This window comes from Yoonia sp. 67-2 (genome assembly GCF_035117555.1).
Classification (GTDB): Bacteria; Pseudomonadota; Alphaproteobacteria; order Rhodobacterales; family Rhodobacteraceae; genus Yoonia.
Map to the genome: position 1 here is coordinate 334,966 of NZ_JAYKPK010000001.1, position 54,435 is coordinate 389,400.

Annotated in this window: 60 protein-coding genes and 1 tRNA gene (2 of these 61 cut by a window edge); 26 read left to right on the forward strand and 35 right to left on the reverse strand. The window is 60.8% G+C overall.

Features of this window, described 5'->3' with window-relative positions:
- Positions 1-1,400: the 5' portion of a phosphogluconate dehydratase gene (gene edd / locus VOY09_RS01710; protein WP_322892611.1), read on the reverse strand. Its footprint begins 406 nt before the window's first position; 1,400 of the gene's 1,806 nt are visible here — the first part of the coding sequence; its start codon is at positions 1,398-1,400; the stop codon falls past the left edge of the window.
- Positions 1,401-1,552: 152 nt separating this feature from the next.
- Here edd and VOY09_RS01715 point away from each other — a divergent pair, with 152 nt between their 5' ends.
- From VOY09_RS01715 to VOY09_RS01730, 4 genes are read left to right on the forward strand one after another with little or no spacing between them, the layout of a single operon-like run.
- Positions 1,553-2,104, forward strand: a complete 552-nt coding sequence (locus VOY09_RS01715) for a DUF6778 family protein (RefSeq protein WP_322892610.1) — start codon at positions 1,553-1,555, stop codon at positions 2,102-2,104.
- Between the two features lie 55 nt (positions 2,105-2,159).
- Positions 2,160-3,347: an RSP_2647 family RNA methyltransferase gene (locus tag VOY09_RS01720; protein ID WP_322892609.1), complete on the forward strand. Its 1,188-nt coding sequence runs from the start codon at positions 2,160-2,162 to the stop codon at positions 3,345-3,347.
- The gene (locus VOY09_RS01725) at positions 3,344-3,889 is read left to right on the forward strand and encodes an RSP_2648 family PIN domain-containing protein (protein WP_322892608.1); all 546 of its coding nucleotides are present in this window, start codon (positions 3,344-3,346) and stop codon (positions 3,887-3,889) included. Before VOY09_RS01720 ends, VOY09_RS01725 begins: the two co-directional genes overlap by 4 nt.
- A 6-nt stretch (positions 3,890-3,895) precedes the next feature.
- The gene (locus VOY09_RS01730) at positions 3,896-4,516 is read left to right on the forward strand and encodes a YdeI/OmpD-associated family protein (RefSeq protein WP_322892607.1); all 621 of its coding nucleotides are present in this window, start codon (positions 3,896-3,898) and stop codon (positions 4,514-4,516) included.
- A 59-nt stretch (positions 4,517-4,575) separates the two neighbouring features.
- Here the strand turns inward: VOY09_RS01730 and VOY09_RS01735 are convergent, their stop codons facing one another.
- The 5 genes from VOY09_RS01735 to VOY09_RS01755 all read right to left on the reverse strand — a co-directional run bounded on the left by VOY09_RS01735 (position 4,576) and on the right by VOY09_RS01755 (position 9,012).
- Positions 4,576-5,256, reverse strand: coding sequence for a M48 family metallopeptidase (locus tag VOY09_RS01735; RefSeq protein WP_322892606.1), 681 nt, complete (start codon positions 5,254-5,256; stop codon positions 4,576-4,578).
- A 103-nt stretch (positions 5,257-5,359) separates the two neighbouring features.
- Entirely contained in the window at positions 5,360-6,547 is a 1,188-nt protein-coding gene (locus VOY09_RS01740) for a VWA domain-containing protein (RefSeq protein WP_322892605.1), read from the reverse strand.
- Entirely contained in the window at positions 6,547-6,717 is a 171-nt protein-coding gene (locus tag VOY09_RS01745; protein ID WP_322892604.1) for a hypothetical protein, read from the reverse strand. The genes VOY09_RS01740 and VOY09_RS01745 overlap by 1 nt, the downstream gene beginning before the upstream one ends.
- Positions 6,718-6,730: 13 nt before the next feature.
- Entirely contained in the window at positions 6,731-8,092 is a 1,362-nt protein-coding gene (locus VOY09_RS01750; RefSeq protein ID WP_322892603.1) for a DUF2927 domain-containing protein, read from the reverse strand.
- An 80-nt stretch (positions 8,093-8,172) separates the two neighbouring features.
- Entirely contained in the window at positions 8,173-9,012 is an 840-nt protein-coding gene (locus tag VOY09_RS01755) for a MoxR family ATPase (protein WP_322892602.1), read from the reverse strand.
- Between the two features lie 180 nt (positions 9,013-9,192).
- Between VOY09_RS01755 and dksA the strand changes: the two genes are divergently transcribed.
- Together dksA and VOY09_RS01765 are read left to right on the forward strand one after the other, a co-directional pair.
- On the forward strand, positions 9,193-9,615 hold the full coding sequence (gene dksA, locus VOY09_RS01760) for an RNA polymerase-binding protein DksA (RefSeq protein WP_322892601.1): 423 nt from the start codon (positions 9,193-9,195) through the stop codon (positions 9,613-9,615).
- 1 nt (position 9,616) lies between these two features.
- On the forward strand, positions 9,617-10,774 hold the full coding sequence (locus VOY09_RS01765) for an FAD-dependent monooxygenase (protein ID WP_322892953.1): 1,158 nt from the start codon (positions 9,617-9,619) through the stop codon (positions 10,772-10,774).
- A 30-nt stretch (positions 10,775-10,804) separates the two neighbouring features.
- Here VOY09_RS01765 and xth read toward each other — a convergent pair whose 3' ends face one another.
- Positions 10,805-11,584: an exodeoxyribonuclease III gene (gene xth, locus VOY09_RS01770; RefSeq protein WP_322892600.1), complete on the reverse strand. Its 780-nt coding sequence runs from the start codon at positions 11,582-11,584 to the stop codon at positions 10,805-10,807.
- Positions 11,584-11,910 (reverse strand): iron-sulfur cluster assembly accessory protein, encoded by a 327-nt coding sequence (locus VOY09_RS01775; protein WP_322892599.1) that lies wholly within the window; start codon positions 11,908-11,910, stop codon positions 11,584-11,586. Before VOY09_RS01775 ends, xth begins: the two co-directional genes overlap by 1 nt.
- Positions 11,911-11,980: 70 nt before the next feature.
- On the opposite strand from VOY09_RS01775, the gene VOY09_RS01780 reads away from it, so the two are divergent.
- The 7 genes from VOY09_RS01780 (at position 11,981) to VOY09_RS01810 (ending at position 18,572) form a co-directional block, all read left to right on the forward strand.
- Positions 11,981-13,153, forward strand: coding sequence for a deoxyguanosinetriphosphate triphosphohydrolase (locus tag VOY09_RS01780; RefSeq protein ID WP_322892598.1), 1,173 nt, complete (start codon positions 11,981-11,983; stop codon positions 13,151-13,153).
- A 49-nt stretch (positions 13,154-13,202) separates the two neighbouring features.
- Positions 13,203-14,945, forward strand: a complete 1,743-nt coding sequence (gene argS / locus VOY09_RS01785) for an arginine--tRNA ligase (protein ID WP_322892597.1) — start codon at positions 13,203-13,205, stop codon at positions 14,943-14,945.
- Positions 14,946-15,015: 70 nt separating this feature from the next.
- A complete protein-coding gene (locus tag VOY09_RS01790; protein ID WP_322892596.1) occupies positions 15,016-15,933 on the forward strand; it encodes an SPOR domain-containing protein in 918 nt (305 codons plus the stop codon).
- On the forward strand, positions 15,934-16,923 hold the full coding sequence (gene nagZ, locus VOY09_RS01795) for a beta-N-acetylhexosaminidase (protein WP_322892595.1): 990 nt from the start codon (positions 15,934-15,936) through the stop codon (positions 16,921-16,923).
- Between the two features lie 10 nt (positions 16,924-16,933).
- Positions 16,934-17,722, forward strand: a complete 789-nt coding sequence (locus VOY09_RS01800; protein ID WP_322892594.1) for a ScpA family protein — start codon at positions 16,934-16,936, stop codon at positions 17,720-17,722.
- Positions 17,715-18,356 (forward strand): SMC-Scp complex subunit ScpB, encoded by a 642-nt coding sequence (scpB, locus tag VOY09_RS01805; protein ID WP_322892593.1) that lies wholly within the window; start codon positions 17,715-17,717, stop codon positions 18,354-18,356. The genes VOY09_RS01800 and scpB overlap by 8 nt, the downstream gene beginning before the upstream one ends.
- 48 nt (positions 18,357-18,404) lie before the next feature.
- On the forward strand, positions 18,405-18,572 hold the full coding sequence (locus tag VOY09_RS01810) for a hypothetical protein (protein ID WP_322892592.1): 168 nt from the start codon (positions 18,405-18,407) through the stop codon (positions 18,570-18,572).
- On the opposite strand, the gene VOY09_RS01815 is transcribed toward VOY09_RS01810, so the two are convergent.
- The 8 genes from VOY09_RS01815 to VOY09_RS01850 form a co-directional block, all read right to left on the reverse strand.
- Positions 18,550-19,644, reverse strand: a complete 1,095-nt coding sequence (locus tag VOY09_RS01815) for a 2'-deoxycytidine 5'-triphosphate deaminase (protein WP_322892591.1) — start codon at positions 19,642-19,644, stop codon at positions 18,550-18,552. The genes VOY09_RS01810 and VOY09_RS01815 overlap by 23 nt on opposite strands.
- 61 nt (positions 19,645-19,705) lie before the next feature.
- Positions 19,706-19,782, reverse strand: a tRNA-Pro gene (locus tag VOY09_RS01820).
- Positions 19,783-19,925: 143 nt separating this feature from the next.
- A complete protein-coding gene (locus tag VOY09_RS01825) occupies positions 19,926-20,429 on the reverse strand; it encodes a MerR family transcriptional regulator (protein ID WP_322892590.1) in 504 nt (167 codons plus the stop codon).
- A gap of 3 nt (positions 20,430-20,432) precedes the next feature.
- Positions 20,433-20,735, reverse strand: a complete 303-nt coding sequence (ihfA, locus tag VOY09_RS01830; protein ID WP_322892589.1) for an integration host factor subunit alpha — start codon at positions 20,733-20,735, stop codon at positions 20,433-20,435.
- 98 nt (positions 20,736-20,833) lie between these two features.
- The gene (locus VOY09_RS01835) at positions 20,834-21,805 is read right to left on the reverse strand and encodes a beta-ketoacyl-ACP synthase III (protein ID WP_322892588.1); all 972 of its coding nucleotides are present in this window, start codon (positions 21,803-21,805) and stop codon (positions 20,834-20,836) included.
- A 2-nt stretch (positions 21,806-21,807) separates the two neighbouring features.
- Entirely contained in the window at positions 21,808-22,920 is a 1,113-nt protein-coding gene (plsX, locus tag VOY09_RS01840; RefSeq protein ID WP_322892587.1) for a phosphate acyltransferase PlsX, read from the reverse strand.
- 23 nt (positions 22,921-22,943) lie between these two features.
- Entirely contained in the window at positions 22,944-23,150 is a 207-nt protein-coding gene (gene rpmF, locus VOY09_RS01845; RefSeq protein WP_322892586.1) for a 50S ribosomal protein L32, read from the reverse strand.
- A gap of 233 nt (positions 23,151-23,383) precedes the next feature.
- On the reverse strand, positions 23,384-23,941 hold the full coding sequence (locus VOY09_RS01850) for a DUF177 domain-containing protein (protein ID WP_322892585.1): 558 nt from the start codon (positions 23,939-23,941) through the stop codon (positions 23,384-23,386).
- Positions 23,942-24,012: 71 nt separating this feature from the next.
- Here VOY09_RS01850 and VOY09_RS01855 point away from each other — a divergent pair, with 71 nt between their 5' ends.
- Positions 24,013-24,492 (forward strand): outer membrane protein assembly factor BamE, encoded by a 480-nt coding sequence (locus VOY09_RS01855; RefSeq protein ID WP_322892584.1) that lies wholly within the window; start codon positions 24,013-24,015, stop codon positions 24,490-24,492.
- On the opposite strand, the gene msrB is transcribed toward VOY09_RS01855, so the two are convergent.
- Positions 24,489-24,881, reverse strand: a complete 393-nt coding sequence (gene msrB, locus VOY09_RS01860) for a peptide-methionine (R)-S-oxide reductase MsrB (protein WP_322892583.1) — start codon at positions 24,879-24,881, stop codon at positions 24,489-24,491. The two genes, VOY09_RS01855 and msrB, sit on opposite strands and share 4 nt — an antisense overlap.
- 70 nt (positions 24,882-24,951) lie before the next feature.
- Here msrB and VOY09_RS01865 point away from each other — a divergent pair, with 70 nt between their 5' ends.
- On the forward strand, positions 24,952-25,671 hold the full coding sequence (locus VOY09_RS01865; RefSeq protein ID WP_322892582.1) for a GNAT family N-acetyltransferase: 720 nt from the start codon (positions 24,952-24,954) through the stop codon (positions 25,669-25,671).
- A gap of 42 nt (positions 25,672-25,713) precedes the next feature.
- Complete coding sequence (locus VOY09_RS01870) at positions 25,714-27,522, forward strand: ABC-F family ATP-binding cassette domain-containing protein (RefSeq protein ID WP_322892581.1); 1,809 nt, start codon at positions 25,714-25,716, stop codon at positions 27,520-27,522.
- Here VOY09_RS01870 and VOY09_RS01875 read toward each other — a convergent pair whose 3' ends face one another.
- The 3 genes from VOY09_RS01875 to mazG all read right to left on the reverse strand — a co-directional run bounded on the left by VOY09_RS01875 (position 27,523) and on the right by mazG (position 30,267).
- Positions 27,523-28,239 (reverse strand): SDR family NAD(P)-dependent oxidoreductase, encoded by a 717-nt coding sequence (locus VOY09_RS01875; protein WP_322892580.1) that lies wholly within the window; start codon positions 28,237-28,239, stop codon positions 27,523-27,525. It abuts the gene before it with no gap.
- A gap of 123 nt (positions 28,240-28,362) precedes the next feature.
- Entirely contained in the window at positions 28,363-29,367 is a 1,005-nt protein-coding gene (locus tag VOY09_RS01880) for a Fe(3+) ABC transporter substrate-binding protein (RefSeq protein WP_322892579.1), read from the reverse strand.
- Positions 29,368-29,436: 69 nt separating this feature from the next.
- A complete protein-coding gene (gene mazG / locus VOY09_RS01885; RefSeq protein ID WP_322892578.1) occupies positions 29,437-30,267 on the reverse strand; it encodes a nucleoside triphosphate pyrophosphohydrolase in 831 nt (276 codons plus the stop codon).
- A 61-nt stretch (positions 30,268-30,328) separates the two neighbouring features.
- On the opposite strand from mazG, the gene VOY09_RS01890 reads away from it, so the two are divergent.
- The 7 genes from VOY09_RS01890 to VOY09_RS01920 all read left to right on the forward strand — a co-directional run bounded on the left by VOY09_RS01890 (position 30,329) and on the right by VOY09_RS01920 (position 36,576).
- Positions 30,329-31,486 (forward strand): M20 aminoacylase family protein, encoded by a 1,158-nt coding sequence (locus VOY09_RS01890; RefSeq protein WP_322892577.1) that lies wholly within the window; start codon positions 30,329-30,331, stop codon positions 31,484-31,486.
- A 51-nt stretch (positions 31,487-31,537) separates the two neighbouring features.
- On the forward strand, positions 31,538-32,506 hold the full coding sequence (gene speB / locus VOY09_RS01895; RefSeq protein ID WP_322892576.1) for an agmatinase: 969 nt from the start codon (positions 31,538-31,540) through the stop codon (positions 32,504-32,506).
- Positions 32,506-33,447 carry an agmatinase gene (gene speB, locus VOY09_RS01900; RefSeq protein ID WP_322892575.1) on the forward strand — a complete coding sequence of 314 codons (942 nt, stop codon included), beginning with the start codon at positions 32,506-32,508 and terminating at the stop codon, positions 33,445-33,447. Before speB (VOY09_RS01895) ends, speB (VOY09_RS01900) begins: the two co-directional genes overlap by 1 nt.
- Entirely contained in the window at positions 33,444-33,890 is a 447-nt protein-coding gene (locus VOY09_RS01905; RefSeq protein WP_322892574.1) for a DUF1499 domain-containing protein, read from the forward strand. The genes speB (VOY09_RS01900) and VOY09_RS01905 overlap by 4 nt, the downstream gene beginning before the upstream one ends.
- An 18-nt stretch (positions 33,891-33,908) precedes the next feature.
- On the forward strand, positions 33,909-34,964 hold the full coding sequence (gene prfA, locus VOY09_RS01910; protein ID WP_322892573.1) for a peptide chain release factor 1: 1,056 nt from the start codon (positions 33,909-33,911) through the stop codon (positions 34,962-34,964).
- Positions 34,961-35,785, forward strand: coding sequence for a peptide chain release factor N(5)-glutamine methyltransferase (gene prmC, locus VOY09_RS01915; RefSeq protein ID WP_322892572.1), 825 nt, complete (start codon positions 34,961-34,963; stop codon positions 35,783-35,785). The genes prfA and prmC overlap by 4 nt, the downstream gene beginning before the upstream one ends.
- A gap of 212 nt (positions 35,786-35,997) precedes the next feature.
- Entirely contained in the window at positions 35,998-36,576 is a 579-nt protein-coding gene (locus VOY09_RS01920) for a DUF4167 domain-containing protein (RefSeq protein ID WP_322892571.1), read from the forward strand.
- A 5-nt stretch (positions 36,577-36,581) separates the two neighbouring features.
- Here VOY09_RS01920 and rsmA read toward each other — a convergent pair whose 3' ends face one another.
- Genes rsmA through VOY09_RS01950 form a run of 6 tightly spaced genes read right to left on the reverse strand, consistent with a single transcriptional unit; the run spans position 36,582 to position 43,949 of the window.
- Complete coding sequence (gene rsmA, locus VOY09_RS01925) at positions 36,582-37,427, reverse strand: 16S rRNA (adenine(1518)-N(6)/adenine(1519)-N(6))-dimethyltransferase RsmA (RefSeq protein WP_322892570.1); 846 nt, start codon at positions 37,425-37,427, stop codon at positions 36,582-36,584.
- Positions 37,424-38,416: a 4-hydroxythreonine-4-phosphate dehydrogenase PdxA gene (pdxA, locus tag VOY09_RS01930; protein WP_322892569.1), complete on the reverse strand. Its 993-nt coding sequence runs from the start codon at positions 38,414-38,416 to the stop codon at positions 37,424-37,426. The genes rsmA and pdxA overlap by 4 nt, the downstream gene beginning before the upstream one ends.
- The gene (locus tag VOY09_RS01935) at positions 38,413-39,636 is read right to left on the reverse strand and encodes a peptidylprolyl isomerase (protein WP_322892568.1); all 1,224 of its coding nucleotides are present in this window, start codon (positions 39,634-39,636) and stop codon (positions 38,413-38,415) included. Before VOY09_RS01935 ends, pdxA begins: the two co-directional genes overlap by 4 nt.
- 19 nt (positions 39,637-39,655) lie before the next feature.
- Positions 39,656-41,749 carry an LPS-assembly protein LptD gene (locus VOY09_RS01940; protein ID WP_322892567.1) on the reverse strand — a complete coding sequence of 698 codons (2,094 nt, stop codon included), beginning with the start codon at positions 41,747-41,749 and terminating at the stop codon, positions 39,656-39,658.
- Complete coding sequence (lptG, locus tag VOY09_RS01945) at positions 41,749-42,843, reverse strand: LPS export ABC transporter permease LptG (RefSeq protein ID WP_322892566.1); 1,095 nt, start codon at positions 42,841-42,843, stop codon at positions 41,749-41,751. The genes VOY09_RS01940 and lptG overlap by 1 nt, the downstream gene beginning before the upstream one ends.
- Entirely contained in the window at positions 42,840-43,949 is a 1,110-nt protein-coding gene (locus VOY09_RS01950) for an LptF/LptG family permease (protein WP_322892952.1), read from the reverse strand. Before VOY09_RS01950 ends, lptG begins: the two co-directional genes overlap by 4 nt.
- Before the next feature lie 147 nt (positions 43,950-44,096).
- On the opposite strand from VOY09_RS01950, the gene VOY09_RS01955 reads away from it, so the two are divergent.
- The gene (locus VOY09_RS01955; protein WP_322892565.1) at positions 44,097-45,566 is read left to right on the forward strand and encodes a leucyl aminopeptidase; all 1,470 of its coding nucleotides are present in this window, start codon (positions 44,097-44,099) and stop codon (positions 45,564-45,566) included.
- Positions 45,567-46,028, forward strand: a complete 462-nt coding sequence (locus VOY09_RS01960) for a DNA polymerase III subunit chi (RefSeq protein ID WP_322892564.1) — start codon at positions 45,567-45,569, stop codon at positions 46,026-46,028.
- A 232-nt stretch (positions 46,029-46,260) separates the two neighbouring features.
- Here VOY09_RS01960 and VOY09_RS01965 read toward each other — a convergent pair whose 3' ends face one another.
- The 3 genes from VOY09_RS01965 to VOY09_RS01975 form a co-directional block, all read right to left on the reverse strand.
- Positions 46,261-46,839, reverse strand: a complete 579-nt coding sequence (locus tag VOY09_RS01965; protein ID WP_322892563.1) for a retropepsin-like aspartic protease family protein — start codon at positions 46,837-46,839, stop codon at positions 46,261-46,263.
- A 17-nt stretch (positions 46,840-46,856) separates the two neighbouring features.
- A complete protein-coding gene (locus VOY09_RS01970; protein WP_322892562.1) occupies positions 46,857-47,486 on the reverse strand; it encodes a MarC family protein in 630 nt (209 codons plus the stop codon).
- A 68-nt stretch (positions 47,487-47,554) separates the two neighbouring features.
- Positions 47,555-49,408 carry an ABC-F family ATP-binding cassette domain-containing protein gene (locus tag VOY09_RS01975; protein ID WP_322892561.1) on the reverse strand — a complete coding sequence of 618 codons (1,854 nt, stop codon included), beginning with the start codon at positions 49,406-49,408 and terminating at the stop codon, positions 47,555-47,557.
- Between the two features lie 137 nt (positions 49,409-49,545).
- On the opposite strand from VOY09_RS01975, the gene ndk reads away from it, so the two are divergent.
- Complete coding sequence (ndk, locus tag VOY09_RS01980) at positions 49,546-49,968, forward strand: nucleoside-diphosphate kinase (protein ID WP_322892560.1); 423 nt, start codon at positions 49,546-49,548, stop codon at positions 49,966-49,968.
- Between the two features lie 83 nt (positions 49,969-50,051).
- Here ndk and VOY09_RS01985 read toward each other — a convergent pair whose 3' ends face one another.
- From VOY09_RS01985 to VOY09_RS02010, 6 genes are all read right to left on the reverse strand, one after another.
- Entirely contained in the window at positions 50,052-50,393 is a 342-nt protein-coding gene (locus VOY09_RS01985) for a TfoX/Sxy family protein (protein ID WP_322892559.1), read from the reverse strand.
- Positions 50,394-50,430: 37 nt separating this feature from the next.
- Positions 50,431-50,562, reverse strand: a complete 132-nt coding sequence (locus VOY09_RS01990) for a hypothetical protein (protein WP_322892558.1) — start codon at positions 50,560-50,562, stop codon at positions 50,431-50,433.
- 107 nt (positions 50,563-50,669) lie between these two features.
- Positions 50,670-52,841, reverse strand: a complete 2,172-nt coding sequence (locus tag VOY09_RS01995; RefSeq protein WP_416236720.1) for a DEAD/DEAH box helicase — start codon at positions 52,839-52,841, stop codon at positions 50,670-50,672.
- Between the two features lie 156 nt (positions 52,842-52,997).
- The gene (locus VOY09_RS02000; protein WP_322892557.1) at positions 52,998-53,591 is read right to left on the reverse strand and encodes an HD domain-containing protein; all 594 of its coding nucleotides are present in this window, start codon (positions 53,589-53,591) and stop codon (positions 52,998-53,000) included.
- Positions 53,591-53,872 carry a hypothetical protein gene (locus VOY09_RS02005; protein ID WP_322892556.1) on the reverse strand — a complete coding sequence of 94 codons (282 nt, stop codon included), beginning with the start codon at positions 53,870-53,872 and terminating at the stop codon, positions 53,591-53,593. The genes VOY09_RS02000 and VOY09_RS02005 overlap by 1 nt, the downstream gene beginning before the upstream one ends.
- A gap of 4 nt (positions 53,873-53,876) precedes the next feature.
- On the reverse strand, positions 53,877-54,435 hold the 3' portion of the coding sequence (locus tag VOY09_RS02010; RefSeq protein ID WP_322892555.1) for an alpha/beta hydrolase. 95 nt of this gene lie beyond the right edge of the window; 559 of the gene's 654 nt are visible here — the last part of the coding sequence; the start codon falls outside the window, past its right edge; its stop codon occupies positions 53,877-53,879.

Below are 54,435 nucleotides of genomic sequence, written 5' to 3' on the forward strand. Positions count from 1 at the left end.
AATTCACCGGCTTTGAAGGCATCTTTGACGGCCTCTTGTGTGTGAAAGATCCGCGCCGGGGCTTCGATGATATGCCGTTCAGGGGCAACGGCAGAGGTCTTGATCACGCCACGCCCCAGATTGCCCTTAAGCTGGGTCAGCCCGCCGGATTTAAGGAACGGATCAGCGGCCGGGCGCAGGATACGGTCATTGGCCGAGATCTTGGGGCCGGTTTCATAGACCACCGCATCATCGACCAGTTTGGGCTCACGGGTGTAAAGTTCCAGACCTTTGCCGGCGACAGTCGTTGTATCATCATGCAGCAGGCCCGCATCAAGCAGGTCATTGATCATATAGGCCAGCCCGCCCGCGGCATGGAAATGGTTCACATCGGCCAGACCATTGGGATAGACTTTCGCCATCATCGGCGTGATTGCCGAGATATCGGAGAAATCCTGCAGATCAAGGATCACCCCCGCCGCGCGCGCCATGGCGGGCAGGTGGATCACCAGATTGGTGGACCCGCCCGTCGCCATCAGCCCGACGAGGCCGTTCACGAAAGCTTTTTCATCCAGCACATCGCAGACCGGGGTATATTCATTGCCCAGCCCGGTGATTGCCAGCGCCCGTTCCGTCGCAGCCACGGTCAGCGCGTCGCGCAATGCTGTGCCGGGGTTGATGAAGGAGGAGCCGGGCATATGCAGCCCCATGAATTCCATCAGCATCTGGTTGGAATTGGCGGTGCCGTAAAAGGTGCAGGTGCCCGGGCCGTGATAGCTGGCCATTTCGGCGGCCATCAGCGCATCGCGCCCGACCTCGCCTGTGGCGAATTGCTGGCGCACGCGGGCCTTTTCGTCATTGGGCAGGCCGGAGGTCATGGGCCCGGCGGGCACGAAGATGCCGGGGATATAGCCAAAGGTCGCCGCTGCGATCACCAGACCGGGGACAATTTTATCGCAGACACCGAGGTAAAGCGCGGAATCGAAAACATTGTGCGACAGCCCGACACCGGCAGCCAGCGCGATCACGTCGCGCGAGAAAAGCGACAGTTCCATCCCTGTCTGCCCTTGGGTGACGCCATCGCACATCGCGGGCACGCCGCCTGCGACCTGCGCTGTGCCACCGGCGGCGCGAGCGGCGGCGCGGATCTGGTTAGGATAGGTTTCAAACGGCTGATGCGCGGAGAGCATGTCATTATAGGCGGTGATGATGCCGATATTGCCGGTGGATGCGGCGGCCAATGCCTCCTTATCCCCGCCCATCGCAGCATAGGCATGGGCCTGATTGCCACAGGTCAGATGGGCGCGCCTTGGCCCTTCCGCAGCGGCGCGCGCCATCGTGTCAAAATAGCGGCGGCGCGGCCCTTCGGAGCGGGCGCGGATACGGTCGGTGACGGCGGCAATAGTCGGATGAAGCGGCATCTGAATCCTCTTTGTCTGATAGCAACAAGGTAACAGATGCTGTTAGCGCTAACAAGGGGTGGAGTGTTTTCATCACGCGCTGTGATTGGCATTTACCTGCTGTCGGGATGTGTGATAAAAAGCAGAGTGTCTTAACCAGTTGGAGTTGTTAAATGTTACGTAGGGTTGTTTTAGTATCACTGTTGCTTGGCGCTTTGTCTGCCTGTTCATCAGTGGTGAGCCGGTCTGATCCACGGATGGATGGGACCCGGTCCTATGAATTGCAAGGGATCACCTTTACCGCCTTGCCCGATCTTGTCGTGTCGGAGGCGAATTCATATTATCCGTCCGTTGATGTTGTCTGGCGCGGTGATCCTTTGGGTGACCGGATCACGCAGATCGGGACCATGTTTCAGGAAGCGGCACGGCGCAATGTCGGTACGTTCGGTGGCACGCGGCCAATCATCGCCGATATCGTGTTGACCCGGTTTCATGGCGTGACCGAGCGGACGAATTATTCCTACGGCGGCACCCATGATATCCGGTTCCTGATGACCGTGCGTGATGCCCGCACTGGCGAAGTGCTGGAACCCCAGCGCCGGATCGTGGCAGAGCTTGATGCGCCGGGCGGGGAAGAAGCCGTGCGTCTGAATGCCATCGGTCAGACCCAGCGGGTCCGTGTGACGGATTTCCTGGCCAGCGTATTGCGTGACGAGTTGAGATAACCTAAAGCCATTGTTGCGCAATGGCGCGTCCCTTTTGACTGCGTCAGGTGCAACAATGGAACTTTCAACTGTCCGGCTCATCCCAAAGGCCGAAGCGCGGGCAATCCGCCACGGCTTTCCCTGGGTCTATGCCAATGAATTGGTGACAGACCGCCGCACACGCGGTCTGACGCCCGGCAGTCTTGCGCTGCTGGAAGATGCCAATCGCACGCCGATGGGTGTGGTTGCGGTGAACCCGGTCTCCAAGATCATCTGCCGTATGCTGGATCAGGACCCCGCGGCGGTGATTGATCAAGCCTGGTTCGCGGCAAAGATCAGCCGTGCCCTGGCGCATCGCGCGCGGATTTATCCTGATCCTTTCTATCGTCTGATCCATGCCGAGGCGGATGGCCTGCCCGGCGTGATCATTGACCGTTTTGGCGATATCGCTGTGGTGCAGCCCAATGCGGCCTGGGCTGAGGTGCTGATCGTGCCTTTGGTCGCCGCCTTGCAGGATGTGACAGGTGTCAGCACGGTCATCATGAATGGCACCGGCCGGACCCGCGCGCTGGAAGGTCTGGACGAAAAGATGGATGTGCTGGCAGGGCAGGCGCCCACAGCACCCGTGCCGGTACCGATGAATGGTGCCGTCTATATGGCCGATATCATGGGTGGTCAGAAAACCGGCCTGTTCTTTGATCAACGCCCGAATCATGCTTTTGCGGCGGGTTTGGCACGCAATGCCCGGGTGCTGGATGTGTTCAGCCATGTCGGCGGCTTCGGGCTGGCGGCTTTGGCGCAGGGTGCGGCATCGGTGCTGGCGGTTGATGGATCGGCCCCGGCGCTGGAATTGGCTGAACAGGGCGCGGCGCGGATGGGTGTCGCGGACAGGTTCACCACCCGTAAAGGCGATGCTTTTGACGTGCTGACCGAACTGGCCGAAGCGGGCGAGGTCTTTGACATCGTGATCTGCGATCCGCCCGCCTTTGCCCCCGGCAAACCGGCGGTCGAGGCGGGGTTGCGCGCCTATGAACGCGTCGCGCGGCTGGCGGCGGCTTTGGTGGCACCGGATGGCTATCTGGGCCTGTGTTCCTGTTCGCATGCGGTCGATCTGACGCGGTTCCGCAATGCCTCGGCGCGCGGGATTGGCCGCGCCGGGCGGCGTGGGCAGATCATCCATACCGGCTCTGCCGGGCCGGACCATCCGCTGCTGCCGCATCTGGCGGAAAGCGGCTATCTGAAGGCTGTGTTCTTCCGGCTATGAGGGTCCTGATCGACGCCTGCGTGCTGTATCCCACCGTCATGCGCGAAATGGTGTTGGGGGTGGCGGCGCAGGGTCTTTTCGCGCCGCGCTGGTCAGATCGTGTGCTGGAAGAATGGGCGCGCGCGGCGGGTACGCTTGGCGCCGCCGAGGAAGTCTGGGCGCGCGGGGAGATCGCGGCGCTTGCCGCCGGATTTCCCGATGCGCTGATCCGCTATGATACCGGGCTGGAGCGGCGCTATTGGCTGCCTGATCCGAACGATATCCATGTGCTGACAGCGGCGGTTGCCGGGTCCTGCGATGCGATCCTGACGATGAATGCTAAGGATTTCCCCCGCAACATGCTGGAGGATGAAGGGCTGGCGCGGCTGGACCCGGATGGATTTCTGCTGGATTTGTGGCGCGATTCCCCTGATGCTGTGCGCGATGTGGCAGAGGCCGTGCTGGCCGAGGCGCAGCGCCTGTCAGGGGCAGACTGGACCCTGCGCGCTTTGCTGAAAAAGGCGCGGCTGCCGCGACTGGGCAAGGCTTTGACAGCGGGGTAGCGTCCGATGATCACGCAGATCGCGGATTATTTTGACAAAGGCTGCGGGCGCTGCGCCCGGTTCGCGACCGAGGATTGCAGCGTGCAGCTTTGGCAACCGGGTCTGCGCGCGCTGCGGCAGATCTGCCTGGACGCGGGGCTGACCGAACAGGTCAAATGGGGCCATCCTTGCTATAGCCATCAGGGCCGCAACATCGCGATCATCGGCGCGCAGCGTGGTGGCATAAGGCTGGGGTTTTTTAACCCAAGCCTGATGCGCGATCCGGATGGTGTTCTGGAACGGCAAGGGCCAAATACCCCGCATCCCGATGTGATCCGGCTGACAGATGCTGATTCGGTCGCACGCCTTGCGCCGGTGATCGCGGCCTATCTGGCAGAGGCTGTGGGCTATGCGACGGCAGGGATCAAACCGGCGAAACCGACAGGAGAGATTGAATTGCCCGACGCGTTGATCACCGCTTTGGACGATGACCCGGAACTGGCCGAGGCTTTTGCCGCCCTGACGCCGGGACGGCAGAAAAGCTATGTGATCATGGTCAATGGCGCCAAGGCAGAGGCGACGAAACGGGCGCGGATCGCCAGGGCGCGGGACAAGATCATCGCGGGCAAAGGCGCGATGGAGCGGTAAAAGGACTTTTATACGCTCCGCGCGGGGAGTATTTTTGGAAATAAGAAGTCAGGGCGTGGTCAAAGCCATTTCGCCTCATTCGCTTCGATCGCGGCGATGCGTTGCGGCGTTTTTGGATGGCTCATCATCCAGGCGGGGGTGGCCGCGCCATTGGCCCTGGTCAGTTTTTCCAGCTTGGTGAACATCGATTTCTGCGGCCCGGTGCCGATCCCCGCCTTGACGAGCAGGGCCGAGGCATAGGCATCCGCCTCGAACTCATCGTCGCGCGACAGGCGGGCGGCGATCAGGCTGATCAGCCCGGTGGCGATCCAGGGGCCGATGCCGGGCAGGAAGCGGTTGAAGATCATCGCAAGCGCCGTGCGCATCGCGTTTTGCGCGGAAAAATCGATCATCCGGCGGCGCGAATGGCCCAAGGCGACATGGCCCAGTTCATGCGCGATGACGCTGGCCATTTCCTCTGACGTGACTTGCCCGGCGCGGTATTTGTTGAAAAATCCGCGGGTGATGAAGATGCGCCCGTCCGGGGCGGCAAGGCCGTTGACCTGCGGGATTTCATAGATATGCACCCGGATCCGCTCAATCTCGAGCGCTTTGGCCATGCGGTCCATCAGCACTTTGAGGATCGGATCAGCTAGTTCTGTCGATTTCTCGTCCAATTCACGCGCCGTGCGCCAGACCGAAAACCGGAACATCGCATAGCCGTAAACCAGCGCCAATATGATCGGGAGAAACTTCATCATGGGACTGATATGGGGCGCGTGTCAGGCATTGCCAATGGCCTGCTTTGTCGCGCCCTGCTTCTTATTTCTCCAAATACTCCCCGCGCGGAGCGCATAAAAGTCTTCACCCCACCAGCGCCTTCATCCCGCGGTTGATCCCGTCCAGCGTCATCGGCACCATGCTATCTGCGCCCATAATCTCGCGGATCATGTTGATGGATTGGGTATAGGGCCAATGCGCCTCAGGAACCGGGTTGATCCAGAGAGTATCGCGCCAATGATCCCTCGCGCGGGCCAGCCAGATGGCACCAGCCTCGGCGTTCATATGTTCATTGGCGCCGCCGGGATAGGCGATCTCGTAGGGTGACATGCTGGCATCACCCACGAATATACATTTGTAGTCAGGCCCGTAGGTGTGGATGACGTCCCAAGTGGCAGTTTGTGCATCCCAGCGGCGGCGGTTGTCTTTCCACACACCTTCGTAAAGGCAATTGTGGAAATAGAAATGCTGGAAATGTTTGAATTCCGATTTGGCGGCGCTGAACAATTCCTCCACCACCTTCACATGCGGGTCCATGGAGCCGCCGATATCGAGGAAGAGCAGCACCTTGACCGCGTTGCGCCGTTCGGGCCGCGTCTGCACGTCCAGATAGCCATGTTCCGCCGTGGCCCGGATCGTACCATCAAGGTCGAGTTCATCCGCCGCCCCATCCCGCGCCCAGCGGCGCAGGCGTTTGAGCGCGACCGTGATGTTGCGCGTCCCCAGCGCCACGCTGTCATCAAGATTGCGGAATTCGCGTTTGTCCCAGACCTTGACCGCGCGCTGGTGGCGGCTTTTATCCTGCCCTATCCGCACACCTTCGGGGTTATAGCCATAGGCACCAAAGGGCGACGTTCCCGCCGTGCCGATCCATTTGGAGCCGCCCTGATGGCGGCCTTTCTGTTCGGCCAGCCGTTCCTTGAGGGTTTCCATCAGCTTGTCAAAGCCACCAAGGGCGGCGATTTCCGCCTTTTCCGCCTCGGTCAGATGCTTTTCAGCCAGCTTTTCCAGCCAATCTCCGGGGATGTCGACGGCGTTCAGAACAGCCTCGACCGGGATCGCCTCCAGCCCTTGAAAACTGGCGGCGAAGGCGCGGTCAAAACGGTCAAGATGGGCTTCATTCTTCACCATCACCGTGCGGGCCAGATAATAGAACGCCTCCACATCATAGGTGGCGAGGCCCGCTTTCATCCCTTCCAGAAACGACAGAAATTCGCGCAAGGAGACCGGCACCCCGGCTTTGCGCAGATTGTCGAAGAAGGGCAGGAACATCAGGTCAGGCTGCGTTCAATCGCGATCAGCAAAAACAGCCCGAGGATGCCAAAGAGGATCGCAAAGGCTGCCGCCCATTGCAGCATGTCAGGCACTTTGCCGCCGCGCGATTTCGCGCGCCATGCGCCCAGGGCGGCCCCGAACAAAAGTCCTGCAAGTGGATAGATCATCGGTGCATTCTTTCTAGCTTGGCGGCCGTGGCAGGCTTGCGATTTCGTTCAGCCTGTCGACCACCTGGTCCCGGCTGCCAAAGCCGTATAGCCCCCATCCCAGACTGTCCAGCCGCAGCGCCATGGCAGCCTCGGTCTGGCCTTGCAGATCCAGCGCCTCGGCCCGGAACATCATCAAGAGGCTGAGTAAGGCCGCGTTTTCATGACGACGCGCGACAGTGATTGCCGGGCCGGTCAGGGCCAGAACGGCGTCTGAATCCCGCGCGATCAGCGCAAAGGCGGCGCGTTGCACATCGACTTGGGCGGCATGGATGCGCAGATTGGGATCGCCCTGATAGGCCGCAATGGCGGTCGTGAAAGCGCCAAGCGCGAGGCCGGGATCATTGCTGAGCTGCAGGCGGCCAAAGACATATTGCGCAAAGCCGGTCCGCACATCGGACCAGCCACGCGCCTGCCCGATGGCAATGGCGCGCGCCGCCTCTTGCCGACGGGCGGCAGGAGATGCGCCGCTGCCGCCCAAGGCGACCTGAATAGCGGCCATCCAGTCGCGGGTGGTTTCCTGCGGCGCTTGCCCCCGCATGCCTTCGCCAGCCGGGTTGAGCCGCGCGAGGATGCGGGGCACCAGCGCCATGACTTCGGCCTGCGACATGCCGCTGCTGAGTTCGGGCGCATAGGTCACCCGCAGGATCAGCATGTCGAATGGCGTCAGCACCGCATGCATATTGTCATCGTTGAAGACCGAATCCGGCAGGCGGTAAAGGTCATTGAGCGGGCCGAGCGCCTGGGCCAATTCTTCATGCAGGCAATCACGCATTTCCTGTGGCGTGGAATTGTCCGGCATGAAGACGGCGGCGCGGTCGCGCATCTGCAACGTCGTCCAGTCGATCACAGGGGAATTGCGGTTGCGGCGCAGCTCGCCCCAGTCGCGCACGCGCGGCACGACGAAACAGGCAGCGCCCGGGGCCACTTGCCGCATCTGGCGTGCATTGACCAGTTCGATCACGATATTGGCGTCAGCACCTGCCGTGCTGCGGATATCAATCCCGGCCTCGGCCCGCAGACGGGCGAGCAAGCCTTCCAGATCGTTGACAATATGGGCGGGGGCCGGGCCGTTGAACCGCACCGTGACGGGAGTTTCAAAGCGGGTAAAGACCGGCAGGACCCGCCCGCTTTCCAGCCGAAAGCTGAGGTCGGAAAAATCACGGGTGATTTCAGCATTGGGGCGCAGGGTGCCACCGGGGCTGGATGCCGCAAAGCTGCGCATCGGCGGGAAGTCGAGCACAATGGCGTCCTCTTCGGGTGCCATCGGGCCGGTGGGGGGCATCGGCGCGCAGGCAGCCAGCAGCAGGCCGGCACATAAGATCAGATATTTCATGGTTGTCCCGGTCGTTGACGCGCCTTGTGCAGCATAAGGCCTGTGGCTGCGAAGGCCAGTCACGTCGCTGTGCGGCATGGTCACCTTTGTTTGCGTGCCATGAAGGCCAGCCGTTCGAACAGATGCACATCCTGTTCATTCTTCAGCAGCGCGCCATGCAGCCGGGGCAGGGCATTTGCGGGATCATTGCGCAGATCCTCTGCTGTCAGATCCTCGGCCAGAAGCAGTTTGAGCCAATCCAGCACTTCCGAGGTGGAAGGTTTTTTCTTCAGCCCCGGAGTCTCTCGGATTTCATAGAACTGCGTCAGCGCGGTGGTCAGCAGCGCATCCTTGATTCCGGGATGATGCACGGCGACGATCTGGCGCAAGGTGTCGATATCGGGGAAACGGATGGAATGGAAAAAGCAGCGGCGCAGAAAAGCGTCGGGCAATTCCTTTTCGTTGTTGGATGTGATGATGACGATGGGCCGGTGGATCGCCTTGACCGTCTCGCCCGTCTCGTAGACGTGGAATTCCATCCGGTCGAGTTCCTGCAACAGATCATTGGGGAATTCGATATCGGCCTTGTCGACCTCGTCGATCAGCAGCACGACCCGGCCATCTGCGCCGAACGCCTGCCACAATTTCCCTTTGCGGATGTAATTGCCCACGTCATTGACCCGCGGATCGCCCAATTGGCTGTCGCGCAGGCGGCTGACGGCATCATATTCGTAGAGCCCCTGCTGCGCCTTGGTGGTCGATTTGATATGCCATTCGATTATCGGCAGCCCAAGGGCGGCGCTGACCTGACGGGCAAGTTCCGTCTTGCCTGTTCCCGGTTCACCCTTGACCAAAAGCGGGCGCTGCAATGTGACGGCGGCATTGACCGCCATCTTCAGATCATCGGTGGCGATATATGTGTCAGTGCCGGAAAACTGCATCTTTTAACCTTTTGATTTCAGGCCAAGCTAGCACGTCCCGCAGCATCATCAACACCCCGCCAGCGTGCAATTTGGGGGGGTGACATGGGCGGACCAAAGGAGTAAACGGCGCAACAAATGGGGGTGGGTTGCCGCAACTGCCCAACCAAGCCCCCCAAGGTGCCAGCCAAGGGAAATACGATGAAAGCCGAAAGTTTTCTGTCTAACGATTACCGTCCCGCCGATGACGAACCTTTCATGAATGAACGTCAGACCGAGTATTTTCGCCGCAAGTTGCTGGACTGGAAGGCAGAGATTCTGGAAGACAGCCGCGACACTGTCGCCGGCATGAAAGACCAGACCCGCAATATCCCCGATGTGGCCGACCGCGCTTCCGAGGAAACCGACCGCGGTCTGGAATTGCGCACCCGCGACCGGCAGCGCAAACTGGTCAGCAAGATCGACGCCGCTTTGCGCCGGATCGAGGATGGCGAATATGGCTATTGCGAAATCACGGGCGAGCCGATTTCGCTGAAACGTCTGGATGCCCGCCCCATCGCGACGATGAGCCTTGAGGCACAGGAACGCCACGAGCGCCGCGAAAAAGTCCACCGCGACGATTGAGGTGGGCGCGAATGCATCCCGCGATGTCGCTATCATCGGCGGTGGGATCGGCGGGCTGACAGCGGCTTTGGCCTTTGCCCGGATGGGCGCAAAGGTCAGTGTTTACGAACAGGCCGCTGCGATTTCCGAAGTCGGGGCAGGGCTGCAGATCACCCCCAATGGCGCACGGGCTTTGCACGGCCTGGGGCTAGAAAATGCGCTGGACTCAGCAGGTCTGGCTGCGGCGGCGGTGATCCCTTCAGATGCGCTGACCGGGCGCATGATTGCACGGTTTGATCTGACCCGCCAAAATCCTGTTTACCGATTCCTGCACCGCGCTGATCTGATTGGCCTGCTGGCACAGGCTTGCGCCGATCATGGCGCGCAGATCGTGCTGAATGCGCGGATCGCGGCGGTGGCGGCTGATGGGTCATTTGACACCGGGGCAGGCCGGGTGTCCCCCAGCCTGACGATTGGTGCCGATGGGCTGCATTCCATCCTGCGCCCGGTGCTGAACGGAACGGATGCGTCGTTTTTCACCGGGCAGGTGGCTTGGCGCGCGATCATTCCCGCCTCAAATGCTGATCCTGTCGCCCGCATCTGGATGGCACCGGGCCGCCATCTTGTAACCTATCCCTTGCCCGGCAAAAGGCTGAATATCGTCGCGGTGCAGGAACGCGCGACTTGGGCCGCCGAAGGATGGCACCATACCGATGATCCCGCCCATCTGCGTGCTGCTTTCGCCGATTGCGTGCCGGTGCTGCGCGATATGCTGGCACAGGTGGAGGTGACAAAGCTCTGGGGCCTGTTCCGCCATCCTGTTGCGGATCATTGGCATGGTGCCAACACCGCCATCCTCGGCGATGCCGCGCATCCGACGCTGCCGTTTTTGGCGCAGGGCGCTAATCTCGCGATTGAGGATGCCTATGTGCTGGCGCGTTGCTGCGATAAGACCGCCGATCTGGCGCAGGCGCTGCAAGCTTACCAGACCGCCCGCCGCCCGCGCGTGGCCCGCGCCATCGCCGCCGCCAATGCCAATGCGCGCAATTATCATCTGTCGGGATTGCAGCGCAAAATCGCCCATACTGGTCTGAAAGCCTTAGGCAAACTCGCCCCCGACGCTTTCATCAACCGGCTTGGCTGGCTCTATAACCACGACGTCACATCTTCATCTGTTTAAAAATATCCCCGCCGGAGGCTACAAGCCCCGTCAGGGGCGCAGTTCCAGCCAGACCGGCACATGATCGGACGGTTTATCGCGCCCACGCAGATCCCTCTCGATCCAGCAATCCGCCAGCAGATCCGCCGCTTGCGGGGTCAGCAGATGGTGATCGATGCGGATACCATTGTTCTTTTCCCAAGCGCCCGCCTGATAATCCCAGAAGGAATAATGCCCCGGCCCCATCTCGCGCGCGCGAAACGCTTCGGTAAAGCCAAGGTTCAGGATACGGCGATAGGCGGCACGGCTGTCGAGGCGAAACAACGCATCATCGCGCCATGCGTCGGGCTTGGCCGCATCCATTGCCTGCGGGATGATGTTGTAATCGCCTGCCATGATTGCCGGTTGCTCGGATGCCAGCAGATCGCGGGCGCGGGCCAAAAGCCGGTCCATCCATGCGAGTTTATAGTCAAATTTCGGCCCCGGCGCCGGGTTGCCGTTGGGCAGATACAACCCGCAAATCCGCACAGCCACGTCACCGACGACAGTCGCTTCGATCCAGCGGGCCTGTTCATCCGTTTCATCGCCCGGCAGGCCGCGCGTCACGTCCTCTAACGGCAGTTTTGACAGCAAAGCGACCCCGTTGAACCCCTTTTGCCCGTGGGTGGCGACATTATAGCCCAGATCCTCGATCTCGGACCGGGGGAAACCTTCGTCCTGCGATTTGATCTCTTGCAGGATCGCGACGTCAGGCTGGGTCTCGCGCAGCCAAGTGGTCAGCGTATCGATCCGGGCTTTCACGCCGTTGATGTTGAATGTCGCGATCTTCATTACATCGAAAACGATGTGCCGCAGCCGCAGGAAGACGCGGCATTGGGATTATTGATCACGAAACGCGCGCCGATCAGTTCTTCGGTGAAGTCAATCTCTGCATCCGCAAGGAAGGGCAGGGACACAGGGTCAATCACCACGGTTTCACCATCCGCGGACAGGACAAGATCATCGCCCTTCACCTCATCCAGATCAATTTCATATTGAAACCCCGAACACCCGCCGCCTTCAACAGCGATCCGCAGGGCCTTGCCTTGTGCGGCGGCACCAATCTCGGCCAGCCGTTCAAAGGCACGGGGCGTGACTTTTGGCGGGATTGTCAGCATGGGGACACCTATCGGTTTGTTCATTCTTTCCATATAAGGCGGGCAGGCAACAGCGACAACAGGCAAACAAATGACAGCCCCCTATGCGACCGATCCCGCCAATCCGCGCGGGCGGCTATACACTGAAGAAGAAAGCACTTTCCGCTCGCCGTTCCAGCGGGATCGCGACCGGATTATTCACGCTTCCGCCTTTCGGCGGCTGAAACACAAGACGCAGGTGTTTATCGAACATGAGGGCGATTATTTCCGCACCCGCCTGACCCATTCGATCGAGGTGGCGCAGGTCGCGCGCACGATTGCGGCGACCTTGGGGTTGAATGTGGAACTGACCGAGGCGGTGGCTTTGGCGCATGATCTGGGCCACACGCCCTTTGGGCATACGGGCGAGGAAGCGCTGGATGCGCTGATGCAGCCCTATGGCGGGTTTGACCATAACGCGCAGGCCCTGAGGATCGTCACCGATCTGGAACGGCATTATGCGGAATGGGACGGGTTGAACCTGACCTGGGAGACGCTGGAAGGGATTGCCAAACATAACGGGCCGGTCACCGGGGATATTCCCTATGCGCTGGCCGCCTATAATGACCGGCACGATCTGGAACTGCACACCCATGCCAGTGCAGAGGCGCAAGTCGCTGCACTTTCAGACGATATTGCCTATAATAACCACGACTTGCATGACGGACTTCGTGCAGAGCTTTTCAGCACAGATGATCTGGCGGAATTGCCGATCCTGCGCGATTGCTTTGCCCGGGTCGATGCGAAATATCCCGGCCTGAATTATTACCGGCGTCGGCACGAGGCGTTGCGGCGGTTCTTTGGTGTGCTGGTCGAGGATGTGATCGCGGTCAGCCGCCGCAATCTGGCCGATCTGAACCCGGCCACCGTGCATGATATCCGCCATGCCGGGCGGATGGTGATCCAGTTTTCGCCGGAACTCTGGACTGACCTGAAAGTGATCCGCAAATTCCTGTTTGAACGGATGTATCGCGCCCCTGCGGTGGTGGAAATGCGGGTCGTGGTCACAAAAATGGTCAATGAACTCTTCCCGTTTTTCATCGCAAACCCCGGTGAATTGCCCAAACAATGGCGCAAGGATGTGGCCGATGCGGCTGATCAGACCGCCCTGGCGCGGATCGTGGCGGATTATATCGCGGGCATGACCGACCGTTTCGCCATTCAGGAACATAAGCGCCTGATCGGGGGCGAAACCATCCCGCCCGGTGTGATCGACGGGAATTGACGCGGGCGGCGGGGGTGATACACCCGTCCCATCAAAAATGGACCATAAAATGAACCTTTTCGCCGATATGCGGGGCCGCGTGCTGGCCTGTCTTGACCAGATGGTTGCTGAAGGTGCTTTGCCGCCTGATCTGAACATGGATGCCGTTGCGGTGGAACCGCCCCGCGATGCCGCCCATGGCGATATGGCGACCAATGCCGCGATGGTGCTGGCGAAGCCTGCCGGCAAGAACCCGCGCGCAATTGCCGATGCTTTGGCGCTGAAACTGGCCGGTGATGATCTGGTCGCCAGCGCCGATGTTGCGGGGCCAGGGTTTCTGAACATGCGTCTGGTGCCTGCCGCCTGGCAGGGCATCGTGAAATCGGCTTTGGCTGATGCCACATTTGGCCGCTCTACCCTGGGACAGGGTAAGCGCATGATGGTGGAATATGTCTCTGCCAACCCGACCGGGCCTTTGCATGTCGGCCATACGCGGGGTGCCGTGTTCGGTGACGCGCTGGCCAGCCTGCTGGACTATGCCGGTTACGATGTGACGCGCGAATATTACATCAATGACGGTGGTGCGCAGGTCGATGTGTTGGCCCGGTCGGTCTATCTGCGCTATGTCGAGGCGCATGATCTGACGGTCGATTGGCCAGAAGGGTCCTATCCCGGTGACTATCTGATCCCGGTGGGTGAGGCGCTGAAGGATAAGGTAGGCGATGCCTTCCTTGATAAGGGGGAGCAATTCTGGCTCGAAGAGGTCCGTGAATTCGCGACCGAGGCGATGATGACGCTGATCCGCGAGGATCTGGCGCAACTCAACATCGAGATGGATAGTTTCTATTCCGAAAAATCATTATATGGCAGTGGTTTGATCGAGAAAGCGATTGCAGAACTTGATGCCAAGGGGCTGATCTATCGTGGCACGCTGGAACCACCCAAAGGCAAAGTGCCCGATGATTGGGAACCGCGTGAACAGACCTTGTTCCGCTCGACCGCGCATGGCGATGATGTCGACCGGCCGGTGCAGAAATCGGATGGGGCATGGACTTATTTCGCGCCCGATATCGCCTATCATTACGACAAGGTGCAGCGCGGGTTCGATATGCTGATCGACGTTTTCGGCGCGGATCACGGCGGCTATGTCAAGCGGATGAAGGCGGCGGTGTCCGCCCTGTCCGATGGCAAGGTGCCGCTCGATATCAAGCTGACGCAATTGGTGAAGCTTTATAAGAACGGTGAGCCGTTCAAAATGTCGAAACGGGCAGGGACATTCATCACCCTGCGCGACGTGGTGGATGAGGTCGGGCCGGATGTGACCCGGTTCCATATGCTGACGCGCAAGAATGACGCGCCGCTGGATTTCGACTTTGCCAAGGTGCTGGAACAATCCAAGGATAACCCGGTCTTTTACGTCCAATATGCCCATGCGCGGGTCAATTCGGTGCTGCGCAAAGCGGTGGAAGCCGGCGTCAAGGTGGATGATGCCACATTGGCCGCCGTCGATCTGTCCGGTCTCGCGCATGAGGCGGAACTGGCCGTCGCGCGCAAGATCGCGGAATGGCCACGGCTGGTCGAGATTGCGGCCAAAGGCCATGAGCCGCACAGGATCGCCTTCTATCTCTACGATCTTGCTTCGGATTTCCATGCGCTTTGGAACCGTGGCAATGACGATCAATCGCTGCGTTTCCTGCAAGAGGGTGATTCTGATACAACACAAGCGAAAATTGCGCTGATCCGGGCCGTTGCGATTGTTATTTCGCACGGTTTGGGTATTCTTGGCGTCACACCGGCGGAAGAAATGCGTTAACGCAACCCCGCCGCATTGAGCAGTTAACAAGACCCCACAAGCCACAAATGGCATGGGCAGTGAGGCAGTGATGGCGACTTATGATCAGGGGCATGCCCCGCAAACGGGTGCAGCACGCGGGCAGGGTTTCGTCAATGTCGTGGGTGCCGTGGTGTCCTTGTCGCTGATCATCGGCGTCGGTTACTGGGGCTATCAGCTGATCATGCGCGATGTCAGCGGCATCCCCGTGGTGCGCGCGATGGAAGGCGAGATGCGGGTCCTGCCCGATGATCCAGGCGGCGATATCGCCGGCAACGCGGGTCTGGCGATCAATGAACTGGTCGCGCAGGGCGAAGCCGCGGGGCCAGAGGATCGTCTGGTGCTGGCACCCGTGACCCAAGGTCTCGCGCAGGAAGATATGGCGACGCCGACCGCGATGGTGGTCGATGACATCACTGACCAGACCATGATCCCCAATGCCGTGCTGCCCGGCACGGCCGAGGCTGCGGCCAGCACCAATGCCACGGTCGATGATGTGCTGGCGATGGTGGCCGATATCACAGCCGAAGAAGAGGCCGAGGAGGTCGCCGCCATGGATCGCCTGCCCGCATCGGTGCACGGTGTCGCCGTGTCTTTGCGTCCGATCGTGCGGCCTGCGTCCTTGCGCCCAGCCTCCGCCGCAGCACCTGCCCCGGCGCAAGCGGCCCCTGTGGCGACACCGGTGACCGACGTGTCCGTGACAACGACAGATTTTGCCGTTGGCACCGATCTGGTGCAATTGGGGGCGTTTTCGACAGCAGAGCTCGCCGCTGAAGAATGGAACCGCCTGCAATCACGCTTTGGCTCGCTGATGAACGGGCGCAACCGCGTCGTTCAGGTCAGCAATCAGACCAGCGGCACCTGGTATCGGTTGCGCGCCAGCGGTTTCGCCGACCGCGATGATGCGCGCCGGTTCTGCGCCGCGCTGGAGGCTGAAGGTGCCGAATGTATCGCGGTCGTGGTCAATTAAGTGACGCAAACCGCCGCGATTTTCGGGCCAGCGGGGCTGGCCTTGACCGCATGGGAGGCCGGGTTCTTCCGCGAGGCTGATCCGTTCGGCTTCATCCTTTTCGCCCGCAATATCGACAATCCTGATCAGTTGCGCCGCCTGACAGGGGACCTGCGCGCCGCTCTGGGCCGCGATGCGCCGGTGCTGATCGATCAGGAAGGTGGCCGTGTGCAGCGGATGCGCAGCCCGCATTGGCGCGAATATCTGCCTGCGCTGGATCAGATGGGCCGCGCGCATGACCCGCTGCGCGCGCAATATCTGCGCTATGTCCTGATCGCAGATGAATTGCGGTCTGTGGGGATCGACGTGAATTGCGCGCCTCTGGCCGATATTGCGGAGGAGGCGACGCATCCATTCCTACAAAACCGGTTATATGGTTATGATGTCGCCACGGTCGTTGCCGCCGCCCGCGCCTGTGCCGATGGCCTGCTGGCGGGTGGGGTGTTGCCGGTGCTGAAACATATCCCCGGCCATGGCCGCGCGCGGGCGGATAGCCATCTGTCCTTGCCGCGTGTCACGTCCTCTGTCGATGATTTGACGGCGCATGATTTCGCCCCCTTCGCGGCGCTGAATGATCTGCCGATGGGGATGACCGCGCATATCGTCTTCGAGGCTTTGGATGCGGATCACCCCGCCACGACCTCAGCCATCATGATGCAGGTCATCCGCGACCAGATCGGCTTTGACGGGCTGTTGATGTCGGATGATCTGTCGATGCAGGCGCTGGCGGGCACAATGGGTGAGCGCAGCCATGCCGCCATCGCCGCTGGCTGTGATCTGGTGCTGCATTGCAACGGCGATCCGGGTGAAATGGCCCAAGTGGCGCAGACTGCCGGCCCGATGTCCGATGCCGCCACGCGCCGCGCCAATCGCGCGCTGGCCCTGCGCAAACCGCCTGCGCCGATTGACATTGCAGCGATAGAGGCCAAATTTAACGCGCTTACAGCGTAAGGCCCTGCCGATGGATGATTTCGAGGATGACAGCACCCGTATCAGCGCCCGCGTCGCCGCCGAGGCGCTGATTGTCGATGTCGGTGCCTATGAAGGGCCGCTCGATCTGTTGCTGACCCTGTCACGCACGCAAAAGGTCGATCTGCGGCAAATCTCCATTCTGGCGCTGGCGCAGCAATATCTGGCCTTTGTCGAACAGGCCAAGGCGCTGCGGCTGGAACTCGCCGCAGATTATCTGGTGATGGCGGCCTGGCTCGCCTTTCTGAAATCCCGCCTGCTGCTGCCGCCTGATCCACGGGAAGAGGGGCCATCGGGCGAGGAACTCGCCGCGCATCTGGCGTTCCAGCTGGAACGGCTGGCGGCAATGCGCGAGGCGGCGGCGAAACTGATGGCGCGCGATCAATTGGGCCGCGATTTCTTTGCCCGTGGCATCACCGAGGATGTGCAGCGCGTCCGGCGCATCAGCTATACCGCCACGCTGCTGGATCTGATGCAGGGCTATGCCCGGATCCGGACCCGCGATGATTTCCGGCCATTCGTGCTCGACCGCGAACATGTGATGACGATGGAACAGGCGCTGGAACGGATGCGGCATCTGATCGGCTTTGCCGGGGATTGGACCGATATTGTGAGCTATCTGCCCGATGGCTGGGACGCCGACCCGCAACGCAGGCGGTCCACCACGGCGGCGACCTTTGCCGCGTCGCTGGAACTGGCCAAGGAAGGCAAGATCGAAATCCGGCAGGCGGATGTTTTCTCGCCTATCCAAATCCGCAAGAAAGACCCGCGCCATGGCTAAACCGCAAAACGACAGCCTGTTCGAGGCGCCCCCGATGGCCGAACAGGAACGGATGGTCGAGGCGATCCTGTTCGCCAGCGCCGATCCGGTCACCGTGCAGCAACTGGCAGGCCGGATGCCGCATGGCTGCGACCCGGCAGAGGCGCTGGCTTATCTGCGCAAACGTTACGACGGGCGCGGGGTGAATGTGGTCAAGATCGGCGATGCCTGGGCGATCCGCACCGCACCCGATCTGGGTTTTCTGATGCAAAAGGAAATCGTGGAGGTGCGCAAACTGTCACGCGCCGCGATCGAGACGCTGGCCATCGTCGCCTATCACCAGCCCGTCACCCGCGCCGAGATCGAAGAGATCCGGGGCGTCAGCGTCAGCCGTGGCACGATTGATCAGTTGATCGAGATGGAATGGATCCGGTTTGGCCGGCGCAAGATGACGCCGGGCCGGCCGGTGACTTTTGTCGTCACGCAAGGTTTTCTTGATCATTTCGGTCTCGAAAACACCCGCGATCTGCCAGGGCTGAAGGAATTGCGCGCCGCCGGGCTGCTGGAAAACCGGCCGCCGCCGGGGGCCAATGCCTTGGGCGATCACGAAGAGGATAGCGGTGATGGGGATCAGTCAGAGCTGTTTGAAGAATAGCGCCAGCCGTGCTAAGTTTGCCCCAGACGAGTGCAAAGGAATGGTGCGATGAATATGAATAGATTGATCTCGATGATCGTGCGGCAGGTGCTGAATGTCGCCATGCGCAAAGGCATGCAGATGGCGTCAAAAACTGGTCAGAAACCGCGGACTGCGGCCCCCACAGATACCAACATCAAACAAGCGGCCAAGGTCACGCGGCGGGTGATCCGCTAGTCTTGAAATGTTTGGACAGTTTTAACCCCTGTCCTTGATAATTGGATTTTATCGCCTGCCCGTATAATGCCTCGGGCAGGGCGGCCATATGTTCATAGACCAGCCGCCCCACGACCTGCCCGTGTTCCAGAACGAAGGGCGCTTCGTGGCAGCGCACCTCCAGCACCCCGCGCGATCCGGCTCCACCGGCGGCGGCATAGCCGAAACCGGGGTCAAAGAACCCAGCATAATGCACCCGGAATTCACCGACCATCGCGAGATAGGGGGCCATTTCGGCGGCCTGCATCGGCGGGATCACAATCGATTCGCGGCTGACGAGGATGTAGAAGGCGCCGGGATCAAGGATGATCCAGCCGGTATCGGTATGGACGGGTTCCCAGAATTCAGCGGGGTCGTAATAGTTCAGTTTCGCCAGATCGATAACCCCGGTATGCGGCTTGGCGCGATAGCCGACAAGATTGCCCTCTGCAGGCCGCAGATCGACGGAAAAGCCCAGACCGTCAGAAATCACCGGATCACCCGACACGATGGGCGTCACCGCATGGAGCGCGCGCAGGGCCTCATCCGACATCATGGTCTTGCCGTGGCGGAAAATGATCTGGTTCAGCATCTGGCCGGGCTGGGCCACAACCGAAAACGACCGGGGGCAAATCTCAACAAACAACGGGCCGTGATATCCCGCAGGCACCCGGTCAAATTCGACGCCATGATCGGTGATGATCCGGGTCAGCAGGTCCAGCCGCCCGATGGATGATTTCGCCGATGCTGCCCCGGTCATGCCAGCGGGCAGGGCGAGGCTTTCCATCAAAGGCACGACATAGACGCAGCCTTTTTCCAGCACGGCCCCGCCGGTCAGGTCAATCGCATGCATCTGGAAATCAGCAAGGCGTTCGGTGACTGTCCGCGCCCGCCCCGCCAGAAACGAGGCGCGCACGCGGTAGGCGGTGGTCCCCAGTCGCAAATCCAGCGACGCAGGCTGAATTTGCCCCGCATCAATCGGCGCAGCGGCGCTGATCGCACCCGCAGCAATCAAATCGCGGATCTGGTGATCTGCCAAAACGCCGTTTTGCATGGTGATTGTCCCTTTTGGATACCAAAACGCCCGCTGCGCGAAAACGCAAGCGGGCGATTGTTGGTCGGGCTAGCAGGACTCGAACCTGCGACCTTCCGTCCCCCAGACGGACGCGCTACCAGGCTGCGCTATAGCCCGACTGAGGGCGTTCATACTGGAATTACAGGCAGGAACAAGCCCGAAAAGCATCATCGTCAGAGCCATTGAAATCGCACAAAAGCGCGAATTCAACTACATATCCCCGCCGGAGGCATCAAAGTTCTTCGGAGCAAAGGCCAAGCCTAGCTTTGCGGCAGACGGTCGCTCAGCGATTCCAACCGTGCCACCAGCGGCATCAGCGATTTCAGATGATGCCGCAAAGAATCTGCTTTGACGGGCGCGCGCCCGATCAGGCGGCCCGGCACATCGGGCAGATCAACAGGCATGTCGCGTTGCGCGGGTGCTGCAGCTTTCGGCGGTGCCGGTTTGGGGCGGACAGGCGGTGCGACAACGGCTGGTGTATCATCCAGCGACACTGACGGGCCGAGGGTCGCCACATATCTGGCGCCTTTTTCGCGCAGCAATTTCTGGGTGCCTTTGATGGTCAGGCCATCCTCATGCAGCAATTGCTTGATGCCGCCCAACAAATCCATGTCGCTGGGGCGGTAATACCGCCGCCCACCGGCACCTTTGACCGGGCGGATCTGGCTGAATTTGGTTTCCCAAAAGCGCAGCACATGGGTGGGCGTGTCAAGCCATTCAGCGACTTCGCTGATCGTCCGAAAGGCGTCTTTGGCTTTTGCCATGGGTCAGGACTTGTTCCCGGCGGCGACACGATCTTTCATCAGATGTGAGGGCCGGAAGGTCAGAACGCGGCGCGGATGGATCGGGACTTCTTCGCCGGTCTTGGGGTTGCGTCCGACGCGGGCCGCCTTGTCGCGCACCGAAAAGGTGCCAAACGAGGAAATCTTGACCGTATCCCCGGCGACCAGCGAATCGGAAATATGCGTCAGCACAGATTCAACCAGATCGGCGCTGTCGTTGCGCGACAGGCCCACTTCATTATGGACCGCATCCGCCAGGTCCATGCGTGTCAACGTCTTGTCCGTCATACCTCATCCCCGCGCCATTTGGTGGCTACATTGGCGTGCGGCAATTTCAGAGTCAATAACAAGGACTTGGCAAAGCAAGTTCTGGGCGCTTTTCATCGCTACCAGCGCAGCACGACCGAGCCCCAGGCAAGGCCGCCGCCGATGGCTTCGGTCACGACCAGATCGCCTTTTTTGATCTGGCCGCGTTGCACGCCGACGGACAGGGCCAGCGGGATCGACGCGGCAGAGGTATTGCCATGATCCTGCACTGTCACGACGACCCGGTCCATTTCAACGCCCAGCTTCTTCGCAGTGGCCTGAATGATGCGGATATTGGCCTGATGCGGCACGACCCAATCTACGTCATCGGCGGTCAGCCCGACCTTGTGCAGGGCTTTATCGGCGGTCGCGGCGAGTTTTTCGACAGCATGGCGGAACACTTCTTTGCCTTCCATCCGCAGCATGCCGGTGTTTTGCGTGGCCACACCGCCATCGACATAAAGCAGGTCCTTGTAGCGCCCGTCGGAATTGAGATCGGTGGACAGAATGCCACGGTCGGCAGTGGTGCCGTCACCATCCTCGGCTGACAGGATCAGCGCGCCAGCGCCATCGCCGAACAGGACACAGGTGGAGCGGTCGGTCCAATCCATGATCTTGCTGAAGGTTTCAGCGCCGATGACCATCACCGTATCGGCCTGACCCGAGGTGATCAGCGCATTGGCGGTTGATAAAGCATAGACGAAACCGGCACAAACCGCTTGCACATCAAAGGCATAGCCGGTTGTATTGCCAATCGCATGTTGCACCATGGTCGCGGCAGAGGGGAAGGTCATATCAGCGGTCGAGGTGGCCAGCACGATCGCGTCGATCTGATCGCCCTGCATCCCGGCCATATCCAACGCGGCAAATGCTGCAAGCGTCGCCATCTGCGATGTCGTCTGCTCGGGCGCTGCAAAATGCCGCCGCTCGATGCCAGAGCGGGACTTGATCCATTCATCCGATGTCTCAAGCGTCTTTTCGAATTCGCTGTTGGGAACGATACGTTCGGGAAGATAATGCCCGATACCTTTGACCACTGCACGCCGTGTCATATTTATTTGCCTGTGTTGTTATCGGCAGGATCTACCACACCGTCTTGCGCCTGATCTTGGGCAAGTGCCACGGCGGATGCAACCCGTGCGGCGAGTTTGTCCGAAAACCCGCTTTGCCCCAGACGATACGCCAGATGCAGCGCCGCCGCGACGCCGGTGGCATCGGCAGAGCCATGGCTTTTGATCACGGTCTGGTTGAGGCCAAGGAAAACCCCGCCATTGACGCGGCGCGGATCGATCCGTTTGCGCAACCGCCCCAGCGATCCACGCGCCAGCAGCGCGCCCAGCATTGACAAAGGATTGCCCATCAAGGCCCCGCGCATCAATTCGCTGATCAGCGTGGCCGTGCCTTCGCCGGTTTTGAGCGCGACATTGCCGGTAAAGCCGTCAGTGACGATCACATCGACCTTGTTGGAGGGCAGATCGCCACCTTCGACAAAGCCAACATAGTCAAAATCACCTTTTTCCGCAGCTTTGGCGATCAGCTCATGCGCGACCTTGAGTTCGGCGCGGCCTTTATGTTCTTCGGTCCCGACATTGAGCAACCCGACGCGGGGGCGGGTGATATCCAGACCATTGCGCGCATAGGACGCGCCCATCAGCGCATAGGTCAGCAAATCATCGTGATCGGCGCGGATATCGGCACCGGCATCCAGCATCACGTTGAAACCGGCGGGGTTGCGCGACGGCCAGAGGCAGGCAATCGCCGGGCGATTCACCCCTTCGGCCTTGCGCAGGCGCAGCATCGACAGGGCCATCAGCCCGCCGGTATTGCCGCAGGACACGCAGACGGCCGCCTGACCATCACGGACCGCGTCAATCGCGGACCACATCGAGGTTTGTTTGCCATGCCGCAGCACATTGCTGGGCTTGTCGGACATTTTCACGACATCGGGGGCATCATGCAGCGTGACCCGATCCGCGATCTTATGCGACGCGATCAGCTGTTCCAGCTCGGCCTTGGGGCCATGCAGGATGGCGCGGGCCTCGGGTGCTTTGCTGAGGAACTTGGCAAGGCCCGCAACCACAGTCGCAGGCCCTTTGTCGCCACCCATGGCATCTACAGACAGCACATTCGCCGATGTCGAGACGGGTCTCGTCTGGCCTTTGGTCATGTCTGTAATGCCTGTTTTGCAGCTTATGCTGCGTCTTCGTCCAGATCGACTTCGGTCGTGGCGGCGACGACTTCACGTGTCGCGTAGTGACCGCAGGACGGGCACACATGGTGTGGGCGCTTCATCTCACCGCAGTTGTCGCATTCGTTTGGATTTGCGGCAACGAGCGAGTCGTGCGACCGCCGGTTGTTGCGGCGGGATTTGGAAACTTTATTCTGCTGGACGGCCATAACGGAACCCTATGATAAATGGGCCGTAGCCCTGATTGGTGCATCTGTCGGGGGTCCTACGCCAATCTGGCTGCCCTGTCGAGACGCAGTGTGAAAGAGGCGGCTTAAATACTGCGATTTGCGCGCAGTGCAACCCCTTTTGCCTGATTCCTTTGGGTCTTCCGGCGGCTGCGCCACCGTCGATGCCTCCGGCGGGGATATTTTTACTCTGACGATGTCGAAAGAGGCGTGATTTAATCGTCGGTCTTTTTCAGACTGTCGCGGAGCGCGCCGAGGCCTGCGAAAGGTCGGGCAGCCTCATCCGTCAGCGGCGCGACGCCTTTTTCAGTATAGACGATCTGGCCCAGTTCGGCCCCCTCCGCGCGTGGATAAAGCGGCAGGGCGAGTGCCAGCGCCTCGGTCAGCACAGCGTAAAGGTCGATTGTATCGGGCAGAGGCTCGATCGTGTCATCCTCGGGCATCTCGACTTCGGTGCCAGAGACTTCGGGCATTTCGGCCAGATAGCTGCGGGTGATGGATTCGTCGAGCCGGGTCGTCACCGGGGCCAGTGTGACAACGCAGTCCTGCACCACGGTCGCGCCCAAAGTACCTGTCAGCACCCAGTCTTTGCTGCCCTGCGGTGTCAATTTGCCGTCAAAGCGCAGTTTCTTGATCCCGGTGATTCCCAAGGCATCCGCGATGGCGCTGCGCGCGCCCGTATCCGGTGTCAGCGCAAATTCGGTGCCACGGCTGGCGACAAGATCGGCCAAACGCAAAGGTGAGTGCGGGATCGGGGGCAAGGGTGCTTCCATTCTTGATCAGGGGCGGGCGGTGATGTAGGGGGGGATAAAAGGCATCAGATGCCAAAGCAAGGGGCGTTCCTATGATCTATACGACCGGTAAATTGCGCGCCTGCGGCATTGTTCTGGCATTTGTGGCGGTTTCGGCCTGTTCACCGATCACCCGATTTCACGGCTTTACCCCTGATGCGCGTGAAATCGCCCAAGTTCAGGTCGGGCAAACGACCCGCAATGATGTCGTTACCCTGTTCGGCCCGCCGACATCTGATGGGGGTGTCGCGTCGGATACGATTTACTATGTGTCCAGCCAGTTCGTGCATACCGGCCTTCTTGCCCCGCGCGAAGTGGACCGCAGTGTTCTGGCTATCGATTTTGACAGCAGCGACCGCGTCAGCGGGATCAACCGCTATGGGTTGGAGGACGGTCAGATCGTCAATCTTGACCGCCGTGTGACCGATGACGGTATCCGCAATGTCGGCGCTTTGGCGCAATTGCTGGGGTCCTTCGGGCGGATCGATGCCGGCGCCCTGTTGGGCGACGGCAGCGATGACAGCGATTTTTAATCAGCCGGCTCGAAGGTCAGCGCGACACCGTTCAGGCAATAACGCAGGCCGGTGGGGGCGGGACCATCGGGGAAGACATGCCCCAGATGCGCGTCACAGCGGGCGCAATGCACCTCTGTGCGTTTCATGAAGAAACTGCGGTCGATGGTTTCACCCACGGCCGTTTCATCCAGCGGCGCAAAGAAAGACGGCCAGCCGGTGCCGCTTTCGAATTTGGTGCTTTGGTCGAACAAGGGCGCACCGCAGCAGACACACATATAGGTGCCGGGGTCCTTGGGGAAATCCTCGTGGCTGCCCGCCCGTTCGGTGCCATGTTTGCGGGTGACCTTATAGGCCAGGTCCGAAAGTTGTGCGCGCCATTCGGCGTCTGACTTGATGATTTTATCCATCGCTATATTCCTTTTCCTAATCTTACGCTTGATCTAGGGTGCCTTAAGCACGTCGCCAAGGCAGGATGCTATGACAATTACGATGCAGTTCGGACGGTATCGCGCGCGGATCGGTGCGGACGGTGCGGATATGGCCGCTTGTCAGGCGCTGCGGCATCTGTGTTTCTTTGGCAAGCCGGGGCTGGATCGCGATGATTTCGACCCGCGCTGCCAGCATCTGATGATCGAGGATGGCAAAGGCCGGTTGATCGCCGCAGCAAGGATGCTGCTGGTGCCGGATGCAGCGTCGCTGTCGCAATGTTATGCCGCGCAATATTACGATCTTGCCCGATTGGCGGGGCAGGCGGGGCCGTCGCTGGAACTGGGGCGATTCTGCATCGCGCCCGATGTGCAGGATGCCGATGTCGTGCGTGCGGCCTGGGGGGCGCTGACGCAGATCGTCGATGATCAAGGCGTGCAGGTTTTGTTTGGCTGCACCAGCTTTGCCGGGACCGACCCGGAGATTTACGGTCTGGCGCTGGCGAAACTCGCCGCGCAACATATCGGGCCGGAGCATTTGCGCCCCGGTGTCAAAGCGGGCGAGGTGGTGCGCCTGTGCGATGCCACAGGGCGCGGCACAGCACCGTTGCCGTCGCTGTTGCGGTCCTATCTGGCGATGGGCGGCTGGGTCAGCGATCATGCGGTGATCGACCGGCAGATGAACACGTTTCATGTCTTTACCTGTGTCGATATCGCCGCTGTCCCGCCTGCGCGCGCGAAAGCCTTGCGCGCGGTGATGGGGGCGGGCTGAAAACCCCTTGCGCTGGTGCGTGGCACGCAATAGCAGGCGGGCATGGCACGTGCACCCCTTCTCCAGATTTCCGATATCGCGCTGACGTTCGGCGGCGATCCTGTTTTTGCTGACCTGTCTCTGGTCGTTCAACCCGGCGACCGTGTCGCCTTGGTCGGGCGCAACGGATCAGGAAAATCGACCTTGATGAAGGTCATGGCAGGCCTCGTGCAGGCCGACAGCGGCACACGGGTCGCATCTCCGGGCGTTCAGGTCGGCTATATGGAACAGGACCCGACGATGGACGGGTTCACCACATTGGGCGAATATGCCGCCAGTGGCCTGCCGCCAGAGGAAGCCTATAAGGTCGATATGGTTGCCGAAGGGTTGAAATTCGATCCCGAAGGGGCTGTTGCCACCGCATCGGGTGGCGAACGTCGCCGCGCGGCATTGGCCAAACTGATGGCCGAAGCGCCCGAATTGATGCTGCTGGACGAGCCCACCAACCATCTGGATATTGAAGCCATCGCCTGGCTTGAGAATGAATTGAAACAGACCCGTGCCGCCTTTGTGCTGATCAGCCACGACCGGGCGTTCCTGCGGGCACTGACCCGTGCCACGCTCTGGATTGACCGGGGCGCTGTGCGCCGCGCCGAACAGGGGTTTGATGCGTTTGAGGAATGGCGCGACAAGATCTGGGAAGACGAAGACCAGCAGCGCCATAAACTGAACCGCAAGATCAAGGCAGAGGCGCGTTGGGCCGTTGAAGGCATTTCCGCCCGCCGTACCCGGAACCAAGGGCGTTTGCGGGCCTTGCAGGATCTGCGTGCTGAAAAGGCAGGACAAATCCGTCGCCAGGGCACGGCGGCGATGGCGTTTGAGGGGGGATCAACCTCTGGCCGCAAGGTGATGGAATGTTTCGGGCTGACCAAGGCCTTTGACGGCAAGACCATCGTCCAAGGGCTGGATTTGACCGTGCAACGCGGCGACAGGATCGCCTTTGTCGGGCCCAATGGCGTGGGCAAGACAACGCTGATCAAGATGCTGCTGGGGCAGGTGGCACCTGACGCGGGTGAGGTGAAACTGGGCACAAAGCTCGATATCGCGGTGTTCGACCAGTCACGCGCGGCGCTGAACCAAGATATGACGCTGTGGGAAAACCTCGCCTCTGATCCCGAACTGGGTGTATCCGGCAAATCCGACCAGATCATGGTGCGGGGTGTGCCGAAACATGTTGTCGGCTACCTCAAGGAATTCCTGTTCGACGAGGCACAGGCCCGCGCGCCGGTCAGGTCGCTGTCGGGCGGTGAAAAGGCCCGGCTGCTGCTGGCGCGTCTGATGGCGCGCGAAAGCAATTTGCTGGTGCTGGACGAACCGACAAACGATCTGGACATCGAAACGCTGGATCTGTTGCAGGATATCCTGGGCGATTACGATGGCACCGTGCTGCTGGTCAGCCACGACCGCGATTTCCTCGACCGGGTGGCAACGACGACCATCGCGATGGAAGGCAATGGTCAGGCCGTGGTCTATCCCGGTGGCTGGTCGGATTACCGCGACCAACGGGGTGGTGATTTCACCGAATCTGCCACAGCGACCAAGCCATTGGCAAAGAAAGACAAACCGGTGGAAAAGAAATCCACCGGCGGTCTGTCCTTCACTGAAAAACACCGGCTTGAGGCGCTGCCGGGCGTGATAGCCACATTGACGGCGGAGATCGGCAAATTGGAAGAATTGCTCGCCGATCCGGCATTGTTCACCGACAATCCGGTGAAATTTGCAAAGGCCAGCGATGCTTTGGTCGCCCGGCAGATGCAATTATCCGATGCCGAAGATGAATGGCTGGCCCTGGAAGAAAAAGCCGCCGGCTGATCATGGCATCCGCAAGCCACCATCCAGCCGGATCGTGGTGCCGTTGAGGTAATCGCATTCGACGATAAACCGCGCGAGGGCGGCAAATTCTGCCGGATCGCCCAGCCGTGCGGGATAGATCACATCCTTGGCCAGACCTGCCATCACCTCTTCACCCAATGATTCCAGCATCGGCGTGCGGAAAATCCCCGGCGCAATCGCCATCACCCGGATCCCCGCACGTGCCAGATCGCGCGCCATCGGCAGCGACAGCCCGGCGATCCCGGCCTTGGAGGCGGCATAGGCCGCTTGCCCCTTTTGCCCTTCAAACGCCGCGACCGAGGCTGTGTTGATGATCACACCGCCCTGCGCCATCCGTGCCGCGGCCAGCCGTGCCACGTTGAACGTGCCACACAGGTTGATATCGACAGTGCGGGCAAAGCTGCTTTGCTGATGCGGCCCGTCGCGGCCAAGGGTTTTTTCGCTGATGACGATACCGGCGCAATTCACCACGACATTCAGGCCCTCGACCTGCGCCAGACCGGCGGCAACGCTGGCTTCATCGGTGACATCGACCTCGGCAAACCCGGCACCGATGTCCTGCGCGAAATCAGCGCCCTGCGCGTCACGATCAAAGATCATCACCCGCGCGCCTGCGGCCAAAAACGCCTGCGCCGTCGCCGCACCCAGACCTGATGCGCCGCCGGTGATCATCGCCACTGCTGTTGAAATATCCATCATTTTCCTCCCTGCCGTACCAGAATTGCCCTACGGAAAGAAAAACACTATCCCTATCGTCCGAGTAAAAATATCCTCGGGGGGGTGCGGGGGGCCGACAGCCCCCCGCCTTGATCGGCGGCTTTAGCCGTCGAAGTTGACTTCTTCCATGATCCGCACGGCGGCGGGACGATGTGTCGCCAATTCGTTCAGATCGACGCTGTCAGGTGTGAATTCACCCCAGCTTGCGACCAGTTCGGAGGGCGCGACACTGTCCAGCACAGGATATTCATTGTTCAGCTCGGCATAGATTCCCTGCGCCTCTGGCGAGACAAGAAATTCCATCAATTGCAGAGCTTCGTCACGGTTCGGCGCGGCATTGGTCATCGCTACGCCAGAGACGTTCACATGGGTGCCGCCATCTTCGAAGGTCGGGAAGATGATGCGCACGGAATTGGCCCATTCCTGCTGCTCAGGATCGGCCAGCATCGCGCCCATGTAATAGGTATTGGTCAGCGAAATATCGCATTCCCCGGCCCAGATCGCCCGGACCTGCGCGCGGTCATTGCCTTCGGGCTTGCGGGCCAGGTTTTCGCGGATGCCAGCGGCCCATTCGCGCGCGCCATCTTCGCCTTTATGCGCGATCACGGCGGACAGCAGGGCGAGGTTGTAATTGTTCAGACCCGAGCGCGAACAGATGCGGCCGGCCCATTTGTCACTGGTCAGATCCTCGTAGGTAGTGACTTCGCCATCGGCGACACGCTCGTTTGAGGCATAGACAACCCGCGCCCGTGTGGTCAGACCGAACCACAGGTTTTCGTCAGAGCGCAGTTCGGCAGGCACGGCTTCGGTCAGCACGTCGCTTTCGACAGCTTGGACCACACCGGCATCCACGATCTGTTTGAGGTTCGCGATATCCACTGTCATCACCAGATCGGCGGGCGAACGCGCGCCTTCGGCGGTCAGGCGTTCGACCAGACCATCTTCGACAAAGGCGAGGTTCACGGCGATACCGGTTTCTGCGGTGAAGGCGTCCATGACCGGCTGGATCAGCTCTGGCTGACGGGTGGTGTAGATATTGACATCAGCGATGGCCGGGCCAGCGATGGCCGCACAGGTGGTCGCCAAAAGAATATTGCGCAGGTTCATGGGATATCTCCTTGGTTGAACTGGCGCCTGTAAACCTGAGTCTTTTACTTCGGTCAATACCTGAATATTTTACTCAGGGAATTTCCGCGCCTTTTCCAGCACCTTCTCGGCCTCCCAAAGCGCGTCCATTTCGGCCAGATCGCTTTGCGCCGGGGTCTTGCCGCGCGCGGCGAGGGCCGCCTCGATCCCTTTGAACCGCCGGGTGAATTTGTCGTTGGTGCCGCGCAGGGCCTCTTCGGGGTCGACATCGAGATGGCGGGCGAGATTGGCGAGCACGAAGAGCAGATCGCCGATCTCATCCTTGATTTCGGCATGGGTCAGCGTGTCGCGCGCGGCGACAAGTTCATCGGCTTCTTCGATGATCTTGTCCAGCACATGGGATGTGTCGGGCCAGTCAAACCCAACACGCGCCGCGCGTTTTTGCAATTTCACCGCGCGCATCAGCGCCGGCAGGCCCAGGGCAACACCGTCCAGCACGCCGCCCTGCGCCTTGCCCGCGCGTTCGGCCGCCTTGATCTTTTCCCAATCTGCGACCTGTTGGTCGGCGGATTTATCGCGGTCTTCATCCCCGAATACATGCGGATGCCGCGCGACCATCTTGTCAGCGATGTTCTTCACCACTGAGTCAAAGGTGAAATGCCCAGCCTCGGCCCCGATCTGCGCGTGATAGACGGTCTGCAACAGCAGATCGCCCAATTCGCCTTCCAGATCGGGCCAGTCGGTGCGGGCGATGGCATCGGCGACTTCATAAGCCTCTTCAATCGTATAGGGCGCGATTGTGCCGAAATCCTGCGCGATATCCCAAGGACAGCCGGTGTCAGGATCACGCAACCGGCGCATGATTTCCAACAGGCGTGGCATACCGCCATCCGGGTCGTGGATCAGGGGGTCGTCAGCCATTGCAGCCACCTTCAACTTGGGATCAACTGACCCTATTGCGAAGTCACAGAAAGTTCCAGCCATGCCCGTTATCAACCGTATCGCCGATTATGCCGAAGAAATGACAGGCTGGCGCAGGCATTTGCATGCCCATCCCGAATTGCGATTCGATTGCCATGAAACGGCGGCTTTTGTGGTGGAGAAATTGCGCGCCTTTGGCGTGGATGAAATCCACGAAGGCATCGCCACCAGCGGGATCGTCGCGATCATTAACGGGCAGGGCAAGGGCCGCACGATTGGCCTGCGCGCCGATATGGATGCTTTGCCGATGGAGGAGGTGACGGGGCTCGATTACGTCTCGAAAACACCGGGCGCGATGCATGCCTGCGGCCATGACGGGCATACGACGATGCTGCTGGGGGCTGCGAAATATCTGGCCGAGACCCGCAATTTCGCAGGCCGCGTGGCGCTGATCTTTCAGCCTGCCGAAGAAGGCGGCGGCGGTGCTGAAGTGATGGTGCAGGAAGGTATCCTTGACCGCTTTGACATTGCAGAGGTCTATGCCCTGCATAATGCCCCCGGCACGGCGGTCGGGGCCTTTTACACCGCGCCCGGCCCGATCATGGCGGCGGTGGATACATTCCATATCCATGTCAAAGGCCGCGGTGGCCATGGCGCGATGCCGCATGAAACCGCCGATCCGGTGGTCGCGGTGCTGGGCATCGCGACGGCCATCCAGACGATTGTCAGCCGCAATCATTATGCTTTGCAGGAACTGGTCGTCTCGGTCACGCAGCTTCACACCGGATCGGCGGATAATGTGATACCTGATACAGGCTATATCAATGGCACGGTGCGCACCTTTGATCCTGCGGTGCAGGCTATGGTCAAGAAACGGCTGGCAGAGATTGTCGCGGGGCAGGCGGCATCTTACGGCGTGACGGCAGAGCTTGATTATGAGATCGGCTATCCGGCGACGATCAATGATACGGATAAGACCGCCTTTGCGGCGGAGGTGGCGCGGGAAGTCTCGGGCAATGTCGTCGACGATGCCAAGCCCGAAATGGGCGCCGAGGATTTCGCCTATATGCTCAATGAACGTCCGGGGGCCTATCTGTTCGTCGGCAATGGCGATACCGCAGGTTTGCATCACCCGGCGTACGATTTCGATGATGCGGGCGCGCCCGTCGGGGCGTCGTTCTTTGCCCGGATCGTTGAGCGTGCTTTGCCGGTGGGATAGAAACTTTCAAGCCTCCGGCGGGAGTATTTTTGGAAAAAAGAAGGTAGGAAGATGGCGTTAGAGGATGCAAAAGGGCAGGTCGATCTGGCGTTTACCCGCAAGGACCGGCGCGGGCTGGCGTTTGAGAATGCTTTTGGCGGCGCGACATCGTTTCTGCGCCGCGCCTATACCAAGGATCTGACGGGCGTCGATCTGGTTGTGACCGGCGTGCCCTTCGATCAGGCGGTGACGCACCGCCCCGGTACGCGGTTCGGGCCGCGCGCGATCCGCGAGGCGTCTTGCCTGCAACCCTATGACCCGCCCTATGGCTGGGACGGGTTTGATCCTTTGTCGGAATTCGCCATCGTGGATTATGGCGATATGGCCTTTGATTACGCCAATGTCGCCGGTGTGCCGGATCTGGTGCAGGCGCATATTGCGGGCATTCTGGCGGCGGGGCCGGGGACGGTCACGCTTGGTGGGGATCACTTTATCACCTTGCCGATTTTGCGGGCCTATGCGGAGAAATACGGCCCGCTGTCGGTGATCCAGTTCGATGCGCATTCGGACCTTTGGGCTGATGATGATATGGCGCGGATCGATCACGGCACCTTCATGTATAAGGCGGTGAAGCTGGGGCTGGTTGATCCGACGCGGTCGATCCAGATCGGTATCCGCACCGAATGCGATGATTATCTTGGGATGCGCTATATCGATGCGCGCGCCTGTCATGAACGCGGTTCTGCGGATGTGGCGGCGGAGGTGCGCAAGATTGTCGGCGATCATCCGACCTATGTCACCTTCGATATCGACGCGCTGGACCCGGCCTTTGCCCCCGGCACAGGCACGCCGGTCTGGGGTGGGTTAGCGTCTTGGCAGGCGGCGGCAATGCTGCGCGATCTGGCGGGGATCAACATGGTTGGCGGCGACATTGTCGAAGTCTCGCCGCCCTATGACACCACAGGGGCCACGGCGATTGCAGGCGCGCATGTGGCGATGGAATTATGCTGTTTAGCGCTTTGGAACAAAAGGAATAAATGATGCCAAATCAACCGATCAGCGGCAATGACCTAGCCCGGTTTTCGGGGCCGCAAAGCTTTATGCGCCTGCCGCAGGTGGACAGCGCTGCGGGGCTTGATGTGGGCTTTATCGGCATCCCGATGGATATCGGCACGTCATGGCGGTCCGGCACAAGGATGGGACCAAAGCAATTGCGCGAACAATCGGCGATGATCCGGCCCTATAATATCCAGACCGGGGCGGCACCTTTCGATGCGCTGCAATGTGCCGATCTCGGCGATGTGCCGGTCAATACGTTCAGCCTGTCCGATACGATCCGCATTATTACAGAGACTTACGCAGCACACCTCAAGCATGACTTTATCCCGATGACTTTGGGCGGCGACCATACGCTGACCTTGCCGGTGCTGCGCGCGGTAGCGGGCAAGCACGGGCCGGTCGCGCTGGTCCATGTCGATGCCCATGCCGATGTGAATGACGAGATGTTCGGTGAACGCGAGACCCATGGCACCGTCTTCCGCCGCGCCTATGAGGAAGGGATCATCACTGCCGATAAGGTCTTTCAGATCGGGCTGCGCGGCACCGGCTACACCGCGGATGACTTTACTGAGGCTGCGGGCTGGGGGTTCAACCAATATCTGGCCCCTGATCTGTGGCATAAATCGCTGTTGCCCTTGGCGGCAGAGATCAAGGCGCAGATCGGTGATCAGCCTTGTTACATCACCTATGATATCGACAGCCTTGACCCCGCCTATGCCCCCGGAACCGGCACGCCGGAGATTGGCGGGCTGACCACGCCGCAGGCGATGGAACTGATCCGGGGGCTGCGCGGGCTGAATATCGTCGGCTGCGATCTGGTGGAGGTATCGCCGCCCTATGACCTGTCGGGCAATACCGCGCTGACAGGGGCGAACCTGATGTTCGAGATGCTGTCGATCCTGCCGGGGGTGCTGTATCGATGATGGATATGCTGATCTATATCGTCGCCATTCTGGCGCTGCTGGTTTTAGGGACTATGGCCTATGTCCGCCTCGCCCCCACGGATGTCGCGCGCTGGCATCAATTGGCGCAGGTCGACAGCCCCGGCGATCTGGCCGAGGCGGGCGGGTTTCGTGCGGCGCGCCGGATCAACGGCGATGCAGGCGAAGTGTTGGCAGCACTGGACCGTATCGCGCTGGCCACGCCCCGCACGACGCGGATTGCGGGGGATGTAGGCGAGGGGATGATAACTTATCAGACCCGCTCGCAGATCTGGGGGTTTCCGGATCACACCACGGTGGCCGTGCAGGGCGATCTGCTGGTGATCTATGGCCGCTTGCGCTTTGGCGGTTCCGATATGGGCGTGAACCGTGCACGTGTGCAGGATTGGCTGACCCAGCTTGGCCCCTTGATTGTTCCCCGCTGATCGGCCAATCGGGGTGCCATGATAGCCGCAGACAAAATCGAACACATCATCGACCGTTTCCAGTTTCTGGAGGCGAAGATGTCCGATGGTGCCAATTCAGGCGATATCGCCGCTTTGGGCCGCGAATATGCCGAATTGCGGCCGGTGGTGGAAACCGTCACGGCCTATAAAGACCTGCTGGCGCAGATCGCCGATACGCAGGCGCTGCTGAAAGACCCCGAAATGCGCGCGCTGGCCGAGGATGAATTGCCGGAACTGAAGGCGGCGCTGGCAGACAGCGAACATGCCGTGCAACTCGCACTGCTGCCGAAAGATGCCGCCGATGCGCGGCCTGCCTTGCTTGAAATCCGCCCCGGTACGGGCGGGGATGAGGCGTCATTGTTTGCGGCTGATCTGTTGCGGATGTATCACCGCTATGCCGAAAATCAGGGCTGGCGCTTTGAAATCCTTGAACAAAGCCTGACCGAACTGGGGGGTATCAAAGAGGTGGTCGCGCGGGTCGCAGGCGAAGGCGTCTTTGCCCGGCTGAAATATGAAAGCGGTGTCCACCGCGTCCAGCGCGTGCCGGAAACCGAAAGCGGCGGGCGGATTCACACATCCGCCGCCACGGTCGCGGTGCTGCCAGAGGCGCAGGATGTCGATGTGCAGATCAATGTGAATGATCTGCGGATCGATACGATGCGCGCCAGCGGATCGGGCGGGCAACACGTCAACACCACCGATTCGGCGGTGCGTATTTTGCATATTCCCACCGGAATCATCGTTGTTAGCGCCGAGAAATCGCAACACCGCAACCGTGAAATCGCAATGCAGGTGCTGAAAACCCGGCTGTTCGATCTGGAACGCCAGCGGATCGACGGGGAACGTTCCGCCGATCGCAAGGCGCAGGTCGGGTCGGGCGACCGCTCGGAACGGATCCGCACCTATAATTTCCCACAAGGGCGGCTGACCGATCACCGGATTAATCTGACGCTCTATTCGCTGGGGCAGGTGATGGCGGGCGATCTGGATGCGATCATCGATGCCTTGCAATCAGAGGCGCAGGCGGCCCTGCTGGCAGAGATGGGCGCGTGAGCGGGTTTTTCGCGAGCGGACGCTATTGGGATCTGAACGCGGCGGAGGTCGCGGCGATGGATCGGGCCCGCGCGTGGCTGGCGGCAGCCGGGGTCACAGACCCCGGTCACGAATCGCGCCAGATCTGGGCGCATGTGGCGGGCGATGCGCCGCGGTTTGCCGCGCTGGTGGACCAACGCGCCGCAAGGGTGCCGCTGTCGCATCTGCTGGGCTATCGCGATTTCTACAATCACCGCTTTATCGTGACCAAGGATGTGCTGGACCCGCGTCCTGATACCGAATCGATTGTTGCGGCAGCATTGGCGCAGCCTTTCGCGCAGGTTTTGGACCTTGGCACCGGGTCGGGCTGTATCCTGTTGTCCTTGTTGGCAGAACGCCCAGAATCGCGGGGGCTGGGCGTTGATATCTCGGACGCCGCCCTTGCCGTGGCTGCGCAGAACCGCACAGCCCTGGGGCTGAACGACCGCGCCGACCTGCGGCAATCCGACTGGTTCAGCAATGTTACCGGCCAGTTTGATCTGATCATCTCCAACCCGCCCTATATCGCCGCAGGTGAAATGTCCGGCCTGCAGCCAGAAGTGCGCCTGCATGAACCCACCCAGGCCCTGACCGACAATGCCGATGGCCTGTCCTGCTACCGCATCATTGCAGCAGGCACGCCCGCCCATCTGGCGCCCGGCGGGCGGCTGATCGTGGAAATCGGGCCGACACAGGCCGATGCCGTCAGCACCATGTTCACCGCCGCCGGTTTCACCGATCTGGCGGTGATCGACGACCTTGACGGGCGTAACAGGGGTGTTTCGGGCCATTGGCCGGGTTAAGACCAGCGGTTAGACGCAAATATCCCTGACTGGGGCAATTTTGACTTGTCTTGGCGGAAATGCCATGCTTATTGCAATGTATCGGATGGGTAAGAGAACGATTATCTCTCTCCGATATGTCGCCACTCCATCGCACGGCCCGCAGTGCAAAGACGCGCAGCAGCGCGACAACGCGCCAGCGCAAGATCAGCCAAAGGCTCGAAAGCACATCTATGAGATCATCTAAGTCACGTTCGCGGAACAAAAACCGCACGCCCCGTCCATCTGGTGGGAATATTATCAACAGGGTTTTCGAAAGCTCTGGCCCGGATGGCAAAGTGCGCGGCACGCCGCAACAGATCATCGAGAAATACAATCAATTGCATCGCGATGCGCAATTGTCCAATGACCGGGTGAATGCGGAAAATTTTGCGCAACACGCCGAACATTACACCCGTCTGCTGGCCGAAGCGCAGCGCGAGGTCGATCAGCGCCGGGAAGAGGTCGAGGCCCAGAACCGCGAACGTCAGGCCGAGCGTGACAAGGAACGTCAGGACCGGATGCAGGCGCAGGACTCGGCCAGCCAGAATAACCACAACGGCAACGACCAGAATCCGCGGCAAGATCCGCAGCCGCGCCATGAACAGCCCGATCCGCGTGATGTAACTGCCGCACAGGATGACGAGCCCGAGTCGAGCCTGGTCGAAACGCCGGAAGAAAAGCCGCAACCACGGGCGCGCAAACCCCGTGCGCCGCGCAAACCACGGCCAGCACCGCAGCCGGATAATGGAACGCCGGAAGCGGCCGAGTAAAAACCCTAGCGCGCAGCAGCCAGGCTGCGCGCCAAGGCGCAGAACGCCTCCAGCCCGACTTGCTCGGCGCGTTCGGTGGGTTTGATCCCAACAGCATTCAGATGATCCTCGATCACCGGGCTGACGGATTTCAGCGCTGAGCGCAGCATCTTGCGCCGCTGATTGAACGCTGCCGCCACCACCATATTCAACACGCCGGGGTCAGCGGGATAGCGCGGCGCGGGCAGGGCGGTCAGATGCACGACGGCGGAATGGACTTTCGGTGGCGGGCTGAACACCTCTGGCGGCAGGTTCATGACGATCTGCGCATCGGCGCGCCACTGCGCCAGCAACGCCAGCCGCCCGTAAGCCTTGCCGCCGGGCTGGGCGACGATCCGTTCGGCGACCTCGCGCTGAAACATCAAGGTCAGGCTTTGCCAGAACGGCGGCCAGATCTGTGGCGTCAGCCAGCGCACCAAGAGTTCCGTGCCGACATTATAGGGCAGGTTGGCCGCGACCTTGATCGGCGCTTGCAGATAATCCAGCGGATCAATCTCCAGCGCGTCGCCTTCGATGACCTGCAACCGGCCCGGATAGGCTGCGGCAATCTCGGCCAAAGCAGGCAGGCAACGCGGGTCCTTTTCAATCGCTAGGACCCGCCGCGCCCCTGATGCCAGCAAACCGCGCGTCAGCCCACCGGGGCCGGGGCCGATTTCCAGCACATCGGCCCCAGTCAAATCCCCCGCCAATCGTGCGATCCGGGCGGTCAGGTTCAGATCCAGCAGGAAATTCTGCCCCAGGGATTTCTTCGCCGCCAGTTCATGCCGTGCAATCACATCCCGCAGCGCTGGCAGATCATCAATCCCGCTCATGCCATCTTCCGAGCCCAAATATCCCCGCCGGAGGCATAAAAGTTTTTCGCCATGCTCTCCGCCTGCCGCAGCGCCGCAATCATCGATGTCGGGTCCGCCACGCCCTTGCCTGCGATATCAAACGCCGTGCCATGATCGGGCGAGGTGCGGATAAACGGCAGGCCCAGCGTCACATTCACCCCGCCCGCAAAATCTATCGTCTTGATCGGGATCAACGCCTGATCGTGATACATGCAGACCGCCACATCATAACGCGCGCGGGCGGCGGCGTGAAATAACGTATCCGCCGAATGCGGCCCGGTGATGTCCATCCCTTCCGCGCGCAGGGCGTCCAGAACGGGCGTGATCATCGCCAATTCCTCCCCCCCCATTTTACCATCTTCACCCGCATGCGGGTTCAGCCCCGCCACGGCGATGCGGGGGGCGGCAATACCGAACTGGCGGCGCAGCGCGGCATGGGTGATCAGGATCGTATCGGTCAGCAAAGACGCGCTCAGCGCCTCTGGCACCGTTGCCAGCGGGATATGGATCGTCGCAGGCACCACGCGCAGCCCGTCACAGGCCAGCATCATCACGACGCGCTCCACCCCTGCCAAAGCAGCCAGATATTCGGTATGGCCGGGATAGGCGAAATCTGCCCCGTCGATCAGCGCGGCTTTGTGGATCGGCGCGGTGCAGATCGCACTGGCCTCGCCGCGCGTGACCAGATCGACACCTGTCGCAATCGCGTCAATCACGCCTTGCGCATGTTCGGGGTTGGGCTGGCCCGCAACAGCCGGACCGCCAAAATCGCGCGCCAGCACCGCCATACGGTCCGGCGTCACCAATCCGGTGTCAGTCACGATCTGTACCGGCGTACCGGCGGGCAGATGTGTCGGATCGCCGATCCAGACCATCGGCAGATCATGGCGCAAAGCGGCCCATGCCTTGGCCGCGACCTCTGGCCCGATGCCAGCGGGTTCGCCGCAGCTGATCACGATGGGTTTCATCTTGTGGTGATCACCGCCTGCGCGCGCAGGTCTTCCACGAGGGCCGCCGCCAGCGTGCCAAGGCGTTGGCCCCTGATGACATTGCGCACCGCCTCTGGATCGGCATCTGCCGCGCCGCCACGATTGCGCGCACATAGCATCAGGAACACCAGCGTCTGCCCATTGTTGCGGGTCAGATTGGTCGAGACTTCGTTCGGGTCCAGCCGGGCCAGTTCCAGCGCAATATCATTGGGGATCTGATCAGGGGCAGTTTCAACCCGGTCGAGCACGTCACGCGGCTGGTTCCGGGCGATGCCATAAAGATCGTCGCAGGTATCCACATTATTGGCGACATCGCGGGCAATGCGCAGACCCGCCTCGGACTGACCGCCGGGGATATAATAGGCGGCATAATCAAGGCTGCTTGGCGGCAAAGCCGGGCGCACAGCTTCGCGGCGTCCGCGCAGCTGGAACAAGGCGATGCCATTCGGGATCGTGATCGGTGCGGTGACTTGCCCGGTTTGCAGGCTCAGGATCACCTGCTGGATCTGCGGTGGATAGTTCGAGATTGGCACCCAATCCAGCCGCCCGCCGTTTTCGCGCGACGGCAAGGCCGAAACCTGCCGCGCTGCCGCTTCAAAATCGGCGAGCGAGCGCATCTGCGAAATCTGATCGGCAGCATTGGCTGCGCGTTCGGCCATTTCCGGCGGGGCGGCGATGATGATCTCGGATAACAGCACCTCAGTTTCGGTGCTGGCGCTGCCTTGCTGCCCAAGGGCGCGGGCGACATCGGCATCGGTCACGGTCACCTCGCGGTTGAACCGGCCACGGACATAATCGCGCCAGCCCAGACCGACGCTGACGAAATCACGCAAGGTGACCGCATCAATCCCGCTTTGCGCCAGCATCTGGTTGAATTGTGCCAGTGACATATCGGCGCGACCAGCAAATTCTTCCAGCGCGGCCTCCAGTTCCTCGGGCGCGATGGTCAGGCCGACACGGTCGATTTCCTGCTGTTTCAGACGGTCTTCGATCAGACCGTCGCGCGCCAGCTCTGCCGGATCACCGGGGGTGTTGAACACTTCCATCAGGCGGCGGCGCTGGTCCAGTTCATAGCGGGTGATGACCCGTTCATTCACTGTGATGGCGGGCGCAAACTGGTTCTGGGCGGTGGCGGTGCCCACCTGTCCAAAGGTCAGGGCCAGTGCCAGAAGGGCGGTTAATTGGGCAAATCCACGCATGCTTTCCTCTATCTTCTTATCACTGTCCGCACCCGGCGGCGGGCCTGCCCGCAGAGCGTCCGGCAGAAAAGCCGGATAAAGAGCCGCTTAGCCCAAAAGTGGTTGTCGGATCAACACTACTGGAAGACGTATACCGGCGCGAGGCGGAAACGGCGATAGTCACACATTCGTTTTGCCAGCCAAAGCCGATGCCCGCCTGCACCGGACGGTCGGCGGCAATGTCGTAGCGCGCATCCAATGACATGGTCCAGGCATCGCTCAGCACAAAAGCACCGTCCAGCGTCCATTCAGAGACAGCCCCATCACGGTTTTCGGCCAGATCGCGGGCCTGCCAGATATAGGCGGCATTGATCCCGATCCGGTCATTTTGCCAGCGCATACGGCCATCGGTGCGGGTGGTCTCTGCATTTTCGTCAAACAGGCCGCGCAGTTCGATCAGAAACCCGCCTTGTGACACATATTGCCCCGATACCAGCCAATCCGATTGCAGCCCGTCCAGCCCGGATGAAGGGGTGAAATCCGACTGCGCTTCCGTCCGGTATATCCGCCCCATGGTCAGGGTGGATGATGCCCCCCCGATCCCCAGCCGGGTCCAGGACAGGCCAGCGGCCAATTGGCTGCCGGTTTCCACCGCATCCTGCCCGGCAAAGCGCGAGCGGTCGAACAGATTGGCCTGATCCAGTTCGGACCTTGTGCTGTCTTCATTGGGCGGCCTGCGGCCGTGGATATCGGCCCAGTTCAGGCTGATCGTCGGTTCCAGCAGATGGCTGGCCGCCGCACCCTGCCGGACCAATGGCCAGCGCAAGGTTGTCATCACGCTGGGCACGATGCGCGCGGCACTGGTCGGAAAGTTGCTGTCATCAGTGACGCGGTAAAGATCGCCGCGCAGACTGCCCTGTGCAGAGCCGACAAACCCAGATGGCAGGATCCAGTCCTGCCGCCAATCGGCCCGCCCACCCGCACGGGTGACGTCCCGGCCGGTTTCGCCATCGGTGTCATCGGGGCGATAGGCCGTGTCCAGGCTGGTGACATAGGTCAGCGTGCCGCCAGCAGCAGGCCGGACCCGCGCCTCATGCCTGATTTCGCCGATGATCGGCGGCAAAGAGGCATTGGTTTCCACCTCGCGCAAAGTCTGAAAATAGCTGAAACGCAATTCATTCAGGCTATTGTCCGTCACGCGGACAAGGTTCAGCGCGCTTTCCAGCCGGTCCTGATCATCATAGCCGTAATCCAGCAGATAGGCCTTGTCGGACACGGTTTCGATATTGAACTGCAGCTGGTAATTATCCGGCAGGGTAAAATTTCCGGTGGCAAAAAGATAAGACCGCGTGTCGTCCTGCAGACTATCGTTGCTGGCCGCCCCGCGCACTTGCAAGGACCCGTTCGCAAAGGCGCGGCGAAAGGCGATTTCCAGCGTCCGAGTTTCCGGTGAGACATAGGGCGTCAGCGTGATATCGGCGTGGTCACCCAAAGTGACGAAATAAGGCAGTTTGATGCCGCTGCCCAATTGGCTGGTGTTGCGCTGACTGGGGATCAGAAACCCCGTGGCGCGCTCCAGTGTCGGGTCGGGCAGGCGCATCGCGGGTAACCAGAAGACCGGCACACCGCGCACCCGGAATGTGGCGTTCTCGAAATAAAGCTGCTTTTCCAGCGTATCATGCACCACCCTTTCGGCCCGGATTTCCCAAAGCGGTGCGCGGGTGCCGCAAACCTGACAGGATGACGCGGCAGAGCGATAAAGCTGCACATAGCGCCCGTCCTGCCGGTCGATCTGATTGGCGACCAACTGCAATTGCTGGTCCAATACCAGCCGTGCGCCGATCAGAATGCCGCCTTGCAGCCTTGGGTCCAGCTCCGCGCTGGTCGCGGTCAGCACGCTGCCATCGGCATCCTGCACCACAATCGGGCCGGTGATCATCAGCCGGTCGCTGCTGCGGTCATAGATGATCTCTGACGCGGTCAGGCGGGTGCCGTCAAAGAACACTTCGACATTGCCGCTGGCGATCAATTGGTCGTCTGCGTTCAGCGTGACATTATCCGCCACAAGCGTCGCCGCCTGTTGGGCGCGCGCCACAGCGGGGAACAGCAGCAGGATCAGAACCAGCCAGCGCATCAGCCATCCTCATTATGTAAAAGCAGGCCCAGCGACAGGCCGATGGCGGCAAGCGGCGGTGCCCAGGCGGCAAGGGCTGCGGGCAATTGCCCGTTTTCGCCCAGAACCTGCGCAAAGTTGCGAATGAAATAGATCACAAAGGCCAGCAGGATGGCGAACATCACCATCAGCCCGGTGCGCCCGCCACGCTGATGGCGGATCGTGAAACTGGCCCCGATCATCACCATCGCCATCAGAAAGAACGGCTGCGCCAATTCACTGTGCAGCCAGACCAGATGGCGCTGTGCGGAAAATCCCGCCGCCTGCAAACGGGTGATAAAGGCGGGCAATTCCCAGATCGGGATCGATGACGGGGTGCCGAAACTGTCGCGGATCTCATCGGGTGTCAGGGTCGAGGGCAGGCGCATCGCAGCGCTTTGTTCGGCCCCGGCCTCTGGTGTGACATCATCACCGAAGGTCCAGGACTTCACCTGTGTCAGCACCCAGGCCCCATCCGTGAGGATGGCGGATGCGGCATTCACCCGGCGCGCCGGACCGCTGTCAGGCGCAAACGTGATAAAGGTCACATCGGTCAGCACGGTACCATCCAGATTGGCGTTGGCCGCGCGGATCACCGTCTGCCCCTCATCCGACCCTTGCCGCAGCCAAAGCCCTGATGACCCGATCGACAGAACCGAGGCATTGCCACGCAAGGCGCCGCCGCGCGCCTCATATTCCTTGGATGTCGCCGCGACGATCGGGTTCAGCACACCGACGGCCAACACTCCGATCAGCAAAGCTACCGCCAAAGGTGCCGTCAGCGCGCGCAGGGCCGACCGTCCTGCGGCACGGGTGACCACCAGTTCAGACGACCGTGCCAGCCCCAGAAACAGCGCAATCGCCGCCAGAATCATGATCAGCGGCAGGATTTGGTAAATCGATTGCGGAATATTCAACAGCGTCAGCTCGATCAGCGCCCGGAAACTGGCATCGGCACTGGCATAGCGGCGCAATTGTTCCACCAGATCCAGAAACACCATGATCAGCAGAAATATGCCCAGCACGCCCAGAAATGTCAGCAGAAACCGGCGCGCGAAATAGCGGTGCAGGATCATGCGGGCAACCCCGCTTTGGCGCGGCGTTTGAACAGATAGGGGCGGCTGGCCCAAATAAGCAGGAACCAGACAATGACCAGACCGCCCAGACTGGGCAGATAGGTCAGGAACCACAGCTGCGCATCGGCGCGCGCGGCATTCAGCCCTGCGGTTTCCAGCGCTTTGATCACGACGATCAGGCAAATCGCCGCCACAATCTGCCGCCAGACGCCAAAACGGCTGTAGCCGCCCACCATCAGCGTGGCAAAACCGATCAGCGCCGCAACGGTCCCCAGCAAGGATTGGCTGAACCGGTCATGGCCATCGGCGATCATCCGCGCCGCAGGCGTGCCGGTTTCGGCAACCAGATCCGGCGTGGGGTTCAAAAGGTCCCAGGTCGACAGATGCGAGGCCCGCCGCCCGCCGGGCGATGCTGCCGCGATCAGTTCGCCGATATTATAGGAAAAATCTGTAAAGCGCGTGGTGAACAACCGCTGATCCGCCAGCCGCAGCGTCTGCACCATACCGTCGATCATCACCAACTGGGTCTGATCCGCATCGCGCACCAGAAAGGCACGGGTGGCGGTATAGGTCACATTTTCCTCCAGGCTGCGGGTATCGGATAGAAACAGATCGGCCAGTTCGCCGCCTGGCGTGACATCGCGGATATACAGCGTGATGCCGGGAACCGGCTCGATAAAGGTGCCGGGGGTCAACAGGCGCGCGGTAATATTGCGCGCAATTTCGGCTTCGCGCAGCGCCAGTTGCGTGCTGCTGGCCGGGACCAGCACATGCATCAGCAAGGACATGAGCAAGCCGACAATCAGCCCGAAATACAGCACCGGACGGGCCAGCCGGAACAGCGAAAACCCGGTCGCCTGAACGACGATTAATTCGCTTTCGCTGGTCATCCGGTTGGTGACATAGATCGACGCCGCAAAAGCCGCCAAAGGCAGGGCAATCCGGATCACGCCGGGCAGCGACAGGGCGGTGAATTCCAGAAACACCCCGGCGGATTGCCCATCCGCGATCAGCTGGTCAAACAGCAGGACCGCACGGTTGATCCAATAGACCAGCACCAGCACAAGACTGAAAAAGCCAAACAGCACCATCAGTTGGGACAGCATATATCTGTCAAATCGCGCCACGCTCTGGTCCTTTGCCCCGCCGTTTGCGGCAAACTATCCCAAGCCGGGGCCGGATAGAACAGCTAACTGGTCATCGCGGCGCGCACGGGCTACCTATCGCTGATCACATCCCAGACAGGAGCGATTATGCCCGTGCCAGCCGAAATTCAGTTCAGCGCCATCGATCTTGATCACATCGCACAGGTGACAGGACAGATCGCCATCCTTGTCGATCAGGATGGCCGCATGGATCAAAGCGGGCGCAAGCTGAACAGCCTCGCGCGCAAGGCAGTGGAAAAGCTGACCGGCTCTGCAGCGTTTGAAAAGCTCGCGTTGGGCGATCTGGCGCAGATCAGCTATCCCTCCGGGCTCGCAGCCACAGCGATCTGTGTCGTCAAACTCGGCCGCCGCCCGTCTGTGGCCGAGGCGCGCAAGGCAGGCGCTGCACTGGCCAAGGCGCGCGGCGATCAGGATCTGCTGGTGCTGGCGGGCAATTACCCGCGCGCGGCGGATATCGCTTTGGGACTGGCTTTGCGTGGCTATCAATTCGATACCTACAAGACCGACGCAAAGCCGGGCAGCACCAGAACAGGTTTCATGGTGGCAGAGCCGGAAATCGTGGCCAAATCCGCAAACCCGATGGCGGCTGTCGCCGAAGGCGTGTTTTTCACCCGCGATCTGACCAATGAACCGGCCAATGTGCTGACGACGGATGATTTCGCCGCAAGGCTCGCCGCGATGCAGGATCTGGGGCTGGATGTCGAGATATTGGAAGAGGCCGATCTGGCCCGGCTTGGCATGCGGGCCTTGCTTGCGGTCGGGCAGGGGTCGGACAGTGCGACCAAAGTGGTGGTCATGTCCTGGAACGGCGGCAAAAAGGATGACGCCCCTTTCGCGCTGATCGGTAAAGGCGTGGTATTCGATTCGGGCGGCATCAGCCTGAAACCGGGCGCCGGCATGGAAGAGATGACCGCCGATATGGGTGGCGCTGGCGTTGTGGCCGGTGTCATGCGCACGCTGGCGCTGCGTAAGGCGCGGGCGAATGTGGTCGGTGTCGTCGGTCTGGTGGAAAACATGCCCTCCGGCACGGCGACCCGGCCCGGTGATGTGGTCCGGTCGATGAAAGGCGACACGATCGAGATCATCAACACCGATGCCGAAGGCCGCCTGCTTTTGGCCGATGTGCTATGGTATGTGCAGGAACGGTTCAGCCCCAGCGGCATGATCAATCTGGCCACCCTGACCGGCGCGGTCGAGGTCGCCTTGGGCCATGAAAACGCCGGGCTGTTTTCCAACAATGACGCGCTTTGCAACCATGTGCTGAAAGCCGCAGAGGCTGAAGGCGAAGGCGCATGGCGGCTACCCTTGGGCAAAGCCTATGATGCGCTGATCACATCGCGGATCGCGGATATGAAGAATACCGGGGGCAGGGCGGCAGGTGCGATCACTGCGGCGCAGTTCCTGCAACGTTTCGTCAAGGATGATATGCCATGGTGTCATCTGGATATCGCCGGTGTCGCCTATGTGACCTCTGAAACCACGCTGGCCCCGGCGGGGGCGACAGGCTGGGGTGTCATGGCGCTGAACCGGCTGATCGCAGATCATTACGAGGGGTAGATGGGCGCAGTATTTTTCTACGAATTGCAGGGCAGCCCGCTGGAAACCACGCTGCCGATGCTGCTGGACAAGGCGCGCGGGCAGGGCTGGCGGGTACTGGTGCGCGGCAATGATCTGGCCCTTCTGGCGCGGCTGGATGATTTGCTCTGGCAAGGGCCGGTTGACAGTTTCCTGCCGCATGCGCTGGCCGGTGGCCTGCATGATGAAGATCAGCCGATCCTGCTCGGCGATGTTTCGGCCACGGGTTTTGCCTGCGTGATGGCCGTCGCCGGTGCTGGTGTCACTGCGGAGGAAGCGGCGGCCTTACAGCGCGCCTGCATCCTGTTCGACAGCCATGACACAGCCAAAGCGCAGGCCCGCGTGCAATGGAAAACCCTTACGGACGCCGGCATCGCCGCGCAATATTGGGCGCAGGAGGATGGGCGCTGGGTGAAAAAGGCGGAAAAGCCAGCGCAAGGCTGAGAGGGCGGCAAGGGGCGCTGCCCCTCGCCCGGATCAAGTCCGGGCTTCACCCCGGAGTATTTGCAGAAATAAGAAGAGGGGCACCAAAACAGGCGGCCGGCCTCGCTTTGTTCGAAATACTCCCGCCGGAGGCTCGAAAGTTTTTAAAACGCAAAGCTCGAATCAAAATCCGGCGGCAGTTCGGGGGCAGGCGCGCAGGCGGCGAGCAGGAGTATCAGGACAAAAGCGCGGATCATCGGGTCAGGACCAGTTCATTATCGGCAATCTCGATCCTGTCATAAAGCCCCAGATAGGACATGCCAAGCAGGCTTTCCTCCATAGCGCCGCCATTGACCACGGCGCTGATAGGGCCGTCACTGATGCCTTCCAGCGTCATTGTGTCCAGCATGACCGGTGCGGTCGGGACCATGCCATTGGCGGTCGAGGCCATGCCGGAATAGGTCAGGGTTTCAGGGTCAATACCGACCCGCCGCGCATCGTTTTCGGATAAAACCACTTGGCTGGCCCCGGTATCGACAACAAAGCGCACCGGCGTGCCGTTGACGTCGATATTCAAAAAGTAATGCCCGCCCTGACCGCGCGGCACGTTAATCGTGCCATCCGGCATGGCAGCCTGACGTGGGCTGACGTTCTGGCTGATATCGCCCCAAAGACCGTAAGCCCCGATCACACCGACAAAAATCAGCGCCCAGATTGCGGCCTGTTGCGCCATTTTGCCCATATTGTTGCGACCCGCCACAATGGCAGAGCCGCCAATCGCCGCGCCCAGCAGGACAAGATAGGTCAGTTGCATGATCTGGTCCGTGCTCATGATCCCTTATATAGGGCTTAGGTGCCGATTCCAAAGCCCCGTAAGCCATCCATCACGAATTGCACGGCCAAAGCCGCCAACAACATGCCCAATACGCGGGTCAGGATATTCAGCCCGGTCTTGCCCAGCACCCGTTCGATGACTGGCGCGGCGAGGAAAGACAGAAAGGTGATGATCAGCACCACGAAAACCACCCCGGCAATCGCGCCGTAATCGGCGGGACTAGGGGAATTGCCCGCCAGCAGGATCACTGTGGTGATCGCCCCCGGACCCACGATCAGCGGCAGGGCAAGCGGAAACACCGAGGGATCATCCTGATGTTCGGCCTGACCTTCGGCGGCGTTATCTTCGCGCCTTGCCTGACGGCGCTGGAACAGCATGTCGAGCGCGGTCAGGAACAGCAACACGCCACCCGCGATGCGGAACGCATCCATCGAGATGCCGATGAACCCCAGCAAAGCCTCGCCCACGAACAAAAACAGCATCAGAAGGCAGGCCGCGACGGTGCAGGCGCGGATCGCAATGGCGCGGCGCTGGCTCGGTGTCATGCCTTGGGTCAGGGCGATGAACACCGGCGCCAGCCCCGGCGGGTCCATGATGATGAACAGCGTCGTAAAGGCGGCGATCAGGGCGGGCAGTTCGGTCATGTTTTATGTCCGTCCAGAAAAGATTTGATGCGCGCCGCGCGGGGAGTATTTGTCACAAAGCGAATGGATCAGGCTTTTTCGGCCTTTTCCAGCTTTTCAAGGCTGGCCATCCACATCGCCTCGGCCCGGCCCAAACCGTCCATGACTTCGGCGTATTTCTTGTTCCATGTCGCCAATTCGCCCGCTTTGGCATCGTCGTAAAGTGCCGGATCAGCCAGCTTCTTGGCCAGCTTATCGCGCATATCGTTGATTTTTGTGACACGCTCTTCGTTCTTGCGCACATCGGCACGCAGGGCGAGGATTTCATCACGGGTTGGTTTCGGCGCGGATTTGGGTTTCGGCTTGTCTTTTTCCGCAGGCTTTTCCGGCGTCAAAAGCAGGCGGCGATAGGATTCCAGATCGTCGTCATAGGGTTTGACATGGCCGTCTTTGACCAGCCACAGCCGGTCTGCGACCATCGAGAGCAGGTGCATATCGTGGCTGACAAGGATGACAGCGCCGGAATAGGCGGTCAGCGCTTCGACCAAAGCCTCGCGGCTTTCGATATCGAGGTGGTTTGTCGGCTCATCAAGGATCAGCAGATGCGGCGCGGGCAGGGTGGCCAGCAGCAGCGACAGACGCGCCTTTTGGCCGCCTGACAGACGCCCAACCTCGGTTTCCGCCTGATCCGCGCCAAGGCCGAAACCGGCCAGACGGGCGCGCAGGCGGGCCTGGCCTTCGACCGCGCGTTCGCGCATCAGGTGCTGCAGCGGGGTTTCATCGACATAAAGCTCATCGACCTGATGCTGGGCGAAGAACCCGATGCGCAGCTTGTTCGACGTCACCATCGTGCCGCGTGCGACGTCCAGCCGCCCGGAGAGCATTTTCGACAGGGTCGATTTGCCTTCGCCGTTGCGGCCCAGAAGGGCGATCCTGTCATCCTGATCGATCCGCAGGTTCAGATCATGTAGCACGATGGTGTTGCCGTACCCCACGGCCGCACCTTCGGTCGCGATGATCGGTGGTGCCAGTTCTTCGGGTTCGGGAAAGGTAAAGACCGTGCGCGCCGCATCTTCGGGCGCGCGGATGGTTTCCATCTTTTCCAAGGCCTTGACGCGGGACTGGGCCTGCTTGGCCTTCGACGCCTTGGCCTTGAACCGGTCCACAAAAGCCTGCAAATGCGCGCGTTTCGCGTCCTGTTTCTTGGCCGCCGATGTCATCAAGGCGCGCTTTTCGGCGCGTTGCTTGGCGAACATATCGTAGGTGCCGGTGTAGTAAATCAGCCCCTTGTCTTCCAGATGCAAGATGCCGCCGACTGACCGGTTCAACAATTCGCGGTCGTGGCTGACGATCAGCACGGTATGGGGGTATTTGACCAGATAGGCCTCCAGCCAGAGCGCGCCTTCAAGGTCGAGGTAGTTTGTCGGTTCGTCCAGCAGCAACAAGTCGGGTTCAGAGAAGAGAACAGCCGCCAGCGCCACGCGCATCCGCCAGCCACCGGAAAAGGCCGAACAGGGCTGTTGCTGTTCTTCATGGGTGAAGCCCAGACCTTTCAGGATCGTCGCGGCCCGCGCTTCGGCAGACCAGGCATCGATATCGGCCAGACGTGTCTGCACCTCGGCGATGCGGTCGGGGTCGGTAACGGTTTCCGCCTCGGCCAACAAAGCCTCGCGTTCCTGATCGGCGCGCAGCACGGTGTCGATCAGCGACACCTCGTTGCCGGGGACTTCCTGGCTCACACCGCCGATTTTCCAGCCTTTAGGAATGCTGACATTGCCGGTATCCAGCACCATCTCGCCCCGGATGATCCGGAACAGGGTGGTCTTGCCCGACCCGTTCCGGCCCACAAGCCCGACCTTATGGCCGGTGGGAATAGTGACAGTGGCGTTTTCGACCAGGGTGCGGCCTTCGACGGAATAGGTGAGGTCTGATATTTTCAACATGGCGTTGCCTTGCCCCATCGCGGGCGCGGGGTCAATCGGTGGAAATGGGGTTGCTGGGTGCTGGCGGGCCTTTTCACGCGGGATGGCGCATGTTAGGGCAGCGCCAGTTCAACCCAAACAGTGAAAGACCCATAATTATGGCGATCCAGCGTACATTTTCTATCATCAAGCCCGATGCGACCAAGCGTAACCTGACCGGCGCAATTGTCGCGAAATTCGAAGAAGCAGGCCTGCGCGTTGTCGCATCCAAGCGTATCCAGCTGACACTGGCGCAAGCGCAGCAATTCTACGGCGTCCACAAGGACCGGCCATTCTTTGGCGAGCTGTGTGAATTCATGGTGTCCGAACCTATCGTCGTGCAAGTGCTCGAAGGCGATAATGCGATTGCGAAAAACCGTGAAGTGATGGGTGCGACCAACCCTGCAGATGCGGCCCCCGGCACGATCCGCAAGGAATTCGCGCTGTCGATTGGCGAAAACTCGGTCCATGGCTCGGATGCGCCGGAAACAGCGGCAGAAGAGATTGCGTTCTTCTTCTCGGGTCTCGAACTCGTCGGTTAATAGGACGGACGTCGGGGAAAACTCCGACCTATCTTATCAGTCACCGTAGGTCGGGGTTCTCCCCGACCCAAAGGCCACCCGCATCACGCAGGTGGCCTTTTCTGCGCCGGGACCACGCCAATCTGGTTGAGGATATATTCCAAAGCGGATCTATCACTATCAACATGCTGCGCCTTCAGCGCATCGAACTGTACCCGCAAAGCAGCTTTTTCCGCCCCCTTGCAATCATTCCAAGGCCGGCCTTGCAGCGCCATATGCAACACGTAGTAGCTGATGAAATGTGGTTTGCTGCCGTCCTGCAAAAGCCGGATATAGGCGGCATCCGCGCCTAACGCGTGCAGCTCTTCCGCCGTGGCAATACCCACGGCGCGCAGCGACCCGGCAAAAGCGGGTCCGATATTGCGGATGGTTTCGAGCGCAGCCATAGCGGCAGATTACCCGCAAGCCACGCGAAATCCAGCTTTAGATCGAGGCCAGATCGGTAAAGATCGGTTTGGCCGGGACCTGCGCCTGCATCTGCGCAGGCTGGGCTGTTGGCTTGCTCTGGCCCATCTGTGTGGGCTGGCTTTGGGTGTTTGGCTGCGAACTGGCCATTTGTCTTGTCCTGAATGAGGGATCGTACCGGTGATATTACAGCCGGACAGGGCTTTCGCGCCAGCCCGGCTGATTCCGGTCACAGGTTTCGTGACATTTTTGTGACGTCAGCTTTTGCCGCGTTTCGGCGCGCCGGATTTGCCAGCTGGTTTGCGCGGCTTGGCGGTGCCACCCGGTGGGACGAAGCGTTTCGAGGTATCGTTGGCGCTAGGCTTGGGCTTACCATCGGGTTTGGCAAAACCGGGCTTGCCATAGGCAGGCTTGCCACCGGGTTTGCCGGGCCGCGCGAAACCGCCGGGCTTTTTATCGTCGGATTTGCCTTTGTAAGGCGCACCTTCGGATTTCGCCTTATAGGGCGGCTTGCCTTCGGATTTACCCTTATATTCCGACTTGCCCTTATAAGGCGGTTTGCTGTCGGATTTGCCTTTATAGGCGGGTTTGGCACCATAGGCGACCAAGGCATCGCCATGATCGCGCCGTTCTGGTTTCTGGCGCGGTTTGCGGGCCTTGGTGTCATCGGCGGCACCATGGATCGGCTGGATCGCAGCAACATCGGGTTGCGCGGATGGTGGCGGCGCGTCCTGATCACGCGGCGCATGGCGGCGCGGTTTCGGCGTGTCGCTGTCGTAATCACGTTTCGTCGCGCGCGGCCCGCGTTCGCCGATCTGCGGCGCGCCATCCATCTTGGACAATTTCGCCTGATTTTCCAGCACCATATCCGGGCCGATCGCGGCAAGGAAACCAGCGACGGCGGGTTCGGAAATCTCGACAAAAGTCTCATTCGGCTGGATACGGATCGCGCCGATTTCGGTCTTTGTGATGCCACCGGCCTTGCAGATCATCGGCAGAAGCCAACGCGCCTCGGCCTTGCCTTCGCGGCCCACATCGACGCGGAACCAGCGGGACGGGCCGAATGATTTGTGATCACGCGGCGCGCGTTCCTTGCCGTCGCGGTCCTTGGTGACCGGACCGTCCTTGTATTCGCTCAATTCTTCGGGCGCGGATGTCTTGCCCGCATAGATCCGCAGATAGGCGGCGGCGATCTGTTCGGGCGCATGTTGCGCCAGCAGCCGCGCGGCGAATTCCTGTTCGCTGTCGGTAAAGGTTTCCGACCAGACCGGATCATTCAGCAGGCGTTCTTCATCACGCGCGGTGACTTCATCGGCTGTCGGGGGCAGTGCCCAGGTCGCCTCCAGCTTGCCCCAGGTCAGCAGGTTCTGCGCGCGCCGTTTCATCTTGGCGGGCACGATCATCGCGGAAATACCCTTGCGGCCCGCGCGCCCGGTCCGGCCAGAGCGGTGCAGCAGGGTTTCGGCATTGGTCGGCAATTCAGCGTGGATCACCAGTTCGAGATTCGGCAGATCGATCCCGCGCGCCGCCACATCCGTCGCCACACAGACCTGCGCACGCCCGTCGCGCATCGCTTGCAAGGCATGGGTCCGCTCGGTCTGGCTGAGTTCACCGGACAAAGCCACAGTCGCAAAGCCGCGATTGGCCAGACGGGTGGTCAGCCGTGTGACCATGGCGCGGGTATTGGCGAAAACGATGGCATTGGGGGCGGCGTAGAAGCGCAGGACATTGATGATCGCGGCGTCGATATCATGGTTGGCGACAGTCAGCGCGCGGTATTCGATATCGCTGTGCTGGCCTTCCTTGCTGGCGGTCGCCACGCGGACGGCGTTTTTCTGGTAAGATTGCGCCAGTTTCGCGATGGCGGCAGGCACGGTGGCCGAGAACATCAAGGTGCGGCGACTGGGCGGTGCTTGGTCAAGGATGAATTCAAGGTCTTCGCGGAACCCGAGGTCCAGCATTTCATCGGCTTCGTCCAGAATGACAGCCTTGATATCGCTCAGATCAATCGTGTTGCGCATGATATGGTCGCGCAGACGGCCCGGTGTCGCGACAACGATCTGCGCGCCACGTTCCAGGCTGCGTTTCTCATCACGGAAATCCATGCCGCCGACGCAGGACGCCAATGTCGCCCCGGTGCCTGCATAGAGCCATTGCAATTCGCGTTTGACCTGAAGTGCCAATTCGCGGGTCGGTGCGATCACCAGCGCCAAAGGGCGACCGGCGGGACCGAACAAGCCATCTTCGGGCAGGATCGTCGGGCCGATGGCCAGACCAAAGCCCACGGTTTTGCCAGAGCCGGTCTGCGCCGAGACGAGCAGATCCTGATCTGCAAGCGCTGCATCTGTCACGGCCACCTGCACTGGTGTGAGGTCGGTATAGCCTTGGGCAGACAGGGCATTCGCAAGGGTCGGGATCATCGTCGTCATCAATCTTGTGCTTTCAGAACTTTATAAACTCTGCGCCCTACGCTTGATAACCCTGTTTGTATAGGGGCAATGTCGTTTTAGACAGAACGCGCCGGGGGCCAGCCCCCAGCCGCTATGAAGAATCCGGGGGCCAGCCCCCGGGCCCCCGGGATATTTTTACTCGGAAGATGGAAGATGTGCGGCGAACCACGCATCGATCCGGGATTTCAGCGCAGCCCAGAGTGCGGGCGCGCCGCGCGCGACTTTGACGCCGACGCGGGATTCGACTTGGGCGGCAGTGACATTATAGGCGCGCCAGCTTGCACCGTCTGTTTCCAGATTGGCAACCAACGGCTGCACCCGGTCAATGGACTTGGCGAAAACGGCATCGGGGGTTTCTGCCGCCTCGAATTCATCCCAGAGCGCGCGGAAACTGGCAGCCTGATCCGGCGGCAGCAGGCCGAAAATCCGGGTGGCGGCGGCTTGTTCTATGGCGTCTTGCGCTGCGATGTCGTGATCACCGTGGATCGGGGTGTCGCCTGCGTCAATCTCGACCAGATCGTGGATCAGCAGCATCCGGATCACCCTGTCGATGTTCACATCGGGGCCTGCCTGTTCGCCCAGCACCAAGGCATAAAGCGCGATATGCCAGCTATGTTCACCGCTGTTTTCCCGGCGCGACCCATTGCAAAGCGTCGTGGCGCGCAGCACGGATTTGAGTTTGCAGGCTTCGGTCAGGAAGGCCAGCTGCGCGTTGATCCGGTCAGACATCAGCGGATCACCCGGCGCGGGCCGCTGTCGGGCGTCGGCGGCGCGGTCGTGGCGGGGGCCTGATATTGCCGTGCCGCCCGGTCGGCGAGAAACGCGCGCGCCCGCGCCTCTGCCCGCCGCACGCGCACCGCAGTCTGGTAGCTTTCCTGCAGGATCTGTGATGAGGTCCCCAGCATGTCGCCGATCTGATCCACAATCAGCACATCGCCAGAGGCGGCCTGATCGGCCAAAGCCAGATCAGCCAATTCGCCTGCGACTTTTTCCAAATAGCTTTCGTCCATCTGACTACCGTGTGTTTTCTGTCAACCGCCGCCGGACATAGGTTTTGACCGTGTCGATCATCGGGTCCATATGCGGATCTTCAAAGAAATGGCCCGCACCCGGCACTTCATCATGGGTGATGGTGATGCCTTTTTGTTCATGCAGCTTGTTGACCAAAGTCACCGTATCCTGCGGCGGTGCGACACGGTCATTGCTGCCGTTGATCACCAGGCCCGAGGCCGGGCAGGGGGCAAGGAAGCTGAAATCATACATATTCGCTGGCGGGCTGACCGAGATGAAACCGGTGATTTCCGGACGGCGCATCAAGAGTTGCATGCCGATCCATGCGCCAAAGGAAAATCCCGCGACCCAGCAATGTTTGGCATTGCTGTTCATCGATTGCAGGTAATCCAGCGCCGAGGCCGCATCAGACAATTCGCCGACGCCCTGATCATATTCACCCTGTGACCGCCCGACGCCGCGGAAATTGAACCGCAGCACGGTAAAGCCAAGGTTATAAAACGCATAATGCAGGTTATAGACCACCCGGTTGTTCATCGTTCCACCAAACTGCGGATGCGGA

Excerpts from the sequence above, each read along its gene's own strand:
- scpB (WP_322892593.1), top strand. The coding sequence starts at position 17,715 with ATGGCTAAACCGCAAAACGACAGCCTGTTCGAGGCGCCCCCGATGGCC.
- VOY09_RS01905 (WP_322892574.1), top strand. The coding sequence starts at position 33,444 with ATGATGGATATGCTGATCTATATCGTCGCCATTCTGGCGCTGCTGGTT.
- mazG (WP_322892578.1), bottom strand. The coding sequence starts at position 30,267 with ATGGCTGACGACCCCCTGATCCACGACCCGGATGGCGGTATGCCACGC.
- rsmA (WP_322892570.1), bottom strand. The coding sequence starts at position 37,427 with ATGAGCGGGATTGATGATCTGCCAGCGCTGCGGGATGTGATTGCACGG.
- VOY09_RS01965 (WP_322892563.1), bottom strand. The coding sequence starts at position 46,839 with ATGAGCACGGACCAGATCATGCAACTGACCTATCTTGTCCTGCTGGGC.
- argS (WP_322892597.1), top strand. The coding sequence starts at position 13,203 with ATGAACCTTTTCGCCGATATGCGGGGCCGCGTGCTGGCCTGTCTTGAC.
- VOY09_RS01825 (WP_322892590.1), bottom strand. The coding sequence starts at position 20,429 with ATGGCAAAAGCCAAAGACGCCTTTCGGACGATCAGCGAAGTCGCTGAA.
- VOY09_RS01790 (WP_322892596.1), top strand. The coding sequence starts at position 15,016 with ATGGCGACTTATGATCAGGGGCATGCCCCGCAAACGGGTGCAGCACGC.
- VOY09_RS01960 (WP_322892564.1), top strand. The coding sequence starts at position 45,567 with ATGGGCGCAGTATTTTTCTACGAATTGCAGGGCAGCCCGCTGGAAACC.
- VOY09_RS01750 (WP_322892603.1), bottom strand. The coding sequence starts at position 8,092 with ATGAAATATCTGATCTTATGTGCCGGCCTGCTGCTGGCTGCCTGCGCG.
- VOY09_RS01775 (WP_322892599.1), bottom strand. The coding sequence starts at position 11,910 with ATGCTGACAATCCCGCCAAAAGTCACGCCCCGTGCCTTTGAACGGCTG.
- VOY09_RS01780 (WP_322892598.1), top strand. The coding sequence starts at position 11,981 with ATGACAGCCCCCTATGCGACCGATCCCGCCAATCCGCGCGGGCGGCTA.
- VOY09_RS01990 (WP_322892558.1), bottom strand. The coding sequence starts at position 50,562 with ATGGCCAGTTCGCAGCCAAACACCCAAAGCCAGCCCACACAGATGGGC.
- VOY09_RS01815 (WP_322892591.1), bottom strand. The coding sequence starts at position 19,644 with ATGCAAAACGGCGTTTTGGCAGATCACCAGATCCGCGATTTGATTGCT.
- VOY09_RS01970 (WP_322892562.1), bottom strand. The coding sequence starts at position 47,486 with ATGACCGAACTGCCCGCCCTGATCGCCGCCTTTACGACGCTGTTCATC.
- VOY09_RS02005 (WP_322892556.1), bottom strand. The coding sequence starts at position 53,872 with ATGGACGAAAGCTATTTGGAAAAAGTCGCAGGCGAATTGGCTGATCTG.
- speB (WP_322892576.1), top strand. The coding sequence starts at position 31,538 with ATGGCGTTAGAGGATGCAAAAGGGCAGGTCGATCTGGCGTTTACCCGC.
- VOY09_RS01890 (WP_322892577.1), top strand. The coding sequence starts at position 30,329 with ATGCCCGTTATCAACCGTATCGCCGATTATGCCGAAGAAATGACAGGC.
- VOY09_RS01870 (WP_322892581.1), top strand. The coding sequence starts at position 25,714 with ATGGCACGTGCACCCCTTCTCCAGATTTCCGATATCGCGCTGACGTTC.
- VOY09_RS01975 (WP_322892561.1), bottom strand. The coding sequence starts at position 49,408 with ATGTTGAAAATATCAGACCTCACCTATTCCGTCGAAGGCCGCACCCTG.
- VOY09_RS01995 (WP_416236720.1), bottom strand. The coding sequence starts at position 52,841 with ATGACGACGATGATCCCGACCCTTGCGAATGCCCTGTCTGCCCAAGGC.
- speB (WP_322892575.1), top strand. The coding sequence starts at position 32,506 with ATGCCAAATCAACCGATCAGCGGCAATGACCTAGCCCGGTTTTCGGGG.
- VOY09_RS01740 (WP_322892605.1), bottom strand. The coding sequence starts at position 6,547 with ATGTTCCTGCCCTTCTTCGACAATCTGCGCAAAGCCGGGGTGCCGGTC.
- VOY09_RS01745 (WP_322892604.1), bottom strand. The coding sequence starts at position 6,717 with ATGATCTATCCACTTGCAGGACTTTTGTTCGGGGCCGCCCTGGGCGCA.
- ihfA (WP_322892589.1), bottom strand. The coding sequence starts at position 20,735 with ATGACGGACAAGACGTTGACACGCATGGACCTGGCGGATGCGGTCCAT.
- prfA (WP_322892573.1), top strand. The coding sequence starts at position 33,909 with ATGATAGCCGCAGACAAAATCGAACACATCATCGACCGTTTCCAGTTT.
- VOY09_RS01800 (WP_322892594.1), top strand. The coding sequence starts at position 16,934 with ATGGATGATTTCGAGGATGACAGCACCCGTATCAGCGCCCGCGTCGCC.
- VOY09_RS01985 (WP_322892559.1), bottom strand. The coding sequence starts at position 50,393 with ATGGCTGCGCTCGAAACCATCCGCAATATCGGACCCGCTTTTGCCGGG.
- VOY09_RS01935 (WP_322892568.1), bottom strand. The coding sequence starts at position 39,636 with ATGCGTGGATTTGCCCAATTAACCGCCCTTCTGGCACTGGCCCTGACC.
- VOY09_RS01940 (WP_322892567.1), bottom strand. The coding sequence starts at position 41,749 with ATGCGCTGGCTGGTTCTGATCCTGCTGCTGTTCCCCGCTGTGGCGCGC.
- VOY09_RS01880 (WP_322892579.1), bottom strand. The coding sequence starts at position 29,367 with ATGAACCTGCGCAATATTCTTTTGGCGACCACCTGTGCGGCCATCGCT.
- VOY09_RS01850 (WP_322892585.1), bottom strand. The coding sequence starts at position 23,941 with ATGGAAGCACCCTTGCCCCCGATCCCGCACTCACCTTTGCGTTTGGCC.
- rpmF (WP_322892586.1), bottom strand. The coding sequence starts at position 23,150 with ATGGCCGTCCAGCAGAATAAAGTTTCCAAATCCCGCCGCAACAACCGG.
- VOY09_RS01720 (WP_322892609.1), top strand. The coding sequence starts at position 2,160 with ATGGAACTTTCAACTGTCCGGCTCATCCCAAAGGCCGAAGCGCGGGCA.
- VOY09_RS01920 (WP_322892571.1), top strand. The coding sequence starts at position 35,998 with ATGAGATCATCTAAGTCACGTTCGCGGAACAAAAACCGCACGCCCCGT.
- ndk (WP_322892560.1), top strand. The coding sequence starts at position 49,546 with ATGGCGATCCAGCGTACATTTTCTATCATCAAGCCCGATGCGACCAAG.
- plsX (WP_322892587.1), bottom strand. The coding sequence starts at position 22,920 with ATGACCAAAGGCCAGACGAGACCCGTCTCGACATCGGCGAATGTGCTG.
- VOY09_RS01865 (WP_322892582.1), top strand. The coding sequence starts at position 24,952 with ATGACAATTACGATGCAGTTCGGACGGTATCGCGCGCGGATCGGTGCG.
- VOY09_RS01715 (WP_322892610.1), top strand. The coding sequence starts at position 1,553 with ATGTTACGTAGGGTTGTTTTAGTATCACTGTTGCTTGGCGCTTTGTCT.
- VOY09_RS01810 (WP_322892592.1), top strand. The coding sequence starts at position 18,405 with ATGAATATGAATAGATTGATCTCGATGATCGTGCGGCAGGTGCTGAAT.
- VOY09_RS01730 (WP_322892607.1), top strand. The coding sequence starts at position 3,896 with ATGATCACGCAGATCGCGGATTATTTTGACAAAGGCTGCGGGCGCTGC.
- VOY09_RS01835 (WP_322892588.1), bottom strand. The coding sequence starts at position 21,805 with ATGACACGGCGTGCAGTGGTCAAAGGTATCGGGCATTATCTTCCCGAA.
- VOY09_RS01875 (WP_322892580.1), bottom strand. The coding sequence starts at position 28,239 with ATGGATATTTCAACAGCAGTGGCGATGATCACCGGCGGCGCATCAGGT.
- VOY09_RS01755 (WP_322892602.1), bottom strand. The coding sequence starts at position 9,012 with ATGCAGTTTTCCGGCACTGACACATATATCGCCACCGATGATCTGAAG.
- lptG (WP_322892566.1), bottom strand. The coding sequence starts at position 42,843 with ATGATCCTGCACCGCTATTTCGCGCGCCGGTTTCTGCTGACATTTCTG.
- pdxA (WP_322892569.1), bottom strand. The coding sequence starts at position 38,416 with ATGAAACCCATCGTGATCAGCTGCGGCGAACCCGCTGGCATCGGGCCA.
- VOY09_RS01950 (WP_322892952.1), bottom strand. The coding sequence starts at position 43,949 with ATGCTGTCCCAACTGATGGTGCTGTTTGGCTTTTTCAGTCTTGTGCTG.
- VOY09_RS01735 (WP_322892606.1), bottom strand. The coding sequence starts at position 5,256 with ATGATGAAGTTTCTCCCGATCATATTGGCGCTGGTTTACGGCTATGCG.
- VOY09_RS01855 (WP_322892584.1), top strand. The coding sequence starts at position 24,013 with ATGATCTATACGACCGGTAAATTGCGCGCCTGCGGCATTGTTCTGGCA.
- VOY09_RS02000 (WP_322892557.1), bottom strand. The coding sequence starts at position 53,591 with ATGTCTGACCGGATCAACGCGCAGCTGGCCTTCCTGACCGAAGCCTGC.
- xth (WP_322892600.1), bottom strand. The coding sequence starts at position 11,584 with ATGAAGATCGCGACATTCAACATCAACGGCGTGAAAGCCCGGATCGAT.
- dksA (WP_322892601.1), top strand. The coding sequence starts at position 9,193 with ATGAAAGCCGAAAGTTTTCTGTCTAACGATTACCGTCCCGCCGATGAC.
- VOY09_RS01725 (WP_322892608.1), top strand. The coding sequence starts at position 3,344 with ATGAGGGTCCTGATCGACGCCTGCGTGCTGTATCCCACCGTCATGCGC.
- VOY09_RS01955 (WP_322892565.1), top strand. The coding sequence starts at position 44,097 with ATGCCCGTGCCAGCCGAAATTCAGTTCAGCGCCATCGATCTTGATCAC.
- msrB (WP_322892583.1), bottom strand. The coding sequence starts at position 24,881 with ATGGATAAAATCATCAAGTCAGACGCCGAATGGCGCGCACAACTTTCG.